Here is a 55,443-nt window from a genome sequence, read left to right on the forward strand (position 1 = left end):
CGGACGGATAGCGATGGGTGTCGGTGCGGGTCTGACCCACGGTGGTGTGCTGCTGGAACGTGTCGATCGTCTGACCGTCGCGCACCACCTGGATTTCCCATGCGACGACGGCCGGTGCGGGGCTCTGCGCATGGGCCGCGAGCGCGACGCTCGCGAGCAGGACGGCCAGGCCGTGTTTCAGCATGAAACTTCTCCGGAAACGCGGGGATAGCGGGGAATGGACGCACATCTTACGCCCGATCGATTTCGATGGTGGTGTGACAGGGCGCGTCGCGACAGGTTCGTCGCACGATCCGGTCCTGATCGAAAGATCGGTGCGCGTCACGTGTTTTCAAGCCAGAAAGCGGGCGAACTCCGCAACGGGCGCGCGTTCGGTGACGAGGCGGTTTTCGATCGCGTCCGGATCCGCATGGCCGAGCGACATCCCGCAGACGAACTGTTCGTTGGCCGGCACGCCGAGATGTTCGGCGACGATCCGGTGAAACGGCACGAACGCGGCCTGCGGGCAGGTGTCGAGGCCGCGGGCGCGTGCGGCCGTCATCACGCCCTGCAGGAACATACCGCAGTCGAGCCATGCACCGTGCGTCATCACGCGATCGAGCGTGAAGAACAGCGCGACCGGTGCATCGAAGAAGCGGAAGTTGCGTGCGTGCTGCGCGTGCATGCGCGCCTTTTCGTCGCGCCCTATGTTCAACAGCCCGTACAGGTCCCAGCCGACCTTGCGGCGCCGGTCGATATACGGCGACACCCATTCACGCGGGTAGTAGTCGTATTCGGCGACGTATTTCTCGTCGCGGGCCGGATCCTCGTAGGCCGTCGTGAGCGCGGCCGCGAGCGCGTCGCGGGTCGCGCCGGTCGCTACATAGACGCGCCACGGCTGGATGTTGGTGCCCGACGGCGCGCGGCTCGCGGCTTCGAGGATCGCCTCGAGCGTGTCGCGCGGCACGGGAGTCGGCAGGAACGCGCGAATCGCGCGGCGCGATTTGAGCGCGGCGTCGACGGCATCGACCGTATGAGTGGCGTCGGTGTCGACGCGCGGGGAAGCGGCGGGGACGGACATCGGCATACCTTCGGAACGAGGCGTGCGGCGCCGCGCGGGCGCCGTCGGCGAAGCCGGCGCGAAGGCCGGTGAACTTTCGATGATACGCCGCGCCGCACGACGCTGCAGCGCGCGCGCGGTGTTAGCAGCAGACTCGGTCGGCTGCTTGCTTGCACGCGGATGCGGGATCGCTACACTGAAATCGTAAGGGTCTGATGGTTGTGTGACGGCAGCGGTAGCGAGGTTGGTATGACGACGGCGATGGTGAAACAGGAACTGGCGGTGGCGTCCTTCAGCACGGTGTACGACCTTGAACAGGTCGAGACGGCGCTGAACGATCTGAACGAAAGCGCGAGCGACGCACTGCGCGCGACCTACGAGCGGATGCTCAAGACCGGCAATCTGCGCTTTTGCGTGAAGCCGAACCGGATGCCGTCGTTCGACGAGATGGAAGACGCGCTGCCCAATTTCGTCGAGCCGCTCGGCGACGTGCGCAAGCAGGTCGCGCTGTGTCTCGAGACGGAGGACCGGCTCGAACTCATGCCGATACTGCTGCTCGGCCCGCCCGGCATCGGCAAGACGCATTTCGCGAAGGCGCTGGCGCAACTGCTCGGCACCGCGTACCACTACGTGCCGATGAGTTCGCTCACGGCCGGCTGGATCCTGTCGGGCGCATCGTCGCAATGGAAGAACGCGAAGCCCGGCAAGGTTTTCGAGGCGCTCGTCAACGGCAGCTACGCGAACCCGGTGATCGCGGTCGACGAAATCGACAAGGCCGGCAGCGACGCGCAATACGATCCGCTCGGTGCGCTGTACGCGCTGCTCGAGCACGATACCGCACGTGCGTTCGTCGACGAATTCGCCGAAGTGCCGATCGATGCGGGTAACGTGATCTGGATCGCGACCGCGAACGACGCGCACGCGATTCCGGAACCGCTGCTGAACCGGATGAACGTGTACGAGATCGCGCCGCCCGACGCGGCCGGCGCGCGCCGGATTGCGCAGACGATCTACGACGAGATCCGCTCGTCGCACGCGTGGGGGCGGCGCTTCCCCGCTACGCTCGACGACGACGCGCTCGACGTGCTGGCCGCGACGCCGCCGCGCACCATGCGTCGCGCGCTGCTGCATGCGTTCGGCGCCGCGCGGCTCGACGGCCGCGACGTGATCGCGCCGTCCGACATCCGCGCGGACGAGGGCGCGGCGAAGCGTCGGCCGATCGGATTCTGAGCCGGCGGCGGGCGTATCGGGGGCGTGGGCGACGCGCGGGGCATCCAGGCGCGCACGCAGGTGCCGATGCACATGCATTCTGCAAGCGGGCTAACCGGGACGTACAATTCCTTTCTCTCCCCTCGACGCGCTAGCGACGCGAAACGCCATGGAGCAGACGGATTGTGTGGTGATCGGCGCGGGTGTCGTCGGTCTCGCGATTGCTCGGGAACTGGCCGCACGCGGGCGCGAGACGATCGTGCTCGAGGCGGCCGACGCGATCGGCACGGGCACGAGTTCGCGCAACAGCGAGGTCATCCATGCGGGGCTCTACTACCCGCGCGGTTCGCTGAAGGCGACGTCGTGCGTGCACGGGCGCGATCTGCTGTACCAATTCTGCGACACGCACCACGTGCCGCATCGGCGCGTGGGCAAGTTGCTCGTCGCGACGAGCGCGGCGCAGGTGAAGCAACTGAAGGCGATCGCCGCGCGCGCGGCGGAAAACGGCGTGTTCGACCTGCTGCCGCTCACGCGTACGGATGCGCAGGCGCTCGAGCCCGCGCTCGAATGCGTGGAGGCGCTGTTCTCGCCCGCCACCGGTATCGTCGACAGCCATCAGCTGATGCTCGCGCTGCTCGGCGACGCGGAGCGCCACGGCGCGATGTACGCGCTGAAATCCCCGGTCGAGTCGATCGACGTGCTGCGCGGCGGCCGTTTCGTCGTACGCACCGGCGGCGACGCGCCGACCGAAATCGAGGCGGCATGCGTGATCAACAGCGCGGGCCTCGGCGCGCAGGCGCTCGCACGCCGCACGCGCGGGCTCGATCCGCGCTGGGTGCCGCCGCTCTATCTCGCGCGCGGCAACTACTTCAGCCTGTCCGGGCGCGCGCCGTTTTCGCATCTCGTCTATCCGATGCCCGACCGTGCGGGGCTCGGTGTGCACCTGACGCTCGACCTGGCCGGGCAGGCGCGCTTCGGCCCGGACGTCGAATGGGTCGACGCGCCGCGCTACGAAGTCGATCCGGCGCGCGCGCAGGCGTTCTATGCGTCGATTCGCGCATACTGGCCGGAATTGCCCGACGACGCGCTGCAGCCGGCCTATGCGGGGATCCGGCCGAAGCTCGCGGGGCCTGGCGAGCCGCCGGCCGACTTCATCGTGCAGGGCGCCGCGCAGCATGGCGTGCGGGGGCTCGTCAACCTGTTCGGCATCGAGTCGCCGGGGCTGACCGCATCGCTCGCGCTCGCGCAACGGGTGGGCGACATGACGTCGCACGCATGACGCACGTGGCCCGCAGCCGTGCGGGCCGGGCGTGCGAAATCCCGTGCGAAATCCCTTATTTCCGGCATTTCGGCGCGCACACTCATACGCTTGAGCGGTATTCTGTTGAACGGCTGACGTCAGAGCAGCTTTCAAACCAATAACGTTGGAGCGAGTCCCCCATGAAAACAACCCGTCGGAGTTTCCTGATTACGAGTATTGGTGCCGTGTCCGCGCTGGCGTTGTCGCGCGAAGCGCTGGCCGACGCGCCGATGTTGTCGGAAACGGATCCGACCGCCGTGGCGCTCGGCTACAAATCCGATGCCACGAAGGTCGACAAGGCGAAGTATCCGAAGTACGCAGCGGGCCAGGATTGCGCGGCCTGCATGCTGTACCAGGGCAAGAAGGGCTCGGCTTCGGGCCCGTGCGGCGCTTTCCCCGGCAAGCAGGTGTCGGCGAAGGGCTGGTGCAGCGCATTCTCGAAGATGGGCTGACGTCCGGCGGCATCGTGCGATGCCGCAATGTGGCGAAAACCGCAAAACGCCTGCCGTCGAAAGACGGCGGGCGTTTTTATTGCTTGAAAACGGTTCCGTCGCTTTCTACACTCGCTGCAAACCAGCGCGCCGCGTCACCCCGCGTGCCCGGACCGCTCCAGACGACGAATTCACGAGGACGAGGCACGCATGGCGACGATTGCGAATTCATCGAAAACGATCCGGCCCGAGCGTGCGCTGAACCGGCGCGCGGTGGCGGCAGCCGTGATCGGCAATGCGCTCGAGTGGTACGACTTCACGGTGTTCGGCTTCATGACGGTCGTGATCGCCGAGCTGTTCTTCCCGACGTCCAGTGAATATTCATCGCTGCTGCTGACCACCGCGACGTTCGGCGTCGCGTTCTTCATGCGCCCGATCGGCGGCATCGTGTTCGGCCTGTACGCGGACCGCGCAGGCCGCAAGGCCGCCCTGTCGCTCGTGATCCTGCTGATGACGGCCGGCATCTTCCTGCTCGCCGTTGCGCCGCCCTATGCGGCGATCGGCATCGGCGGTCCGATCATGATCGTGCTCGGCCGCCTGCTGCAGGGTTTCTCCGCCGGCGGCGAATTCGGCAGCGCGACGGCGCTGCTGATCGAGGCCGCCCCGTTCTCGAAACGCGGTTTCTACGGCAGCTGGCAGATGGCGAGCCAGGCTGCCGCGCTGCTGATCGGCGCGCTCGTCGGCGCGGCCGTCACGCGCGGGCTGTCGCCCGACGCGCTGCGCAGCTGGGGCTGGCGCGTGCCGTTCGTCCTCGGGCTCGTGATCGGCCCGATCGGCTTCTACATCCGCCGTCATCTCGCCGATTCCGAAGCGTTCCTGCATGCGCAACAAAGCGCGCGCCGCGCGACGCTCGGCGAAGTGTTCACGCGCCATCCGCGCGAAGTGCTGTGCGGGCTCGGCTCGGTGATCGCGCTGACCGTGACGATCTACGTGCTGATCAGCTATCTGCCGACCTTCGCGGTGAAGCAGCTGAAGCTGCCGTACGCGCAATCGTTCTACGCGGTGATCGTCGGCAACCTGCTGCTGATGGTGCTGTCGCCGATCGCGGGTGCATGGTCGGATCGCATCGGCCGCAAGGGGCTGTCGCTGTGGTCGCTCGTGCTGACGCTCGCGCTGATGTATCCGCTCTTCGCATGGCTCGACGCGGCGCCGAGCATCGGCCGGCTGGTCGCGGTGCAGGCCGTGCTGTCGGTCACGCTCGCGGGCTATTACGGGCCGTTCGGCGCGATGATCGCCGAGCTGTTTCCGGCGAACGTGCGCTCGACCGGGCTGTCGATCGCATACAACGTCGCGGTGATGCTGTTCGGCGGCTTCGGCCAGTTCATCGTCACGTGGCTGATCAAGGCCACGGGCACGCCGCTCGCGCCGACCTATTACGTGATGGCGGGGCTCGCGCTGTCGATCGTCGCGGTCGCGTTCGTACCCGCGCGCAGTGCGGATCTCGACGCGCCGGCGTGACGGTCGATTGCCGTTCCGCGATCGTTACGAAAGCGGCAACGATGGGCGGGGCGGTCGGAAAAATGCGTGACGCGCATTCGCATGCATGTATGAAATGTTTAGTTGTCGAAGGAAACATGCGCGGGATGAACGAAACGGTCGTTGGCGCGCGCAGAGGCACCTTTCGCGTGTGCAAAACATCCGCAAAAACCCGTGTTGGCGCGGCGAGAAGAGTTTTTTCTCCAGCTTGTTGCAGCATCGCTAGCTCAAGTAATATCCGCGTACCCGGCCCCCCGCGGGACCGGTTCCGATCTGGAGACCTGGAGGAAACATGGAATACAACCGTCTGTTGCACACCCTGCGTGTTACCGCCATGGCAGGCGTGGCAGCGGCATCGCTCGGCGTCGCGGGCTCTGCATTCGCACAGATCCCGAACAAAACGCTCGTCTACTGCTCAGAAGGCAGCCCGGCGGGTTTTGATTCCGCGCAATTCACGACCGGCGTCGATTTCACGGCGTCGACGTTTACCGTCTATAACCGTCTCGTCGAATTCGAACGTGGCGGCACCAAGGTCGAGCCGGGCCTCGCCGAGAAGTGGGACGTGTCGCCGGACGGCAAGGTCTACACGTTCCATCTGCGTCACGGCGTGAAGTTCCACACGACCGATTACTTCAAGCCGACGCGCGAGTTCAACGCGGACGACGTCGTGTTCACGTTCGAGCGCATGCTCGACCCGAACCAGCCGTTCCGCAAGGCCTACCCGGTATCGTTCCCGTACTTCACCGACATGGGCCTCGACAAGCTGATCACGAAGGTCGAGAAGGTCGATCCGTACACCGTGAAATTCACGCTGGCCCAGCCGAACGCGCCGTTCATCCAGAACATGGCAATGGAGTTCGCGTCGATCCTGTCGGCCGAATACGCGGATCAACTGATGAAGGCAGGCAAGGCCGCCGACATCAACCAGAAGCCGATCGGCACGGGCCCGTTCATCTTCCGCAGCTATACGAAGGACGCGACGATCCGTTTCGACGGCAATCCTGATTACTGGAAGAAGGGCGCGGTGAAGATCTCGAAGCTGATCTTCTCGATCACGCCGGATCCGGGCGTGCGCGTGCAGAAGATCAAGCGCGACGAATGCCAGGTGATGAGCTATCCGCGTCCGGCCGACATCGCGACGCTGAAGGCCGACTCGGGCGTCGACATGCCGTCGCAGCCCGGCTTCAACCTCGGCTACCTCGCGTATAACGTCGAGCACAAGCCGGTCGACAAGCTCGAGGTGCGTGAGGCGCTCGACATGGCGATCAACAAGAAGGCGATCCTCGAGTCCGTGTACCAGGGTGCAGGCCAGGCCGCGACCGCGCCGATGCCGCCGACCCAATGGTCGTACGACAAGAACCTGAAGATGCCCGCATACGACACCGCGAAGGCGAAGGCGCTGCTCGCGAAGGCAGGCTATCCGAACGGTTTCGACATCACGTTGTGGGCGATGCCGGTGCAGCGCGCGTACAACCCGAACGCCCGCCTGATGGCCGAGATGATCCAGGCCGACTGGGCGAAGATCGGCGTGAAGGCGAAGATCGTCACGTACGAGTGGGGCGAGTACATCAAGCGTGCGCACTCGGGCGAGCAGGACACGATGCTGATCGGCTGGACGGGCGACAACGGCGACCCCGACAACTGGCTCGGCACGCTGCTCGGCTGCGAAGCGATCAAGGGCAACAACTTCTCGCACTGGTGCTACAAGCCGTTCGACGACCTGATCCAGAAGGGTCGCACGACGACGGGCCAGGACGCGCGCACGAAGATCTACACGCAGGCCCAGCAGATCTTCGCGCAGCAGCTGCCGTTCTCGCCGATCGCGAACTCGACGGTCTACCAGCCGGTACGCAAGAACGTGGTCGACATGCGCATCGAGCCGCTCGGCTATGCGCGCTTCGACGGTGTCGGCGTGAAGTAATACGGCCCGTGTAAGCTGTCTACGAAGACCGGCCAACTCATCCGGCGGCGGGAGGCCAAAAGCTTCCCGTCGCCGGTCGCACATTTCCCACAAGAAAATACGAGACGCATCATGTTCAGATTCGTGTTGCGCCGCGTGGGCATGGTGATCCCGACTTTCATCGGCATCACCATCCTGGCGTTTGCGCTGATTCACCTGATACCGGGCGACCCCATCGAAGTGATGATGGGCGAGCGCGGCGTCGATCCCGCGATGCATGCGGAGGCGATGAAACGCCTCGGGCTCGACCAGCCGCTGCCCATGCAGTATCTCCACTACATCGGCCGTGCGCTGCACGGCGACCTCGGCACGTCGATCATCACCAACACGAGCGTCGCGGGCGAATTCTTCGCACGCTTCCCGGCGACCGTCGAGCTGTCGCTGTGCGCGCTCGTGTTCGCACTCGCCGTCGGCCTGCCGGCCGGCGTGATCGCCGCGCTGCGACGCGGCTCGATCGTCGATCACGGCGTGATGGGCACCGCGCTCACCGGCTATTCGATGCCGATCTTCTGGTGGGGGCTGATCCTCATCATGGTGTTTTCGTCGTACCTCGGCTGGACGCCCGTGTCCGGGCGCATCGCGGTCGAATACGACTTCCCGCATCCGACGGGCTTCATGCTGATCGACGCGCTGCTCGCGCCGGACGAAGGCTCGTTCAGGTCGGCGGTCAGCCATCTGATCCTGCCCGCGATCGTGCTCGGCACGATTCCGCTCGCGGTCATCGCGCGGATGACGCGCTCGTCGATGCTCGAAGTGCTGCGCGAGGACTACATCCGCACCGCCCGCGCGAAAGGGCTGTCGCCCGCGCGCGTGGTCGTCGTGCATGCGCTGCGCAACGCGCTGATCCCGGTCGTCACCGTGATCGGCCTGCAGATCGGCACGCTGCTTGCCGGCGCGGTGCTGACCGAAACCCTCTTTTCGTGGCCCGGTGTCGGCAAGTGGCTGATCGATGCGATCGGCCGCCGCGACTATCCGGTCGTCCAGGGCGGCATCCTGCTGATCGCGACGCTCGTGATCGTCGTGAACCTGATCGTCGACCTGCTGTACGGCGTGCTGAATCCGCGCATCCGCCACACGAGGTAATTCCATGAGCAATCTGCAAAATACCCTGCCGACCGAGTCCGCGCCGGCCGGCGGCCGTGCGCTCGCGCTGCGCGAGTTCTGGGCCAACTTCTCGCGCAACCGTGGCGCCGTCGGCGCCGGTATCGTCGTGCTCGTGCTGATCCTGGTCGCGCTCCTCGCGCCGCTGATCGCGCCGCACAGCCCGGTCGAGCAATACCGCGACTACGTGAAGATCCCGCCCGCATGGCTCGACGGCGGCAACTGGAAGTTCATCCTCGGCACCGACGAAGCGGGCCGCGACATCCTTTCGCGGCTGATGTTCGGCGCGCGGATGTCGTTCTGGATCGGCTTCGTGTCGGTCGTGCTCGCGCTGATCCCCGGCATCGTGCTCGGGCTGGTCGCCGCGTTCTTCCAGAAGTGGGCCGACACGCCGGTGATGCGCATCATGGACGTGCTGCTCGCGCTGCCGTCGCTGCTGCTCGCGGTCGCGGTCGTCGCGATCATCGGCCCGGGCCTCACCAACACGATGTTCGCGATCGCGATCGTCGCGCTGCCCGCCTACGTGCGTCTTACGCGCGCGTCGGCGCTCGGCGAACTGCAGAAGGAGTACGTGACGGCATCGCGCGTGGCCGGTGCCGGCACGCTGCGCCTGATGTTCTCGCAGGTGTTGCCCAACTGCACGGCGCCGCTGATCGTGCAGGCGACGCTCGGCTTCTCGTCGGCGATCCTCGACGCGGCCGCGCTCGGCTTCCTCGGCCTCGGCGTGCAGCCGCCGACCGCCGAGTGGGGCGCGATGCTCGCTTCCGCGCGCGACTACATCGACAACGCGTGGTGGATCGTCACGATGCCCGGCCTGTCAATCCTGATTTCGGTGCTCGCGATCAACCTGCTCGGCGACGGGCTACGCGACGCGCTCGATCCCAAACTGAAGCGGATGGCCTGACCATGAGCCAAGATCTACTGACTATCCGCAATCTCGCGGTGAACTTCAACGGCCTGCCCGCGGTCGACCGGATCAATCTGTCGATCGCGCCGGGCGAGGTGGTGGGCGTCGTCGGCGAATCGGGCTCGGGCAAGAGCGTGACGATGATGGCGCTGATGGGCCTGATCGACGCGCCGGGCAAGGTGACGGCCGACGAGGTGTCGTTCAACGGCGTGGACCTGCTGAAGGCGTCGCCGAAGGCGCGGCGCAAGATCGTCGGCAAGGACATCGCGATGGTGTTCCAGGACGCGCTGACGAGCCTGAACCCGAGCTACACGGTCGGCTACCAGATCAAGGAGGTGCTGAAGCTGCACGAAGGCCTGCGCGGCGACGCGCTGCACCGGCGCGCGCTCGAACTGCTCGACCAGGTCGGGATTCCCGACGCGAAGAACCGCATTACGTCGTTCCCGCACCAGATGTCGGGCGGGATGAACCAGCGCGTGATGATCGCGATGGCGGTCGCGTGCAACCCGAAGCTGCTGATCGCCGACGAGCCGACCACCGCGCTCGACGTGACGATCCAGGCGCAGATCATGGATCTGCTCGTGAAGCTGCAGAAGGAGCGCGGGATGGCGCTCGTGCTGATCTCGCACGACCTGGCCGTGGTGTCGGAAGTCGCGCAGCGCGTCGCGGTGATGTACGCGGGCGAGATCATCGAGACCAATCGCGTGCCGGACATCTTCCGTGCGCCGCATCATCCGTATACCGAAGCGCTGCTCGCCGCGATTCCCGAGCACAACAAGGGGGCACGTCGCCTTGCCGCATTGCCCGGCATGGTGCCGGGCCGCGATGATCGCCCGTCCGGGTGCCTGTTCGCGCCGCGCTGCAAGTACGTCGTCGACGATTGCCGCAAGGCGCGTCCGGCGCTCGATGCGCTCGCGCCGGGCAACGACGCGATGCGTGCGCGCTGCATCAAGCCGCTCAATGTTTCCAACCTCGACCTGACGGGCGGTGCACGATGAATGCAGTCAATCAAGCGCGTGCCACGCCGCACGACGAGGAAGCCGTGCTGGTGGCCGACCAGCTCGCAAAGCACTACACGGTGAAGCGCGGGATGTTCGGGCAGGGCACGGTGAAGGCGCTGAACGGCGTGTCGTTTTCGCTGAAGCGCGGCAAGACGCTCGCCGTCGTCGGCGAGTCGGGCTGCGGGAAATCCACGCTCGCGCGCCAGCTCACGATGATCGAGACGCCCACCGCGGGCAGTCTCATGATCGATGGCAAGAACGTCGCCGGCGCGAACCGCGAGACGGTCGCCGATCTGCGCCGCCGCGTGCAGATGGTGTTCCAGAACCCGTTCGCGTCGCTGAACCCGCGCAAGACCGTCGAGCAGACGCTCGCGGAGCCGCTCGAGATCAACACGAGCCTGACGGCTGCGGAACGCGCGCAGCGCGTCGCGCAGATCATGCGCACGGTCGGCCTGCGGCCCGAGCACGCGAAGCGCTATCCTCACATGTTTTCGGGCGGCCAGCGCCAGCGTGTCGCGATCGCGCGCGCGATGATCCTCGATCCGCGGATCGTCGTCGCCGACGAGCCGGTGTCCGCGCTCGACGTGTCGATCCAGGCGCAGATCCTGAACCTGTTCATGGATCTGCAGGAGCAGTTCAAGACGAGCTACGTGTTCATCTCGCACAATCTGTCGGTGGTCGAGCACGTTGCGGACGACGTGATGGTGATGTACTTCGGCAGCGTCGCCGAGCTTGGCGACAAGGCGACGATCTATGCACGGCCGCGCCATCCGTACACGCGTGCGCTGATGTCGGCGACGCCGGCGATCTTCGAGGAAGACCGCCGCGTGCAGATCAAGCTGCAGGGCGAACTGCCGTCGCCGCTCAATCCGCCGTCGGGCTGCGCGTTTCACCAGCGCTGCCCGTACGCGGTCGAGCGTTGTCGCGCCGAGGAACCGCAACTGCGCGACGTCGACGGACGCCGCGTGGCCTGCCATCGCGCCGAGGAGGTGGGGGAGGCGAATGCCTGATGTTCTGGCGGCGCGCGCGTCTGGCGTGCGCCGTTCGGGGGCTGGCAGCGCGCGAGTGATGCGCGCGTGCCGCAACGCACGGCGCTGGAGCGTGCGCACGGTCACGGGCGCGGCGCTGGCCGGCGCGTGCGTGGCCGCCAGCGTGCTGGTTCCCGTCGACGCCGCGCATGCCGAAGGGCGTGCGCCGGCAAGTTCGCCGATCCGGCCGTCGCAGGTTCCGCCGCCCGGCATGAACCTGCCGGGCTTCCATGGGCCGTCCGTGTCGAACGGGACGGTCGCGCGCGGCACCGTACGCGTGCAGCCGGCGCGCATGCCGTTCTACGTCGCGACCAAGGGCAAGGTCACGCTGTACGTGCTCGGCACGCTGCACACCGGCGACCCGGTCGACTATCCGAGTCAGCAGCCGTTCCGGCCGCGCATCCTCGCGGCGCTCGCCGCGTCGCCGACGCTCGCGCTCGAACTGTCGCCGGACGATCTGCTCGAGTCGCAGGACGACGTATCGAAGTACGGCGTGTGCCGCTATCCGTGCCTGCAGCGCCTGCTGCCCGAGCCGCTCTGGCAGCGGCTCGCGGCGCGCCTGCGCGGCAATCCGGCCGCGCTCGCCGAGATCCGCCGGATGCGGCCGTGGCTCGCGGCGCTCGTTGTCGAGACCTACGACTCGTTGTCGGCCGGCCTGCAGACCGAGTTCGGCACCGAGGCGCAACTGCAGAACGTCTATCTGAAGAAGAAGGGCGGCCGCGTGATCGGACTCGAGACGCTGGCCGAGCAGATGCGCGCGTTCACCGGGCTGACGCTGGCCGAGCAGCGCGAAATGCTCGCGCAGGACATGGTGCAGACCCCGGCGCAGAATGCCGACGACATCAAGTCGCTGCACCGACTGTGGCAAATTGGCGACGCCGACGCGATCTCCGCGTGGGCGGTCGCGAAGAGCGAACGGCTGGCCCGTTCGAAGGTGCTGTCGGCGTCGATCGACAACAAGATCCTGTACGAGCGCAACCGGCGCTTCGTTGCACGGATGACGGCAATCGCCGCGCCAAACCGGCCGCTGTTCGTTGCGATCGGCGCGCTGCATTTGGGCGGCCCGCGCGGCGTGCTCGAATTGTTGCGCCAGCAGGGATACCAGGTCGACGCGAACTGATCGCGCCCGTCTGCCGGCGCCGATCCTCCCCTGTTTGATTGACCGTGCGCACGCGGTGCGAGGCGCCTGCGCGGCCGTGCGGGCCGATAAGGAAAACCCTTGAATCGTCAGAAAATAGCGTTTAAAACGATTGACATCCGGTTCTGCCAATATCTATTCTTCACCCCACAAGTTGAAAAAATGAAAAGAATAGAAAAAGTTCTACGGGGTAGCAGAAATAAAGCGCGGGGTTAGCGCGTTGCCGGCACGTGATGTACGTGCCGGCCGCGGAGTGTCTGCATGTACGGCGGGGCCACCATCGTCGGACAACAAGAATGCATGCAGGCTGACTTGCGAATAAGCGACGTTCCGTCGTCCAACCGGGGTGAAGTGAATCGGGCGGCGGCGGACGTTTTTTAATCCGGAATAGTGTTCCGGTCGCCGTCGAAAGACGGTTTCGGGGGGCTGAATCGACAGACGGCGAAGCCGCGGCGATCAAGCCAACAGAAAAGCGCCACGAGGGCGCTTTTTTCTTTGATGCGGCGATTTTGCGGCGACGCGTTGCGTCATGCGCCTTCGTCGGCCTGAAGTGCGCCGGGCGCCACCAGCTCGACGCCGGCCGCTTCGAGCGCCGCGCGGATCCGCTGCGCGAACGCGAGCGCATGCGGGCCGTCGCCGTGCAGGCAGACAGTCTGCGCGTTGAGCGGCACCCACTCGCCGCTCACCGCGCGCACCTGCCGGTTGCGCACCATGTCGAGCGTGCGCGCGAGCACCGCGTCTTCGTCGTCGATCAGCGCGCCGGGCTGGCTGCGCGGCACGAGCGAGCCGTCCGCGCGGTAGCCGCGATCGGCGAACACTTCCTCCACCGCGGCCAGGCCCGCTTGCCGTGCGGCTGCGACGAACACGCTGTTCGCGAGTCCGAACACGGCGAGCGACGGATCGAAGTCGTGGATCGCTGACACCACCGCGTCGGCGATCATCGGATCGCGCGCGGCCTGGTTGTACAGCGCGCCGTGCGGCTTCACGTGAGCGATGCGGCCGCCTTCGGCCTGCGCGATCGCCGACAGCGCCCCGAGCTGATACAGCACGCCCGCGTAAATATCGCCGGGCGGCAGCTGCATTTCCTTGCGGCCGAAATTCTCCGGATCGTGAAAGCTCGGGTGCGCGCCGATCGACACGCCTTTCTGCACGGCCCAGCGCACGCAGTCGCGCATCGCATTGGCGCCGCCGGCATGCCAGCCGCACGCGATGTTGGCCGACGTGACGAGGTCGAGCAGCGCCTCGTCCGATCCGCATCCTTCGCCGAGATCGGCATTCAGATCGATTTCCATGAAGTTCCTCGTCCACTGAGTGCGTGGCACGTCCTCCGTCCAGCTACCGCCATTGTCACGCCGCGCGCGATTGCGTGCGGCGGCGCGTTTCCTCGCGCATCTCGATCGCGACGTCGATCTGACGCAGATAGGCACGTTCTGCGGTCAGTGCGGCGCGCGCGACGTCGGGTGTCGTCCGCACGAAGCGGATCGGCAGGTTGAGCCGCGCCTGTGCGAGTTTCCATAGATCCGCGCGGATCACCGTGCCGATCTTCGGATAGCCGCCGGTGGTCTGCGCGTCGTGCATCAGCACGATCGGCTGGCCGTTCGGCGGCACCTGGATCGTGCCGGGCAGCACCGCGTGCGACAGCAACTCGGCCGGCCGCTCGCGCACGAGCTCGGTGCCGGCGAGGCGATAGCCCATCCGGTTGCTGTTCGCGGTGACGAGCCATTCCTCGTCCCAGAACGCCTGCTGCGAATCGGCGGCGAACGACGCGTAGTCGGGGCCCGGCAGCACGCGCACGGGCATCGCCCACGGCGCATGCGCGGGGCGGTGGCGGCGCGGCGGTTCGTCGACGCGCACGAACGCGCACCACGCGGGCGCCTTCACGCCGAATTCGGGCGCGTCGGCCGCGAGGCAGCCGGCGCCGGCCGGCGGCACGCCGACCGGGAGCCGGTCGCCGTCGCGCAGCGCGCGGCCGCCGAGCCCGCCGAAACGCGACGCGAGATCGGTGCTGCGCGAGCCGAGCATCGGCAGCACGTCGATGCCGCCTGCGATGCACAGATAGCCGCGCATGCCGCGCTTCGCGGCCGGCAGCACGAGCGTCTGCCCGGCTTCGACCGGCAGGCTCCACCACGAATACACGGGCTTGCCGTCGAGCGTCGCGCCGAATTCGGTGCCGGTGATCGCAATGCGCGTCGCGCGCGTGAAGCGGAACGTAGCCGGGCCGATCGTGATTTCGACGGCAGCCGCGTCGGCGCGGTTGCCGACGAGCCGGTTGCCGACTTCGAGTGCGAGACCGTCGAGCGCGCCGCCCTGCGCGACGCCGAGATGGCGCGTGCCGCGGCGGCCGAGGTCCTGCACGGTCGACAGCGGGCCGGCCCGCAGCACCTCGACGGTGCCCGGTGCGGTGTTCTGGCTCATGTCGCGTCGACTCCGGCAATGGTGAAGCGCACGCGATCGCCGGGCAGCAGCAGCGCGGGCTGCTGCCGCGCCGGATCGAACAGCACGTGCGACGTGCGGCCGATCAGTTGCCAGCCGCCGGGCGAGGTGGCCGGGTAGATGCCGGTTTGCGCGCCGCCGATGCCGACCGAGCCGGCCGGCACTTCGAGCCGCGGCGCCGCGCGGCGCGGCGTGTGCAGCGACGCATCGAGGCCGCCGAGATAGGCGAAGCCCGGCTGGAAGCCGACGAAGAACACGACGTATGCGCCGGCCGCGTGACGCGCGACGACCTCGTCGACCGGCAGCCCCGTGTGCGCGGCCACGGCCGGCAGGTCGGGGCCGGCGGCGCCGCCGTATTCGACCGGGATCTCGACCGTCTGGCCGTCCGCGTGCTCGACGTCGGCCGTCTCCCACGCGTCGCGCAGCGCCGGTGTGAGCGAGTCGGCCGTCGCGGCGAGCGCGTCGAACACGATCGTCAGGTTGTTCATGCCGGGCACGACGTCGATCACGCCGGGCCACGCGCGAGCGACCTCGGCGACGGCCCAGACGCGGCGCTGGCAATCGAGCGTGGCGGGCGGCGGCACCTCGCAGACGAGGGCGGCATCGCCGAGCGGATAAATGCGGGGTAGCGTCATCGGACTGGCACGGTTCGAACGGCAATGTTAGCGCACATTGTCAATAAAATATCGATAACTTACCAATAAGCGTTTTTGCCTAGCTCGCATGCCGATGCTTCTGGCGTACACTCGGCACACCCTGACATCCTGCTTGCGCCGCCTTTCCATGAAGCGTCCTCCGACCAAGATCGTGTCATCCGAACACCTCGTTTCCGATTCGAGCGCGGAGCTGTCGGAACTCGAATACGGACTCATCATGGCCGGCAACGCGTTCAACCGATGGATGGTGCGCTGCATGTCGGCCGCCGGTGCGAAGGACATGACGGCGGTCGAAGTGTCGCTGCTGCATCACGTCAGCCATCGCGAACGCAAGAAGAAGCTGGCCGACATCTGCTTCGTGCTCAATATCGAGGATACGCACGTCGCGACCTATGCGCTGAAAAAACTGATCGCGCGCGGCTATGTGAAGAGCGAGAAGAACGGCAAGGAGGTGTTCTTCTTCGCGACCGACGCGGGCCGCGATCTGTGCCTGAAGTATCGGGAGGTGCGCGAGCACTGCCTGATCGAGACGCTGAAGGACAGCGGCCTCACCAACCAGCAGATCGGCGACGCGGCGCAACTGCTGCGCCATGCGTCGGGGCTCTACGACACGGCCGCGCGTGCGGCGGCATCGCTGTAAACGATTGCGAACGGAACGGCGCGTGGCGCCCGGCTGACGCGCGTGCGGCAACGGCCGCGGCGCCGCGCGCCGCGTCATCCGGCGGCCGGGTAGAGCGCGCCGTCGGTCACGATCCAGCACATCGCAAGATCGTGCGCTTCGGCCGGCAGCGCATCGACGCGGCATGCTTCGTACGCAATGCCGACCGTTACCGGCCGCGTGGCGCCCGGCCACACGGCGAGCGTGCGGTCGTAGTAGCCGCCGCCATAGCCGAGCCGGTAGCGCTGCAGGTCGAATCCCACACACGGAATCAACAATAGATCGGGTACGACGACGATCCCCGACGCCGGTTCCGGAATCCGGTGATGGCCTTCGCGCATCGGCGTCGCCGCATCCCACGCGTGGAACGCGAGCGGCGTATGGCGCTCGCCGATCACCGGCAGCGCCGCGCGGCGGCCCGCGCTTGCCGCGGACCATGCGAGCACCGCATCGCGGGCGTCGAACTCGCCCGGCAGTGGCCAGTAGAAGCCGACGGTGCGCGGCGCGAGCCGCTCGAGCAACTGGCGCAGCCGCGCGTCGAGCGCGGCGTTCGCGGCGGGCTGCGACGCGGCGTCGCGACGCGCGCCGGACAGCGTTTTGCGCAGCGCAACCTTCGGGTTCGGCACAGGGTTGCATGCTATGCTTTCGCTCACTTCGTGCTCCATTCAAAACGATGTCCAACAGCCTTTTCCGAGTATATCGCGCGGTCGCGCTGACGCTTTCGGCCGCCGCGCTCGTGGCGGGCACGGCGGCGTGCGCCGCACCGAGCGACGACACGCTGGCCGGGGACGACCAGATCTTCGTGCAGCTTCGCGAAGCCGCGCGCCGCAACGATGCCGCGAAGGCCGCGCAGCTCGCGTCGATGATCCCGAACTATCCGGTCCCGTCCTACGTCGAGTATTTCCAGATCAAGCCGCAGCTGTTCGATTCGTCGGGCCGCGCGCGCATCGATGCGCCCGACGCGCCCGTGCAGTCGTTCCTGCAGCGCTACGACGGCCAGGCGATCGCCGACCGTCTGCGCAACGACTACCTGCTCGTGCTCGGCGCCCGCCACGACTGGCGCGGCTTCGACGACCAGTACAAGCGCTTCGTGCTCGACGACGACACGCAGGTCAAGTGCTACGCGCTCGAGTCGCGCGCGGCGCGCGGCGAGAACGTCGCCGATGCGGCGCGTGCGCTGCTCGTCGAGCCGAAATACTACGGCGACGCCTGTGTCGACCTGATTACCGCGCTTACCGTCAACCAGCAGTTCACGAGCGACGACGTGTGGCAGCAGGCGCGCCTCGCGTTCGAGCAGAACTACACGTCGCTCGGCGGCAAGATCGTCGACGCGCTCGGCCCGCGCCCGGTCGGCTTCGACCAGGCGACGAGCGCACCGCCGCTGTACCTCGCGCGCGGCGTCGGCCCGGACGCGGTCTCGCACCAGCTCGCACTGATCGCGCTCGGCCGCATGGCGCGCAACGATCCGGACGCGGCGGCGGGGATGCTGACGTCGGTTGCCGCGTCGCTGACGAAGCAGGAGCAGGCGATCGGATGGGGGGCGATCGGCTATCAGGGCGCGCTCAAGCGCTCGCCGCTCGCGTCGGTCTGGTATGCGAAATCCGCGAACGCGCCGCTGTCGAACCCGGGCTACGAATGGCGCACGCGTGCCGCGCTGCTCGCCGGCAACTGGCCGATGGTGCGCTGGTCGATCGAGCAGATGCCGCCGTCGCTGCGCGACGATCCGGCGTGGATCTACTGGCATGCGCGCGCGCTCAAGCAGAGCGGCGACACGCTGCAGGCGAACCAGGAATTCGAGCAGGTCGCCGGCCAGTTCAACTTCTACGGGCAGCTCGCCGGCGAAGAGCTGGGCCAGCGCACGACGATCCCGCCGCGCACCAAGGTGAGCGATGCCGAGGTCGACGCGATGAGCAGGATCCCGGGCTTCGCGCTCGCGCAGCGCTTCTATGCGCTGAACCTGCGTCTCGAAGGCAACCGCGAATGGAACTGGCCGCTGCGCGGGATGACCGATCGCCAGCTGCTCGCGGCCGCCGAATACGGCAAGCGCATCGACCTGCTCGACCGCACGGTCAACACCGCCGACCGAACGAAGGCCGAGCACGACTTCACGCTGCGCTACCCGTCGCCGTACCGCGACATCGTCGAGCGCTACGCGCGCTCGACGGGCCTCGACGTCGAATGGGCGTACGGGCTGATCCGTCAGGAGTCGCGCTTCATCACGACCGCGCGCTCGTCGGTCGGTGCGGGCGGCCTGATGCAGCTGATGCCGGCGACGGCCCAGATGGTCGCGAAGAAGCTCGGGCTTGGCCCGATCACGCGCGCGCAGATGCACGACATCGATACCAACATCCAGCTCGGCACCTGGTATCTGTCGGACATCTACAACAACTTCGACAGCTCGCCGGTGCTCGCCACCGCGGGCTACAACGCGGGCCCGGGCCGGCCGCGCCAGTGGCGCCAGGTGTTGACGCAGCCGGTCGAAGGCGCGATCTTCGCGGAGACGATCCCGTTCAACGAGACGCGCGACTACGTGAAGAACGTGCTGTCGAACACCGTGTATTACGCGGCGCTCTTCGAGGGCAAACCGCAGTCGTTGAAGAAACGTCTAGGCATGATCTCGCCCTGATCCGCAATCTTCACACTGCCGCGCGAGACGCGGCAGTGCTCTTTTGAGGTCCACGACATGGATGGCCAGACCGTCGCGCTGCTGGGCGGCACCGGCTTCATCGGCAGCCGGCTCGTCAATGCGCTGATCGACGCCGGCAAGCGGGTGCGCATCGGCACGCGGCGACGCGAGCACGCGCGCCACCTGCAGATGCTGCCGGTGGAAATCGTCGAGCTCGACGCACTCGATACGCGCACGCTGGCCCGTTTCGTGGCCGGCGCGCACGCGGCGATCAACCTGGTCGGCGTGCTGCACGGCGGCCGAGGCACGCCGTACGGGCCGGGCTTCGAGCGTGCGCACGTCGCGCTGCCGGCCGCGCTGGCCGCCGCATGCATCGAGGTCGGCGTGCGGCGCGTGCTGCACATGAGCGCGCTCGGCGCGGATTCGCACGGCGCGAGCATGTACCAGCGCTCGAAGGGCGACGGCGAGGCCGCGCTGCATGCGGTCGCGGCGACCGATTCGCTCGCGGTGACGATCTTCCGGCCGTCGGTCGTGTTCGGCCCCGGCGACGCGTTCCTCAACACGTTCGCGAAGCTGCAGCGCACGGTGCCCGTGCTGCCGCTCGCGATGCCCGATGCGCGCTTCCAGCCCGTATTCGTCGGCGACGTCGTGCGCGCGTTCGTCAACACGCTCGATCTCGCGGCCGCGCATGGCAAGACCTACGAACTCGGCGGCCCGACCGTCTACACGCTCGAGCAACTGGTGCGCTATTGCGGCACGCTGGTCGGCCGGCAGGCACGCATCGTGCGGCTGCCCGACGCGCTCGCGCGGCTGCAGGCGCGCGTGTTCGAATGCCTGCCCGGCGAGCCGGTGATCACGCGCGACAATCTCGCGTCGATGTCGGTGCCCAACGTGCTGTCCGGGCCGCTCGCGCCGGAACTCGGGCTGTCGCCCGCGAGTCTCGAAAGCATCGCACCCGCGTACCTCGGCAACGCCGCGCAGCGTTCGCGCTTCGACTGGTTCCGCTCGCGCCGCTAGGGCGCCGCACGCGGCCGCTTCGTTCTTCACTTTTGCGCTTTTCGGAACCCCGCCATGAAACTCGTCATTGGAGACAAGAACTACTCGTCATGGTCGATGCGGCCGTGGCTGCTGCTCGCGCACTTCGGCATCCCGTTCGACGAGATCGCGATCGAGCTGCGCCGCGACGACACCGCCGCGCGCATCCGCGAGTATTCGCCGTCCGGCAAGGTGCCGTGCCTGATCGACGACCACGGCGCCGCGATCTGGGATTCGCTCGCGATCGCCGAGACGCTCGCCGAGCGCTATCCGCACTTGCCGATGTGGCCGGCCGATCCGCTGCAGCGCGCGCATGCACGCTGCGTTTCGGCCGAGATGCATTCGGGCTTCGCCGCGGTGCGCACGCAGATGGGGATGAACGTGCGTGCGTCGATGCCCGGGCGCGGCGCGACGCCCGACGCGCTTGCCGACGTCGCGCGCATCGACGCGCTGTGGAGCGCGTGCATCGAGGCCTCGGGCGGGCCGTTCCTGTTCGGTGAATTCGGGATCGCCGACGCGATGTATGCGCCCGTCGTGATGCGCTTCAACACGTATGCGCCGGCGCTGTCGCCGGAGGCGGCAGGCTACGCGGCGCGCGTGACGGCGCTGCCGGCGGTGCAGCGGTGGATCGATGCCGCGCGCCGCGAAACCAACATGATTGCCGAATACGAACCCCAGCCATGAACATCTACGCAGTAGGCGGAGCGATCCGCGACGAATTGCTCGGCGAGCCGGTTCAGGACCGCGACTACGTGGTGGTGGGCGCCACGCCAGAGCAGATGGCCGTGCAGGGCTTCCGGCCGGTCGGCAAGGATTTCCCCGTGTTCCTGCATCCGGACACGCAGGAGGAATACGCGCTGGCGCGCACCGAGCGCAAGACGGCGGCCGGCTATCACGGCTTCCAGTTCTACTACGCGCCGGACGTAACGCTTGAAGAGGATCTGGCGCGGCGCGACCTGACGATCAATGCGATGGCGCGCGAGGTGAGCCCGGAGGGCGCGCTGGTCGGCCCCGTGATCGACCCGTTCGACGGGCAGGCCGACTTGCGCGCGCGCGTGTTCCGGCACGTGAGCGACGCGTTCGTCGAGGATCCGGTGCGAATCCTGCGGATCGCGCGCTTCGCCGCGCGCTTCGCGGATTTCACGATCGCGGACGAAACACTCGCGCTGATGCGGCGGATGGTCGATGCGGGCGAGGTCGATGCGCTGGTGCCCGAGCGCGTGTGGCAGGAGATCGCGCGCGGGCTGATGGAAGCGAGACCGTCGCGGATGTTCGCGGTGCTGCGCGAGTGCGGCGCGCTCGCGCGCATCGTGCCTGAAGTCGACGCGTTGTGGGGCGTGCCGCAGCGCGCCGACTACCACCCGGAAGTCGACACGGGCGTGCATGTGATGATGGTCGTCGACTATGCGGCGAAGCAGGGCTATTCGCTGCCGGTGCGCTTCGCGGCGCTCACGCACGATCTGGGCAAGGCGACGACCCCCGCAGACATACTGCCGCGCCACGTCGGCCACGAAGGCCGCAGCGTCGACCTGCTCAAGCCGTTGTGCGAGCGGCTGCGCGTGCCGAACGAATGCCGCGATCTCGCGCTGGTGGTCGCGCGCGAGCACGGCAACCTGCATCGCGTGATGGAGATGGGCGCGGCCGCGCTGGTGCGGTTCTTCGAGCGCAGCGACGCGCTGCGCAAGCCGGCGCGCTTCGCCGAGATGCTGCAGGCATGCGAATCGGATGCGCGCGGCCGGCTCGGGCTCGAGACCCAGCCGTATCCGCAGGCGGAGCGGCTGCGCGTGGCGCTGGTGGCTGCGCGCAGCGTCGACGCAGGCGCGATCGCGCGCAGGGTCGGCGGCGACGCGCTGCAGATCAGGACCGTGCATCGTGCACGCGTCGAGGCCCGTCAAACAGGCGCTCGCGATCGCCGAATGGGAATTGGGCGGGCCGGGGCGGCCGTAGCACCACGTTATTTCTTCGCGCAGGCTGCGGCGCGGCGGGCCGGTGTGGCGGCGGCCCGGGCGTTTACCGGCGTGCGTGCGCGGTTTCGCGGCAGGCAGTTGTTCCGCGGCTCGGGCCGGTTTGCCGGCGGGCGCCGCGGCCTGCGCGTCGCGCTCGCGTCCGGCGGCCGGTTCGCGCCGGCTCACGCGCGGCTCGCCGGGCGCCGCGCCGGCATCGTGCCCGGCCGGCCTGATACCCGGCGTCGCCGATACGAGTTCGGCGCAGCGGTCGTCGAAGAGCGGCAGCGTGCCGACCGCGATCAGCTCGGCGGGCCCGTCGCCGACGTTCGTGACGCGATGGCGCTTGCGCGCGTCGAAGTGCAGCGAATCGCCGGGCGCGAGCGGGTAATCCTGCTTGCCGATCGTGTAGCAGAGCCGGCCGGTCAGCACGTACACGAACTCGTCGCCGCCGTGCGAGACCCATTCCGACCGGTAGCCCTCCATCATCCGGACCTTCAACGCGTTAATCTGGCTGCCGTCGAAGGTGGTGGACAGCCGCTCGTACCATTGCGACATCGCGTCGACCGCGTATGGTTCGCGGCTGCCCTCGTGCGAGTCGGGCTGTGCCTGGCGCGGCTGGTCGATCAGCGCGCCGAGCGGCACGTTCAGCGCCTTCGCGACGTTGACGAGCGACGACAGGGAGATGCCCGTGAGATGGCGCTCGACCTGGGACAGGAATCCGACCGACAGATTGGCTTCGGTCGCGACTTCCAGCAGCGTCTTCTTCGCTTCCCGGCGCAGGCGCCGAATGCGCTGGCCGATACGCATGATGTCTGAATCCATGAATCTCTTTCGTGACAACGAGTCGGAAGGCGGGCGGAGGGGCGGTGCAGTCGCCGGGCCGTTGTTTTGACGCGAATCGCACGAAACATGGCCGTCCGGCCGACGATGCCGGCGCATTGTACCGTCGGCATCTACCGCGCGGCATGCCGCGCCGGCAATTTTAGCGCCACCAAAATTTTAGCTTGACCTCAATTTCGGCGTGCTCTAGATTCTGTCGCGCTGCATCAGGAATTTTAGTGAGACAAAAATTCCGGGCCTGGCCGCGCGACCGACGCGGCGGGCGGCCCGACGGTGCGCCGGATGCATGCCACGCTGCATGTCGTCCGCGTATCGCATTGCGCCGCGGGCGGCCGATAACAACGAATCACGCGAGCATCCGATGATCGATCGACTGAAATACAACTTCTCCGGCCTTCCCCCGTACGATGCCTCCGTCGCCGACGCGCAGGCGGGCCTGTCGCGCGTGCTCGATGCGCTGCGGCTCGACGCCGTGGTCGTCACGTCGCAGGACGAATACATCACCGAATACCTGCCGCGCCGCAACAATCCGCGCTATGCGCTGTCGGGTTTCGATGGCTCGGCCGGCTGCGGGCTGTTCCTGAGCGACGCGGCCGCGCGCGCGCTCGACGTGCCGCGCTTCGTGCTGTTCGTCGACGGCCGCTATCACCTGCAGGCCGAGCAGCAGTGCGATCCGGCACGCGTGCACATCGAGAAGCTCGGCATGAACGTGACGATCTGGCAGGCGCTGGCCGACTGGCTGGTCGCGGGTGCGGGCCGGCTCGAACGAATCGGCTACGACGCGCTGCGGATCAGCGCCGGGCAGCGCGACCGGCTGGTCGAGCAGACCCGGGCCGCGCGGCTGGAATGGGCGAGCCTCGTCGAGCGCGAGATCGACCGCGCGATCGCGCTGCCCGGCTGGGTGGTCGAGCGGCCGATCTTCGAGCTGCCGGAAGCCACGACCGGCGCGAGCGTCGCGCAGAACCTCGCCACGCTGAACGCGCGGCTCGCCGCGCACACCGGCTCGGCGCACGGCAAGACCGCGTTCTTCACCTGCGCATCGGACGACCTCGCGTATCTGCTGAACAGCCGCGGCTATCACATTCCGAATGCGTCGTCGCACCTGGGCTTCCTGTTCGCGATCGGCGAGCAGATTGCGCTGTTCCTGCCCGAAGGCTGCGACCGGTGCCCGGTCGAGCTGGCGTCGTATCCGGCGCTGCACGTGATCCGGCGCGACTTCGCCGAACTCGAGCGCTTCCTCGCGCCATGCGCGGTCGATCACGTGTGCTACGGCTTCGAATCGGTCAACTGCGCGCTCGTCGAGTCGGTGAGCCGCGTGTGGCCGCAGGCGCGCCACGCCGATTTCAATCCGGTCGAGGCGATGCGCGCCAGCAAGACGCCGGCGGTGCTCGACCGCTTCCGCGATGCGTTCGCGCGCAGTTCGGCGGCAATCGCCGAGACGATGCGCTGGGCGAAGGCCGGCGAGCCGGGACGAAACCCGACCGAATACGATCTCGCGCGCAGGATCAACGACGCGTACGGCGCACGCTCGGCGCTCGCGCTGACGTTCCCGTCGATCGCCGCGAACGGCGCGAACAGCGCGTTCGCGCACTACACGGCGGCGAGCGCCGACGTCGGGCTGACCGAAGGCGAACTGGTGCTGCTGGATAGCGGCGCGTACTACGACGCCGGCTTCGCGACGGACTGCACGCGCGTCGTGCTGCGCCGAACGCGGGCGGAGACGGTGGCGCAGCCGTGGCAGCGCGAGATCTACACCGTCGCGCTGAAGGCCTGCATCGAGGGGCTCGTCACGCGCTTCCCGAAAACGGCGACGGGCGACGACGTCGATGCGACCGTGCGGCAGGTATGCCGCGACCACGGCTACGATTTCGGTCATGGCACCGGGCACGGCGTCGGGATTCACGTGCACGAAGGCGGCGTGCGGTTCGCTCCGGGCGCGAAGTACGGGCTGGTGCCGAATGCGGTGATTTCGGTCGAACCGGGCATCTACGTGCCGGGCAAGGGCGGCGTGCGGATCGAGAACATCGTGATCGTGCACGCGGACGACGCGTCGGATACCGTCGCGTTCGAGAACATCGTGACGGTCGGCTACGACTGGGACCTGATCGATCTCGAACTGCTGGACGACGACGAGCGCGCTTATCTGCGCGACTACGAACGACTTTGCGTGGAACGCGGCACGCAGGTCACTGCATGTCCGCTGCTGTGAGGGGGGGAGTCAGGCGGGAGACGGCGCGCGGCGACTGGATCACCGCGCGGCCCGTTTGCGCATCGGCACGTCAGCGCATCAGCGCCGACACGCGCCCGTCGGGCCCGTAGACGCCGCTCGGCGCGGGCGCCGAGCGCAGCACCGCAAGCGCGCGCTCGTTGTAGTCCATCCGGATCCGGATCAGCATCCCGTTGTTCGCATTGGCCTGGCGCGCGCGTTCGGCGGCCTGCAGCAGCAACTGCCAGCGGCCGGCGAGGCGGGCATCGCGCTCGGCGGCCTGGTCCATCCCTTTCTTGCCGGCCGGAAAGCCGAGCGCGGACAACTGCGTGTCGCGCGTGCGTTCGAGCAGCGCGAGCCGGTCGAGCAGCGCGGTTTTCTTCTCGACGATGCCGGGCAGCATGTCGAGCGGCTCGGGAGTCGTCAGCGCCTTTTCCTCGTAGGCGAGCAGCGACGCGAACGCCTCGACCGTCGCGTGTTCGTCGTTGATCGTGGCCAGCAGCTCTTCTCTCATCGCGTCATGCTCGTCGCGCCGGCGCGCGTGTCGGCGCACCGGCAAACCGGGGGACCGGCCGGGGCGTGACAGGCCCCAATCCGGCTCAGTTGCCCTGCGGTCGCTGCTGTTGCAGCAGGTCGCGGGCGGTATTCAATACACCGTCGGCAATCTTGTTCACGTCGACCGTCAGCGTGCCGTTGTTCAGCGCGTCCTTGATCGACTGGACGAGTGCCGTGTCGATGTCGGCGTTGCCCGATGCCGACAGCGAGCGCAGCTGGCCGGACAGACCCGACAGGTTCACGGTCGTGTCGCCGCCGGTCGACCCTGCGTCGGCCGCCTGCGCGGACGTCGACGAAGCCGCGCCGGATTGCGCGCGGGTCGCGCCGTTGCCGGTCGGCGCAAGTGGGCTCGGGCTCGGGTTCGGAGTGGAGTCGATCTTCACGATGGGTTTCCTGTACGGTTTGACCCAGATAACGGCCGGGCCGGCCCGAACTTTAGCATCGCGAGCCCGAAATTCTTCGAATAAACAATTCTTTGCAATCTTGCGGGGTCATCCGTCCCTATAGCGGAATTTCCACGGTGCCGGCGTCCTTGACGATCGCCGTGACGATCTGGCCCGCCGCCATCCTGACCCGCACCGACTGGCCCGGCGCCGCATTCGCGAGCACGCTGCCTTCGGCCGAGATCGTGAAGCCGGGTCCGGCTGCCACCACCCGCACCGTCTGGCCGGCCGATACCGACGCCGCGCTCTTCAGCATGTCCTGGCGCAGCGGCAGCCCGGCCGAGATGCGGGCGAGCGCGGTTGCGCCGACCGCCTGCGCGGGATCGGTGATCACCGCGAGCGGCAGCACCGTCAGGTCGCCGTCGCGTGCGACGAGATCGGCCGCGGTGAGCGGCTCGCCGGGCGTGATCTGCCGCGCGGCCACGTAATAAGTGGCCTGCACCGTGACCTTCGCCTGCAGATAGACGGTCCACGGCCGCTCGCCCGCGCAGCGCACGCCCACCGTCGTGCGGCCCCACAGGCGCGCGCCGGTCGGCAGGAACGGTTCGAGCGTCGTGCACGCCGCGAGCCCGCGCGGAAACGCCGCCGCGACGGTCGCGGTGGTCTTGCCCGGCAGGCCGGCGATCTGCTGCTGCAGGAACGTGAGGGCCGTGCGCCGGATCGCTTCGGGGTCTTGCTGGCCCGGCAGCGGTGCGGGATGGGCCGCTGCCGCTGTAGCGGGCACCGCCGCGTTGGCGGCATTGGCGGAAGTCGCCGGCGCGCGCGGCGCCGTGGCGGCGCGTGCGGCGACCGCCGGCTGTCGCGCGAGCCGCGCCGCGTTCGATGCGGGCTCGGCCGTGCCGGCAACGACCGTCGCGACGCCGGCCGGATCGATGGCGCGCGGCGCGTTGCCATAACCGGCGTTCGCGCGGGCCGCCGCGTAGGTCGAGGCTGGCGGCGGGTTCGTTGCGACCGTCGCGCTACCCGGTTGCACCGCGTAGCCGGCCCCGGCCGCACCGGCCGTGCCGGGTGCCGGCCGGTAGGCATTTCCTGTCGTTTCGGGCGCGATGCCTGCCCCGGCGTCGGCATTCCCGACATTTCCGCCGAACTGCCCGCCGCTCGCCGCGTTCGCATGCGCGAGCGCGGTTTCGGCCGTCTCGCCGCGTCCGGGAATCACGATCGTCCCGTCGTCCGCGCGCGCGGCCGGCACGGCGAGCCAAAGCGCCGCGGCGAGCGCGAACGCACGCGGCACGCGTGTGCCGCGCCGGTTGTTCCCGCGAAGTGCGCTGCCTGTCATCGCCGTGTCCTCGATCCGTTGATCCGATTCGCATTCTAGGGAGCGGGGTCGCCGCGCAAACGATGAATAGAGGGGGCCTTTGCCGCGTTATTCGCCCGATTGCCGGTTGCGCGCGCGGCCTACCATCGCTGTCATGGAAAAAAGCCCCTTGGGTCGCCATCCGGCCCGACGGGCGTGCAGCGCTTCATACGGAGAGACGCACACATGCTGGACAAACTCGATGCCGAATTCGCGTTCGGCCGGCAGGCGCTCGACGTGCGCGCCTACCGGCAGGAACTGCTGTCGTCGAACATCGCGAACGCCGACACGCCCGGCTACCAGGCCCGCGACGTCAATTTCGCGTCGACGCTCGCGCGCTCGCTGAAGCAGGCCGACGGCGGCGTCGTACCGGACAACGCCGCGCAGCTGCCGATGGCGCAGCCGGCCGGCGTGACGAGCGGGATGACGATGGTGTCCACGGCGCCTGGTCACATGGCCGGCGCCGCGAAACTGATTCCGACCGGCGGCCCGGCCGACGACTACGGCCGCGCGCAGTACCGGATGCCGCTGCAGCCGTCGCTCGACGGCAACACGGTCGATCTCGACGTCGAGCGCGTGCAGTTCGCGGACAACGCGCTGCACTACGAAACCGGGATGACCGTGATGACCCAGCAGATCAAGGCGATGATCGCCGCGATCTCGACGAACTCGTAAGCGCGCGCCGCTCGCGCACCCGAACAAGGAGCCTCCATGCCCTCGTTGATGAACATCTTCGGCGTCGCCGGTTCGGCGCTGTCCGCGCAGTCGCAGCGCCTGAACGTCACCGCGTCGAACCTCGCGAACGCCGACAGCGCGACCGGCCCCGACGGCAAGCCGTACAAGGCCAAGCAGGTCGTGTTCGAAACCGACCCGCTCGGCGGCGTGCGCACCGCGTCCGGCCAGGGCGTGGGAGGCGTGCGCGTGTCGAAGGTGGTGGACGATCCGTCGCCGATGAAGTCGACCTACGACCCGGCGAACCCGGCCGCCGACGCGAACGGCTACGTGCAGATGCCGAACGTCGACCCGGTGCAGGAAATGGTGAACATGATTTCGGCGTCGCGCTCGTACCAGGCGAACGTCGAGACCCTGAACACCGCGAAGACGCTGATGCTCAAGACGCTGACGATCGGCTCCTGAGCCGCGCGCGACCTTACAGACCCGACAGTTCCGACAGAAGGCCACCCAGGATGACATCCTCCAGCACGACGATCGGCGGCAACGGCACCAACGTGTCGACGTTGCCGACCGACACGATGAACACCAACAACGTGTCGAGCACCGGCACGTCGGCGAGCGACCTGCAGTCGACGTTCCTGACGCTGCTCGTCACGCAGTTGCAGAACCAGGATCCGACGAGCCCCGTCGACAGTTCGCAGATGACGTCGCAGCTCGCGCAGATCAACACGGTGAGCGGCATCGCGCAGCTGAACACGTCGCTCACGTCGCTGTCGACGCAACTCGCGGCCGGCCAGCAGACGCAGGCCGCACTGCTGATCGGCACGAACGTGCTCGCGCCCGGCAACAGCGTCGCGGTGAAGGGCGGCGCGGCGTCGCCGTTCGGCGTGTCGCTCGCGAACGACGTGTCGAACCTGACCCTCACCGTGAAGAACAGCTCGGGCGTAGTCGTCAACACGATCAACGCGGGCGCGCAGTCGGCCGGCACGGTGCCGTTCAACTGGACACCGACCGACGCGGCGGGCAACACGCTGCCCGATGGCGCGTACACGGTCAGCGCGACGTACACCGACAGCACCGGCACGCAGCAGAGCGCGACGACGCTCGCGGCCGCGCAGGTGCAAAGCGTGATCAAGCAGGCGGACGGGACCGCCGGGCTCATGCTGTCGAACGGCACGACCGTGGGGCTTACCCAGGTCGCGTCGATCTACCCGAACACCACGTCGTCCGCGTCGTCGTCCGGCGGCGCCACAACCAACTAATCCAGATTTCTCGAAACGGAGACCGAAATGGGTTATCAACAGGGGCTGAGCGGCCTCGCCGGCGCATCGAACGCGCTCGACGTGATCGGCAACAACATCGCGAACGCGAACACGGTCGGCTTCAAGTCGAGCACCGCGCAGTTTGCCGACGTGTACGCGAACTCGATCGCGACGTCGCTCAACACGCAGATCGGGATCGGCACGTCGCTCGCGTCGGTGCAGCAGCAGTTCAGCCAGGGCGCGATCAATACGACGAGCTCGTCGCTCGACGTCGCGATCAACGGCAACGGCTTCTTCCAGATGTCGAACAACGGCGTGATGACGTACACGCGCGACGGCACGTTCCAGCGCGACAAGAACGGCTACATCGTCAATGCGCAGGGCATGAACCTGATGGGCTATGCCGCCGACAAGAACGGCGTGATCAACACGTCGCAGACGGTGGCGCTGCAGGCGCCGACGACCAACATCGCGCCGACCGCGACGACCCGGATCTCCGCCCAGTTCAACCTGAACTCGCAGGACACGACGCCGGCGAAATCGCCGATCGATCCGTCGGACAACACGACGTACAACTACTCGACGTCGATCCAGGTGTACGACTCGCTCGGCGGCTCGCAGGCCGTCAGCATGTACTTCGTGAAGTCGGACGCCGGCACGTGGGAAGCCTACGCGGGCGTGCAGGGCAGCACCCCGACGGATCTTGGCACGGTCACGTTCGACTCGTCGGGCGCGATCCAGGGCACGACGACGGGCACGCCGGCCACGCCGACCGCGTCGATCGGCCAGTTCCAGTTCACCGTGCCGAACACGGACGGCTCGGCGACGCCGCAGACCATGACGCTCGACCTGACCGGCACCACGCAGTACGGCGGCAAGGACGGCGTGAACAACCTCGCGCAGGACGGCTACGCGAGCGGCACGCTGACGACCTACTCGATCGGCACCGACGGCAAGCTGACCGGCAACTACTCGAACGGCCAGACGGCGGTGCTCGGCCAGATCGCGCTCGCGAACTTCAACAACCCGAACGGGCTGATCAACCTCGGCGGCAACCAGTATGCGGAAAGCGCCGAGTCGGGCGTGCCGCAGATCTCCGCGCCGGGCACCACGAACCACGGTTCGCTGCAGGGCAGCGCGCTCGAGAACTCGAACGTCGACCTGACGTCGGAGCTGGTCAACCTGATCACCGCGCAGCGCAACTACCAGGCGAACGCGCAGACGATCAAGACGCAGCAGACCGTCGACCAGACGCTCATCAACCTGTAACGCGCGGATAACCGGCAGCCATGGACCGACTGATCTACACGGCGATGACGGGCGCGTCGCAGTCGCTCGACCAGCAGGCGATCGTCGCGAACAACCTCGCGAACGCATCGACGACGGGTTTTCGCGCGCAGCTCGCGACCTACCGCGCGGTGCCGATGAATTTCGGCGACGGCGGCACGGTCGATCCGGCGACGACCCGCACCTACGTGCTGGCGTCGACGCCCGGCGCGGATTTCGCGCCGGGCCCGATCACGCGCACCGGCAATCCGCTCGACGTCGCGGTGCAGGGCCCCGGCTGGCTGTCGGTGCAGACGGCCGACGGCGGCGAGGCGTACACGCGCGCGGGCAACCTGCACGTCGATGAAAACGGCCAGCTCGTGAACGCGAGCAACCTGCCGGTGGTCGGCAACGGCGGCCCGATCTCGGTGCCGCCGAACGCCGAAGTGACGATCGGCAAGGACGGTACGGTGTCCGCGCTGATGCCGGGCGACCCGCCGACGGCGGTCGCGATCGTCGACCAGATGAAGCTCGTCAATCCCGATCCGGCCACGCTCGCGCGCGGCAACGACGGGTTGTTCCGCACCGCCGACGGCAATCCGGCCGACGCCGACCCGAACGTGGTCGTCACGCCGAATTCGCTCGAAGGCAGCAACGTGAACCCGGTGACCGCGATGGTCGCGATGATCGACAACGCGCGGGCGTTCCAGCTGCAGTCCAAGCTGATCCAGACGGCCGACCAGAACGAGCAGTCGGCGAACCAGCTGCTCAACTTCAGCTGAGCGGCACGGTCCGCGCTACCAGGAGAGGATTCAACATGAACCGTTCGCTCTACATTGCAGCCACCGGCATGAATGCGCAGCAGGCGCAGATGGACGTGATCTCGAACAACCTCGCGAACACCAGCACGAACGGCTTCAAGGCGTCGCGCGCGGTGTTCGAGGATCTGCTGTACCAGACGATCCGCCAGCCGGGCGCGAACTCGACGCAGCAGACCGAACTGCCGTCGGGCTTGCAGCTCGGCACCGGCGTGCAGCAGGTCGCGACCGAGCGCCTGTACACGCAGGGCAGCCTCACGCAGACCGGCAACTCGAAGGACGTCGCGATCAACGGCGCGGGCTTCTTCCAGGTGCTGATGCCGGACGGCACGAACGCCTACACGCGCGACGGCTCGTTCCAGACCAACGCGCAGGGCCAGCTCGTCACGTCGAGCGGCTACCAGGTCCTGCCGGCGATCACGGTGCCGCAGAACGCGACGTCGCTGACGATCGGCAAGGACGGCGTCGTGTCGATCACGCAGGCGGGTTCGACCAACGCGGTGCAGATTGGCTCGCTGCAGATCGCCACCTTCATCAACCCGGCCGGCCTCGAGGCGAAGGGCGAGAACCTGTTCGCCGAAACGACGTCGTCGGGTGCGCCGAACGTGTCGCAGCCGGGGCTGAACGGCGCGGGCTCGCTCAACCAGGGCTATGTCGAGGCGTCGAACGTGAACGTCGTGCAGGAGCTCGTCAACATGATCCAGACCCAGCGTGCATACGAGATCAACAGCAAGGCCGTGACGACGTCCGACCAGATGCTGCAGACCGTCACGCAGATGAAGAGTTAACCGGAAAGTCCCGTCGTTGCCATGAAGCAGGTTCGTCTCCTCCCGTCAGCTACCGTCCGCGCCGCGTGCGCGGTCGCGGTGGCCGCGCTCGCCGGCTGCGCGCAGATTCCGCACGATCCGATCATCCAGCAGCCGATGACCGCCCAGCCGCCGATGCCGATGTCGATGCAGGCGCCCGGCTCGATCTACAACCCGGGATACGCGGGCCGGCCGCTGTTCGAGGATCAGCGCCCGCGCAACATCGGCGACATCCTGACGATCGTGATCGCCGAGAACATCAACGCGACCAAGTCGTCGGGCGCGAACACCAACCGGCAGGGCAATACCGACTTCAACGTGCCGACCGCCGGCTTCCTCGGCGGGCTGTTCTCGAAGGCGAACCTGTCGGCGAGCGGCGACAACAAGTTCGCGGCGACGGGCGGCGCGAGCGCGGCGAACACGTTCAACGGCACGATCACGGTGACCGTCACCAACGTGCTGCCGAACGGCAACCTCGTCGTGAGCGGCGAGAAGCAGATGCTGATCAACCAGGGGAACGAATTCGTGCGTTTCTCGGGCGTCGTGAATCCGAACACGATCTCGGGCGCGAACTCCGTGTACTCGACGCAGGTCGCCGACGCGCGGATCGAATATTCGGCGAAGGGCTACATCAACGAAGCCGAGACGATGGGCTGGCTGCAGCGCTTTTTCCTCAACATCGCACCGTGGTGATGACGATGCAGCACACCGTATTTCGTCGCCTGTCCGCCAGCCTGCCGCGCCGCGCGCATGGCATCGTGCGGATCGCCGCCGCGTTCGCGCTCGCCGCGTGCGCGTTCGGCGCCGCGCCGGCGCACGCCGAGCGCCTGAAGGACCTCGTGCAGATCCAGGGCGTGCGCGACAACCCGCTGATCGGCTATGGCCTCGTCGTCGGTCTCGACGGCACGGGCGACCAGACGATGCAGACGCCGTTTACCACGCAGACGCTCGCGAACATGCTCGCGAACCTCGGCATCTCGATCAACAACGGTTCGGCGAACGGCGGTGCGTCGTCGCTGAACAACATGCAGTTGAAGAACGTCGCGGCCGTGATGGTGACGGCCACGCTGCCGCCGTTCGCGCGGCCGGGCGAGGCGCTCGACGTGACCGTGTCGTCGCTCGGCAACGCGAAGAGCCTGCGCGGCGGCACGCTGCTGCTCACGCCGCTGAAGGGCGCGGACGGGCAGGTGTATGCGCTCGCGCAGGGCAACATGGCGGTGGGCGGCGCGGGCGCGAGCGCGAACGGCAGCCGCGTGCAGGTGAATCAGCTCGCGGCCGGCCGGATCGTCGGCGGCGCGATCGTCGAGCGTTCGGTGCCGAATGCGATCGCGCAGATGCACGGCGCGTTGCAACTGCAGCTGAACGACATGGATTACGGCACCGCGGAGCGGATCGTGTCCGCGGTCAACGCGAACTTCGGCCCCGGAACCGCGACCGCGCTCGACGGCCGTACGATCCAGCTCGCGGCGCCGGTCGACTCCGCGCAGCAGGTCGCGTTCATGGCGCGCCTGCAGAATATCGACGTGAGCCCGGACCGGGCCGCCGCGAAGGTGATCCTGAACGCGCGCACCGGCTCGATCGTGATGAACCAGATGGTCACGCTGCAAAGCTGCGCGGTCGCGCACGGCAACCTGTCGGTGGTCGTCAACACGCAGCCGGTGGTGTCGCAGCCGGGGCCGTTCTCGAGCGGGCAGACCGTGGTCGCGCAGCAGTCGCAGATCCAGCTGAAGCAGGACAACGGTGCGCTGAAGATGGTGACGGCCGGCGCGAACCTCGCCGACGTCGTGAAGGCGCTGAACACGCTCGGCGCGACGCCGGCGGACCTGATGTCGATCCTGCAGGCGATGAAGGCGGCCGGTGCGCTGCGCGCGGACCTGGAGATCATCTAAATGGCAGCGAACCTTCCGAACGCGAACGACCTCACGCAGCGTTTCGCGCTCGACGTGCAGGGCTTCGACGCGCTGCGCGCGCAGGCGAAGCAGTCGCCGCAGGCCGGCGCGAAGGCGGTCGCCGGGCAGTTCGACGCGATGTTTACGCAGATGATGCTCAAGAGCATGCGTGATGCGACGCCCGACGGCGGGCTGCTCGATTCGCACACGTCGAAGATGTACACGTCGATGCTCGACCAGCAACTCGCGCAGCAGATGTCGAAGCGCGGGATCGGCGTCGCCGACGCGCTGATGAAGCAACTGCTGCGCAACGCGGGGCAGGGGGCGGGCAGCGACTCGGCGGCCGACGCCGGCGCGGCCGGGCTGGGCTCGTCGGGTAACGAAGGCAGCCTCGCCGCGATGAGCGCGATGGCCCGGGCCTACGCGAACGCGGCGAACAACGGCGCGCTCGCCGGCTCGCGCGGCTACTCGGCCGGCAGCGCGCTGACGCCGCCGCTGAAGGGCGCGAGCGGTGTGCAGAACGCCGACGCATTCGTCGACCGGCTCGCCGGGCCGGCGCAGGCGGCGAGCGCGACCACCGGAATCCCGGCGCGCTTCATCGTCGGCCAGGCCGCGCTCGAATCGGGCTGGGGCAAGCGCGAGATCCGCGCGAGCGACGGCTCGACCAGCTACAACGTGTTCGGCATCAAGGCGAACAAGGGCTGGACGGGCCGCACGGTGTCGGCGCTGACGACCGAATACGTGAACGGCACGCCGCGCCGCGTCGTCGCGAAGTTCCGCGCGTATGATTCGTACGAGCATGCGATGACCGACTACGCGAACCTGCTGAAGAACAATCCGCGCTACGCGGGCGTGCTGAGCGCGAGCCGCAGCGTCGAGGGCTTTGCTCACGGGCTGCAGAAGGCCGGTTATGCGACCGACCCGAATTATGCGAAGAAGCTGATCTCGATCATGCAGCAGATCGGCTGAGCGGGCGCGGCGTGCCGGAACCGGCCTGCCTCCCGCTCGTCGTTCTTCGGACCGCGCCCGGCTCCCCGCCGCGCGCGGTTTCAACGTTTGCGCGAAAAAAAGCGGCAATTCGATCTAAACTTTCGTTGAGCACTGCCGCTAAGTGTGTGAGACCAGCAACCGGGCCCATGTTCTGGCCCGACTTTACTGCGTACCGGTTGCCCCGGGCGCCCAAGACAAGAAAACCGGCTAGCCATGAATATCGAAACGTCGTCTGCTCCGAGTCAGGATGCAGGCCACTCCGGGCCCGATTACGCCCGCCGCAATCCGCTGGAGATCGGCGTGCAGCTGCGCAACCTCGTGAACCGCGGCGATTTCCTGACCGTCCAGTATCCGGGCGGCCAGCTTGTCACGCGCCTGCTCGAAGTCGATGTCGGCGCGCGCACGTTCACGTTCGACTGGGGCGCGCTGTCCGAGCAGAACGCCGGCATTCTCGCCGCGTCGCACTGCACGTTCTCGGCGGCGCCGGACGGCGTGCGTGTCGAATTCACCACGGGCACGCCGCGCGAGACGCGCTACGAGGGGCTGCCCGCGTTCGTCGCCGATTTCCCCGACGTGCTCGTGTGCATCCAGCGCCGCGAGTATTTTCGTGTCGATGCGCCGGTGATCGATCCGTTCCTGTGCCGCGGCAAGCTGCCGGACGGCGAGGGCTTCGTGTTCGAGGTGCACAACCTGTCGCTCGGCGGCGTCGGCCTGCGCACGGCCGACGAGCGCGTCGAGGCGCTCGAGGTCGGCACGCTGCTGCCGGAGGTCGAGCTCGAATTGACCGGTCACGGCAGGCTGTCGCTCGACCTTTGCCTCGTGTCGCAGCGTTCGACCCAGATGCCGAACGGCTCGCGGCGCTACCAGCTCGGCTTTCGCTTCATGTCGTTGCCGGGCAGCGCGGAGAACACGCTGCAGCGCCTGATCACGCAGCTCGAAATGAAGCGCCGCTCGCTCGCGCGGGCCTGACGCGCGCACTGCCGGCCCCCCGCGCGGGCCGCTTTCACGCCGGGCGCTTCCAGGGGCCGCCCGTCTTCCCGAACGCGACGCGCGCCTGCGCGTCGCGCGTGCATTTTTTCCTCAATTTTTCCGCTCGGCGGCCGTTATACCGGGAGTCACGCAACCCGGCGGCCGCAGCCCGGCCGGCCCATCAGGATCGCGCATGTCCAACTCTCTCTTGAACCTCGGCGTCAGCGGCCTGAATGCCGCACTCTGGGGCCTCACGACGACCGGCCAGAACATCAGCAATGCCGCGACGCCGGGCTATTCGGTCGAGCGCCCGGTGTATGCCGAGGCGAGCGGCCAGTACACGTCGAGCGGCTACCTGCCGCAGGGCGTGAACACCGTCACCGTGCAGCGGCAGTACAGCCAGTACCTGAACGACCAGCTGAACAGCGCACAGTCGCAAAGCGGCGCGCTGTCGACCTGGTACTCGCTCGTCGCGCAGCTGAACAACTACGTCGGCAGCCCGACGGCGGGGATCTCGACCGCGATCACCAACTACTTCACCGGGCTGCAGGGCGTCGCGAACAATGCGTCCGACCCGTCGGTGAGGCAGACCGCGATGAGCAACGCGCAGACGCTGGCCGACCAGATCACGGCGGCCGGCCAGCAGTACGACGCGCTGCGCCAGAGCGTGAATACGCAGCTCACCAGCACGGTGTCGCAGATCAACACGTACACCGCGCAGATCGCGCAGCTGAACCAGCAGATCACGGCCGCGAACAGCCAGGGGCAGCCGCCGAACCAGTTGATGGACCAGCGCGATCTCGCGCTGTCGAACCTGTCGAGCCTCGCCGGCGTGCAGGTGGTGCGCAACGACAGCGGCTACAGCGTGTTCCTCGCGGGCGGCCAGCCGCTCGTCGTCGCCGACAAGAGCTATCAGCTCGCGACCGTGACGTCGTCGTCCGATCCGAGCGAGCTGACCGTCGTGTCGCAGGGCATCGCCGGCGCGAATCCGCAGGGCCCGAACCAGACGCTGCCCGATTCGTCGTTGTCGGGCGGCACGCTCGGCGGCCTGCTCGCGTTCCGCAACCAGACGCTCGACCCGGCGCAGGCGCAGCTCGGCGCGATCGCCACCAGCTTCGCCGCGCAGGTCAACGGGCAGAACGCGCTCGGCGTCGACCTGTCGGGCATGCCGGGCGGCAAGCTGTTCACGATCCCGGACCCGGCCGTCTACGCGAACCAGGGCAATACGGGCAATGCGTCGCTGAGCGTGTCGTTCGCCAATGCGTCGCAACCGACCACGAGCGACTACACGCTGTCGTACGACGGCACGAACTACACGCTGACCGATCGCGCGAGCGGCACGGTGGTCGGCCAGTCGACGTCGATGCCGGCATCGATCGGCGGCCTGGACTTCTCGTTCGCGAACGGCACGCAGATGAATGCCGGCGACCAGTTCACCGTGCTGCCGACGCGCGGCGCGCTGGACGGCTTCGCCCTCGCGACGTCGAGCGGCTCGGCGATCGCGGCCGCGTCGCCGGTGGTGGCGTCGGCCGCCACGACGAACTCGGGCAGCGCCACCATCACGCAGGGCGGGGTGAGCGCCGGCTACCAGGTGCCGTCGACCACGCTGACCTACGACGCGGCGAGCAAGTCGCTGTCGGGCTTCCCGGCCGGCACCACGGTGACGATCGGGAGCACGCCGCCCCAGACGGTGGCGATTGCCGACGGGACGACGCAGGTGCCGTACGACCCGTCCGTGGGCGCGACGCTGACGATGTCGGGCACCGCGCAGGGCGCGATGAACGGCGTGACCGTGTCGCTGGCGGGCACGCCGGCGGACGGCGATTCGTTCAAGATCGGGCCTTACGCGGGCGGCACGAACGACGGTTCCAACGCGCTTGCGCTGTCGCAGATCGTCAGCACGAAATCGTTCGGCAACGGCTCGACCACGCTGACCGGCGCATACGCCGGCTACGTGAACGGCATCGGCAACTCGGCGAGCCAGCTGAAGTCGTCGAGTGCCGCGCAGACTTCGCTCGTCGGCCAGATCACGACCGCGCAGCAGTCGGTGTCGGGCGTGAACCAGAACGAGGAAGCGGCGAACCTGATGCAGTACCAGCAGCTCTACCAGGCCAACGCGAAGGTCATCCAGACGGCCGCGACGCTGTTCCAGACCGTGCTCGGCCTGTTCAACTGATTCCGGGGATCGAAGCGATGCGGATTTCCACTTCCCAGTTTTACCAGCTCAACGTCGCGCAGATGAGCGACCAGCAGGCGCAGCTCGCGCAGCTGTACCAGCAGATTTCGAGCGGCGTGAGCCTGTCCACGCCGGCCGACAACCCGCTCGGCGCCGCGCAGGCGGTGCAGCTGTCGATGAGCTCGGCGACGCTGTCGCAGTACGCCACGAACCAGAACGTCGCGCTGTCGTCGCTCCAGAAGGAAGACCAGACGCTGACGAGCGTGAACAACCTGCTGAACAGCATGCATACGGTCGTCATGCAGGCCGGCGACGGCTCGCTGTCCGACAGCGACCGATCGGCGCTTGCGACGCAGCTGCAAGGCTATCGCGACCAGCTGATGACGCTCGCGAATACCGCGGACGGCGCGGGCAACTATCTGTTCGCGGGCACGCAGTCGACGTCGGCGCCGTTCTCGAACGCGCCGGGCGGCGGCGCGGTGTACAGCGGCGACAGCGGCACGCGCGAGGTGCAGATCGCCGACACGCGCTCGATTTCGCAGAGCGACAGCGGTGCCAGCGTGTTCATGTCGGTGCCGATGCTCGGCAGCCAGCCGGTGCCGGCCGCCGGCACGGGCGCGACGGGCACGGGCAATACCGGCACCGGCACGATCGGCGCGGTGTCGATCACGAACCCGGCGGCGGCGACCAACGGTCACGCGTTCACGATCACGTTCGGCGGCACGGCGGATGCGCCGACCTATACGGTGACCGACAACACGATCGGGCCGTCGAGCGAGACCCAGCCGCAACCGTATTCGGAAGGCGGCGCGATCGCGCTCGGCAACGGCCTGACGGTGCCGGTGTCGGGTACGCCGGCAGCGGGCGACACGTTCACCGTCACGCCCGCGCCGCAGGCCGGCACCGACGTGTTCGCCACGCTCGACACGATGATCGCCGCGCTGAAGACGCCGGTCGGCAGCGATACGTCCGCGGCGGCCGCGCTCTCGAACACGATGACGACCGGCACGACGAAGCTGAACAACACGATGACGAACATTCTCACCGTGCAGGCGTCGGTCGGCGGCCGCGAGCAGGAAATCCAGGCGATGCAGGCGGTGAACCAGAACAATTCGCTGCAGGTCACCAACGACCTGTCGGATCTGACGAGCACCAACATGGTGTCGACGATCAGCCAGTTCCTGCAGATGCAGAACGCGCTGTCGGGCGCGCAAAAGGCCTACGCGCAACTGCAGAACCTGTCGCTGTTCCAGTACATCAATTCTTGATGCCCGCGGCGACCGGCTCGATGTGAGTGCACGCTTACGTTGCGCGGCGCATCGGCCGGCAGCCATCGGCAGCCGCTGGTCACCGGCGCAAGCCCGCGGCCCCGCCCGCCACGCATGCTCCGGCAGGTACGACCGTTGCGTCGACGGGTTCGCGCTTGCCAGCCCCATTTCCGCTCCGTAAACTCGCGCCAGATTCCAGACCGGCGCACCGTCCGCAGCCGGCGATCGACAGGAGCCCTTTTCCCCATGTCCGATTCCTACTTCCCGCGCTGGCGGGTGCAATCGACCGGCGCGGCATCGCGCGTGGTCGGCACTGACGAGCGCCTGGCGTGGCCGCAGATGGTCGCGATGGGCGTGCAGCACGTCGTCGCGATGTTCGGCTCGACCGTACTCGCGCCGTTGCTGATGGGCTTCGACCCGAACCTGTGCATCTTCATGTCGGGCATCGGCACGCTGCTGTTCTTCGTGCTGGTCGGCGGCCGCGTGCCGAGCTACCTCGGCTCGAGCTTCGCGTTCATCGGCCTGGTGATCGCGGTGACCGGCTACGGCGGCAGCGGCCCGAATCCGAACATCCCGGTCGCGCTCGGCGGGATCATCGCGTGCGGCGTCGTGTACGTCGCGCTCGGCGCGTTGGTGCAGGCGATCGGCACGCGCTGGATCGAGACGCTGATGCCGCCCGTCGTTACCGGCGCGGTGGTCGCGGTGATCGGGCTGAACCTCGCGCCGATCGCGGTCAAGGGCGTGTCGGCATCGACCTTCGAGTCGGTGATGGCGCTCGTCACGGTGCTGTGCGTGGGCGGCGTCGCGGTGTTCGCGCGCGGGATGATGCAGCGCCTGCTGATCCTCGTCGGGCTCGTGATCGCGTACGTGATCTATGCGGTCGCGACCAACGGGATGGGCCTCGGCAAGCCGATCGATTTCGCGATCGTCGCGCATGCCGCGTGGTTCGGCGTGCCGAGCTTCCGCACGCCGGTCTTCGATCCGCACGCGATGCTGATGCTTGCGCCGATCGCGGTGATCCTGGTCGCGGAGAACCTCGGCCACATCAAGGCGGTCAGCGCGATGACGGGGACCAACCTCGACCGCTACGTCGGCCGCGCGTTCATCGGCGACGGGCTCGCGACGATCGTGTCGGGCAGCGTCGGCGGCACGGGCGTGACGACCTACGCGGAGAACATCGGCGTGATGGCCGTCACGCGGATCTATTCGACACTGGTGTTCGCGATCGCCGCGCTGATCGCGATCGGGCTCGGCTTCTCGCCGAAGTTCGGCGCGGTGATCCAGACGATTCCGGGCCCGGTGCTCGGGGGCGTGTCGATCGTCGTGTTCGGGCTGATCGCGGTGACGGGGGCGCGGATCTGGGTCGTCAACAAGGTCGACTTCTCCGACAACCGCAACCTCATCGTCGCGGCCGTCACGCTCGTGCTCGGCGCGGGCGACTTCTCGCTGAAGATCGGCGGCTTCGGGCTCGGCGGGATCGGCACCGCGACGTTCGGCGCGATCATCCTGTACGCGATCCTGCGCAAGGAGCAGGAACCGGGCCCCGTGGTCTGAACGAAAGCGGGCGGTGCAACGCCGCCCGCGGTCGTACGCGGCGCTTATGCGCCGGTATTCGACTGCGCCTGCAGCCACGCGCAGAACTGCGCGACGAGCGGATCGTCGGCCGGCGCGCGCGGCGCGATCCACCAGTAGCTGCGCGTCGCGATGCGCGGCCCGTCGAGCGGCATCACCAGCCGCCCGCTCGCGAGCTCGTCGTCGATCAGCGGCAGCGGGCCGAGCGCGACGCCCAGCCCGTCGACGGCCGCCTGCAGCGCCAGATAGAAGTGGTCGAACGACTGCCGCTTGCGCCCCTTCATCGTCGCGCCAGCCGCCGCGAACCAGTCGCGCCAGCCTTCCGGGCGCGTATCCGAATGCAGCAGCACGTGCCGCGCGAGATCGTCCGCGCGGGTAATCGGCGCGCGCCTGAGCAGCGCGGGGCTGCAGACCGGGATCACGCTTTCGTCGAGAAAGTGACCGCTCGTGCAGTTCGGCCAGTGGCCGGGGCCGCGGCGGATCGCGACGTCGAAGCCGTCGAGCGCGTCGAGCGGCGCATTCGACGTGGACAGCTTCAGCTCGACGTTCGGCACGTCGCGCTGGAACCGCGACAGGCGCGGCAGCAGCCATTTCATCGCGAAGGTCGGCAGCGCATTGATGCGCAGCACGCGCGCCGCGCCCGTATTGCGCAGCTGCTCGGTGGCGAGCGCGATGCTGTCGAACGCGGCGCGCACGGTGTCGAGATAGCGGCGGCCCTCGTCGGTGAGCTTCACGCGCTTGCCGTAGCGATGGAACACCGGCTTGCCGAGCCATGCCTCGAACCCGGCGATTTGCCGGCTGATGGCACCATGAGTCACATGCAGCTCGTCGCCGGCAGCGCTGAAGCTCTCGTGTCGTGCCGCTGCTTCAAAGGCCCGAAGCGCGGAAAAGGGTGGGAGATCGCGTGCCATGCTTGTGATTCTAGATCACAAGGGTGCGCCGATAAAATCGTTTTGCCGGGATCCTGAACGGCGGTAACCTCGGGGCACCGTTTGATGAGGATCCCCATGCAATCCGTTTCTCCTCCGCCTGCCGCATCGCCTCGCCAGGTCGGCCTCGCCGAGCTGTTTTCCGGTTTCCTGTCGCTCGGCCTGATGTCGTTCGGCGGCGCGCTGCCGTTCGCGCGGCGCACGCTCGTCGAGCAGCGCAAGTGGCTTTCCGCCGACGAATTCACCGATCTGCTCGGCTTGTGCCAGTTCCTGCCGGGCGGCAACGTGATCAACCTGTCGGTCGCCGTCGGCATGCGCTTTCGCGGCGTCGCGGGCGCGTTCGCCGGCATTCTCGGGCTGATCGCGGGGCCGACGCTCGTCGTCGTCGCGCTCGGCGTGCTGTACGCGAAGACGCAGGGCGATCCGCGCGTGCAGCACCTGTTCGGCGGGCTCGCCGCCGCGGCCGCGGGCCTGCTCGTCGCGATGGCCGTGAAGGTCCTGAAGCCGCTGCGCCACGCGCGCGCGGCGGCCGGCATCGCGGCGCTGTCGTTCGTCGCGATCGCGGTGCTGCGCATTCCGCTGCTGGCCGCGATGCTGGTGCTGACGCCTGCAAGCATCTGGCTCGCGTCGCGACGCCGCGACACGCCGGCGCCGCAGCGCGCCGCCGCACGCGACGGAGGCCGCTCGTGAACGACACGCTGATCGCCATCGCGACGATTTTCAGCCAGCTGTCGCTGCTTGCGTTCGGCGGCGGCAACACGATCCTGCCGGAGATGCAGCGGCAGGTGGTCGACGTGCATCACTGGATGAGCGCGCACGAATTCACCGCGCTGTTCGCGCTCGCGCAGGCGGCGCCGGGGCCGAACATGATGATCGTGTCGCTGGTCGGCTGGCACGTGGCCGGCTGGGCCGGGCTGCTCGTCGCGTCGATCGCGAAGTTCGGGCCGTCGTCGCTCGTCACCGTGCTCGCGCTGCATGCGTGGGAGCGCTTTCGCGACCGGCCGTGGCGCCGCTACGTGCAGCAGGGGATGATGCCGGTGACGGCCGGGCTCGTCGCGGCCAGCGCGGTGCTGATTTCGGAAGCGTCGAACCGCACGGCGATCCAGTGGGGCATCACGGCTGCGTGTGCGATGCTCGCGTGGCGCACGCGCATCCATCCGCTGTGGCTGCTCGCGGCCGGCGCGCTGGTCGGGCTCACCGGCATCGGACAGTGAGCGCCGGGGCGGCCGGTGCCGGGCACGACGGCCACTACGGCGCCGCCGGCTGGTCGCTGTTCACGAGGCCGAGCAGCCGGCCGCGCTCGGCGCTGATGTCGTTCGTCGGCGTCGGCCAGTCCACGATGTAACCGGCTTCGAGCGCATCACGCATGATCGCGTCGTAGTCGGCCTTGCCCAGCCTGTCGCTGCCGCGCAATGCGTGCGCCACTTCGTGCTTGAGCTTCGGCGTGAACGACGGATAGGCCGCCACCAGCGCCGCATACTGGCGCGCATCGATCTCGCCCGATTCGCGGTTGAACGCCCAGACGGCTACCAGCACGATCGCGACGAACGGGATCACGGTGAAGCGCAGGAAAAACTTCGCGGGTGTCATGTCATTCGACGGCGGGTTGAGAGGGCGCGGCAGAGGCTGCTTGCGGCCGGCCGGTATACTCGGCCGGTCTTCCGGCTGCGCCGGCCGGATGCCGGCGCAGCCGGCACGCGTGCGGCCGATGCGCGCCCGACGCCAGGCATTATATTGGCGCGGCGCGCGGGACTGCGCAGTGGCCGCGCGGGACGGGCAACGCCCGGCGCCGGCCGGGATCGATGACGGAATCGGTGAATCACGCGCCGCCGGCCGCGCGCGGCCGGGCGGCGCGCCACACGGGAGGATCGATGGATCTCGACGGCGCGAGCCGCAACCTCACTGTCGCCGCGCTGCTGACGCTGTCCGGCGGCTATCTCGATGCGTACACGTACGTCGGCCACGGGCACGTGTTCGCGAACACGATGACCGGCAACGTCGCACTGCTCGGCATCAACCTGTCGGCCGGCGAATGGGCGGCCGCACTCCATCATGTGCCGCCGCTCGGCGGCTTCGTGGTCGCGGTGTTCGTCGCGCACCTGCTTGGTCTTGCCGCGCAGCGCGGCTGGATGCGGCACACGGCGTTCGCGAGCCTGCTCGTCGAGATCGCGTTTCTCGGCCTTGCCGCGAGCGGGCTCGTCGGCGCATCGAGCGCGTGGCTGATTCCGGGCATCTCGTTCGTCGCGACGTTGCAGACGCTGTCGTTCACCCATCTCGAAGAACTGTCGTACACGTCGGTGATGACGACCGGCAACCTCCGGCGCGCCGCGCAGAAACTGTTCGTCGGACTGATCCCGCGCTACGACGCGGGCGCGCTGCACGACTCGGCGCTGCTCGCGACGATCAGCTTCTGCTTCCTGGCCGGTGCGGTGCTCGGCGGCCTCGTAACGCGGCTCGTGCCGGAAGTCGCGTTGTGGGGCGCCGTGTTGCTGCTCGTCGGCGCGTTCGCGGAAATCGTGCGGCGGGCGCGGCGGCGCGCGGGCGATGACGGTGGCGGCAGTAGCAGCGGAGACGGCAGCGGCGCTAAAGGCGGTGACGGCAACGCCGGCGGCGGGACGCAGCAAGCAGCCTGACGACGTGCGGCCGGGCCGCCATGCGCGGCCGGCCGCCGGTGAGCCGCGCGATGGATTCGCCGGTGACGCGCTCCGCCGTCTTGCCGCTTCGTCCAGCCGCTTCGCCCCCGCGACGCGCCGTGCCCGATATCGTGCAATCAGCCGCGGCGCCGGTCATCTCCCGATCGCTCCATGCCCGGATACAACCCCGCCGTTTTCATCACCGGCTCCGGGCCGATCCTTACAGCGCAGACCCTCATTTCGCCGCCGCCGCGCGCCGCTTCATCCGCGCGAGACGCGTGTGCGGCGCGGGAACCGTTGTTCCAGGGCGACAATCGCGCATTACCGGACATTTCAATTTCTTTCAGCGCGGGCACTCGTCTTATGATTCAGCCCACATCGCGCGCGCCATGAGCGTCCGCGATCGCCACCCGGCTGCGCACGCGGCCGGCCATGAATGGAGACACCTACAAAAAGGAAAGCTCATGAAGCAGACCACTCGACTCGCAGCCATCGCAGGGGGCGCGGCCCTGGCCTTCGCCAGCCAGTACGCAGCCGCACAAAGCTCGGTCACGCTGTGGGGCGTCGCCGACGCCAGCATCCGTTACCTGACCAACGCAAACGCCAAGAACGACGGCCTGCTGTCGATGACCAACGGCGCGATCACCAACAGCCGCTTCGGCATCTACGGCACGGAAGACCTCGGCGGCGGCCTGAAGGCCCTGTTCAACCTCGAGAGCGGCGTGAATCTGCAGAACGGCGCATTCGCCGATAGCGGCCGCCTGTTCAACCGCGCGGCGTACGTCGGCCTGCAGAGCCCGTACGGCACGGTGACGCTCGGCCGCCAGAAGACGCCGCTGTTCGACCTGCTGTCGGACACCTACGATCCGCTGACGGTCGGCAACTACCTCGAAAACGCATGGCTGCCGGTCGCGCTGGGCGGCGGTCTGTATGCGGACAACCAGATCAAGTACACCGGCAAGTTCGCGGGCCTGACCGCGAAGGCGATGTACTCGACTGGCACGAACTACGAATCGACCGGCGCGGGCGGCTTCTCGGGCCAGATCCCGGGCTCGCTCGGCAAGGGCAATGCGTGGGGCGTGTCGGTGTCGTACGTGACGGGGCCGCTCAGCATCGCGGCCGGCGCGCAGCAGAACAGCGACAACTCCGCGCGCAAGCAGACGATCTACCACGCGAACGTCGTGTACGCGTTCAGCAAGGCGAAGGTCTATGCGGGCTACCTGCGCTCGAAGGACGACACCGGTTTCGTCGACAGCCTGCTCGCGCAGCAGTCGATTCCGGTCGCGAAGGGCACGGGCCGGATCGACGACGGTCCGTTCGCGGGCGTGAGCTGGCAGGTCAGCACGCCGCTGACGCTGACGGGCGCGTTCTACTACGACCACATGCGCAACGCGATGACCGCGAACGGCACGCTCGCGAGCGGCAACCGCTACGCGATCGTCGGCATCGCCGAATACGCGCTGAGCAAGCGCACGGAAGTCTACGGCACCGTCGACTTCAACAAGACGAACGGCGCGGCGAACGTCGAGCTGCCGGGTCGCAGCAACCAGACCGGCATCGCGATCGGCCTGCGCAATATCTTCTGACGAACGTCGGAATTCCTGCGCGGGCGTCGCCCCGGCGCACCTCGAAGAGGCTCCTGCGGGAGCCTCTTTTTTTCGTCACGCGAGCTTCATGCGCGTGGACGACCATTCAGCGATCGCTCCATCGGAAAAGGCCGGCCCGTAAGGCATCCGTCGGCATTCCGGAACATACTTTGACAGTGCGCGCGAAGTGTTTCCGCTACGCTGCGTACATGGTCCGCCGCGTGCCGCAACGCACGCACGGGCGTCGTTCCGGAGCGCGCGTCGCGTGCGGCCGGCCTGGTGCGTAACTTGTGTATCCGGTGATGACAAACACGGTCTGCCGGTTTTTTTCGTGGGACGATGCGCTCACGATTTTCTTGAAAGGGGATGACGATGGGTATCCTGAACACCGTGGGTGAAATCGCAGGCGCAGTGGCGGCCGTCGAAGGCGCGGAAAAGCTGGATCCGGATGCGGGCCTGCTGACCAAGGCGGCGGCAGCGGTTGCCGGCTTCAAGGGTGCCGAAGCACTCGAAGGCCTGGTCGAAAAGAAGGAAGAGCAGCCTGAACAGGCCGCGGACGATACGCAGGCGACGGACGGCAGCGATACGTCGCAGGCATGAGCATGGCGGCGGGATCCGCCGCGGGTGCGCCTCTCGCGCGCCCGGGCGGACCGGTGCTGCGCGGCCGGCAGGCCGGGCATGTGGTCGATCGGTGACGCATGGCACACCCGGCAGCTGGTTTGACCGGCGAGAGGCGACGTCTCTCGCCGTTTTTTATGGAACGCGCGCCGTGCCGCGCCACGTTCCGCACGAATTCCGGAATCTTGCTATCGTGCCCTCATCCGAACTGCGATGAGGGCTTGCGATGGATTTCGACTACGACCTGTTCGTCATCGGGGCCGGCTCCGGCGGCGTGAGGCTTGCCCGGATGTCGGCGTCATACGGCGCGCGCGTCGGCATAGCGGAAGAGGAGCAGATCGGGGGCACCTGCGTGCTGCGCGGCTGCATTCCGAAGAAGCTGCTCGTCTACGCATCGCATTATCCGCACGAGCTCGAGGACGCGAAGGGCTTCGGCTGGACCTTCGGCGCCGGCACGCTCGACTGGCCCGCGCTGATCGCCGCGAAGGATCGCGAGATCAACCGGCTCAGCGACATCTACATCAACCTGCTGCGGCAATCCGGGGTCGACATGCACGCGGGGCGCGCGACGCTCGTCGACGGGCATACGGTCGCCGTCGGCGATCGCACGATCCGCGCGCGCCATATCGCGATCGCGACCGGCTCGCGCCCGTCGCTGCCGCCGCGGCCCGGCATCGAGCACGTGATCACGTCGCGCGAGGCGCTGTCGCTGGCGAAGCTGCCCGCACGCATCGCGGTGGTCGGCGGCGGCTATATCGCGGTCGAGTTCGCGGGCATCTTCAACGGCTTCGGCAGCCATGTCGATCTCTTCTATCGCGGTGAAAAGATCCTGCGCGGCTTCGACGACGACGTGCGTCAATTTCTGACCGACGAGATGACGAAGCAGGGCGTCGCGATCCATGCGCGCGCGGTGGTCGAATCGATCGCACGCGCGGACGACGGCACACTTTCCGTGCACGTCGGCGATGCGCGGCACGGGCCGTACGACGCGGTGCTCTATGCGACCGGCCGGGTGCCGAACGTCGACGGGCTCGGGCTCGAACGCGCGGGCGTGCTGCTCGATGCGCGCGGCGCGATCGCGGTCGATGCGTATTCGGCGACGTCGGTCGCGTCGATCCATGCGATCGGCGACGTGACGTCGCGGCCGCAACTCACGCCGGTGGCGACGCGCGACGGCGCGCTGCTCGCGCGGACGCTGTTTGGCGGCTCGCGGGTCGCGGCCGATCACGACGATGTGCCGTCGGCCGTGTTCAGCCAGCCCGAGGTCGCGACGGTCGGTCTGACCGAGGCCGATGCGCGTCGCGTGCACGGCGAGCTCGACATCTACCGCACCTCGTTCAAGGCGCTGCGCCACACGCTGTCGGGCCGCGACGAGCGTACGCTGATGAAGCTCGTCGTCGCGCGCGACAGCCAGCGCGTGATCGGTGCGCACATGGTCGGCCGCGATGCGGGCGAGATCATCCAGGGCATCGCGATCGCGATTCGCGCAGGCGCGACGAAGGCGCAGTTCGACGACACGATCGGCATTCACCCGACCGCGGCCGAGGAGTTCGTGACGATGCGGCAGAAGGTGGCGGACTAGCGCGGCACGGCGCGCCGGCGCGTATGGCCGGCGCGTTTTCTTGCATATGATCGGTTTGCGCGTGGCGTATCACCGATGTGCGGATATTCGCAAAAATCGTCAATTCTTCTCAAGAAATCCCGTGTCGATAATCAGGCTTGGTATGATCGGCCAAAATCATATACGGGGCCGATCATGCGCGATCAACAGCGCAGTAATCACAATAATGGGGTAACCGACGCACGCGGGGCTGTCGCTTGCCGTGCCGCGCCTAAGCGTCTTGCCGCAACACGTCTGTTGCGCGCACTTTCCCTCCGAATACCGCTATCGCCATCCCGGCGATGAGCGCGCACATGCGCGCATTCGCGCCCAGCCGTTTCGATCGCTGCATCGACCGCCGGTTCGTCGGTGAGCCGGCACGCCCGTTTCGGGCATTTTTCACGCAAGGAGACCAGTAGTGAACATTCAGACACGACGCACCGTGCTCGTGGCGGCAGCGCTCGTCGCAGCGCTGTCCGGTTGCGCGACCGAGTCGTCGCGCACGCTCGACGTGCCGGCCGTGAGCAGTGCGCAGAAGCCATACGCGGGCAAGCCCGTCGCGATTGCGGTTGGCAAGTTCGACAATCGTTCGAGCTACATGCGCGGCATCTTCTCGGATGGCATCGACCGTCTCGGCGGGCAGGCGAAGACGATTCTCGTCACGCGTCTGCAGCAAAGCCGCCGCTTCAACGTGCTCGATCGCGAAAACCTCGACGAGATCAAGCAGGAAGCCGGCTTCATGAAGAAGGCGCAGGCCGTGAAGGGCGCGAACTACGTCGTGACAGGCGACGTGACCGAGTTCGGTCGCAAGGACGTCGGCGATCACCAACTGTTCGGCATTCTTGGTCGCGGCAAGACGCAGGTTGCGTACGCGAAGGTCAGCCTGAACATCGTCGATACGACGACGTCGGAGGTTGTCGCTTCGAGCCAGGGTGCGGGCGAGTTCAGCCTGTCGAATCGCGAGGTGATCGGATTCGGCGGCACTGCTGGCTACGACTCGACGCTCAACGGCAAGGTGCTGGACCTCGCGATCCAGGAGGCCGTGAACCATCTCGTCGACCAGGTCGATGCCGGTACGCTGAAGGCACCGCAGTAACCGTCGAGAGACATGCTACAGCGCGCGCCGGGCCGGCGCCGCGCTGGAACGATTTACCACGACATTAAAAGAGAATAGACCATGAAACGGGGTAACTGGCTGCCGGCGACGGCCGCCGCTTTGCTGCTCGCCGGCTGCGCGAGCTCCACGCCACCGCTTTACCAGTGGACCGGCTATCAGCCGCAGGTGTACGCATACTTCAAGGGGCAGAGCTCGCCGCAGGAACAGATCGACGCACTCGAAAAGGCGCTGCAGGAAATCCGTGCGAAGGGCCATACGCCGCCGCCGGGCTTCCATGCGCATCTGGGGATGCTGTACGCGAGCGTCGGAAACGAGCAGCAGGCCGAACAGGAACTGCAAGCCGAGAAGCAGCTGTTTCCGGAATCCGCAACTTACATGGATTTCCTGCTGAAGAAAAAGACCAGCGCACCGAAGACCGCGGATCAGAAGCCGGCTGCGCAGGCGATCGCTGGTCAGAAGGACCCCGCCCAGACCACCGCCAAACCGTGACGCGCCTGCCATGTTCAATACACTCTCATTCAAGCTGATGTCCGTGCTGTCGATCGTCGCGCTGCTGAGCGCGTGCGCGCAGCCGGTGAAACGACCCGACTACACGGCGTTCAAGAAGGCTCAGCCGCGCTCGATCCTGGTGCTGCCGCCGGTCAACGAGACGTCCGACGTCACTGCGACCTACGGGGTGTTGTCGCAGATGACGCTTCCGCTGGCCGAATCCGGCTACTACGTGGTGCCGGTTGCCGTGATGGACGAGACGTTCAAGCAGAACGGCCTGACCAACGCGGCCGAGATCCAGCAGACGTCGCCTGCCAAGCTGCGCGAGATTTTCGGTGCGGATGCCGCGTTGTACTCGAAGGTGTCGCAGTACGGCACCGTGTACCGAATCCTTGCAAGCGCAACGGTCGTGTCCGTATCGGCGAAGCTTGTCGATCTGCGTAGCGGCGACATGCTGTGGCAGGGCCAGGCGAGCGCGAGCAGCGACGAAGGCGGCAACAGCGGCGGTGGCCTGATCGGCATGCTCGTGACGGCAGCGGTCAAGCAGATCGCGAACACGCTGATGGATCAGAGCCACAATGTCGCCGCATTCACCAGTAGCCGGTTGCTGTCGGCTGGGCCGCCCAACGGGTTGCTGTACGGTCCGCATTCGCCGAAGTACGGAACGGACTGACGTATGTCGTGCGCGCCGTGCAGGGGGCCGTCATGGCCTGTCGCGCCGGTGTGACGCTGAAATCGTGAGATCTGGCCGAATGGTCGCGCATTCGCGCGGCCATTTCTTATTTTTGAATCAACTCGTCACGCTCAATGCACGCCGAACGCGTCGAGCAGCCGGTACCAGCTCATCGCGAGCACCAGCGCCGGCGTGCGCAGCGCCGCGCCGCCCGGAAAATCGCGATGCTGGATCCTGCCGAACAGGTCGAAGCGGCTTGCCTGCCCGTCGATCGCCTCTGCGATCAGCTTGCCCGCGAGTGCGGTCGTGTTGACGCCGTGCCCCGAGAATCCCTGCGCGAAATACATCGTCGGTGCGACGCGCCCGAAGTGCGGCGCGCGGTTCATCGTGATGTCGACGAAGCCGCCCCATGCGTAATCGACCTTCACGTCCGCGAGCTGCGGGAAGGTCTTCAGCATGTCCTGCCGCATCGCTTCGGCGAGATTGCGCGGCGGCAGCGTCGAATAGCTGACCTTGCCGCCCCACACGAGCCGCGTGTCGGGCGCAGGCCTGAAATAATCGAGCACGAAGCGGCTGTCGCAGACCGCCGCGCGCGCCGGCATCAGCGCGGCGGCGCGCGCTTCGCCGAGCGGCTCGGTCGCGATCACGTAGGTGCCGACCGGCATGATCTTCTTCGACAACGCGGGTGCGAGGGTGCCGACGTAGGTGTTGCACGCGAGCACGACGAAGCGTGCGCGCACGTGTCCTCGATCGGTCTCGACGACGTGGCCGCCCGCGACGTCGCGCACGCGTGTCACGCAGCTTTCCTCGTGGATGCGCACGCCGGCGTCGGCCGCCGCGCGGGCGAGGCCGAGCGTGTAGTTCAGCGGATGCAGGTGGCCGCTGTCGGGGTCGTACAGGCCGCCGCGATAGCGCGCCGACTGCACGTAGTCGCCGAGCGCGTCGGCTTCGACGAAATGGAACCGGTCGTAGCCGAAGCGCTTCGCGGCCTCGTCTCGCCAGCGCTTGAGCGAATCGGCGTCGCGCTCGGTGTTCGCGGCGGTCAGGTAGCCGGGCACGAGCGCGCAGTCGATGTCGTGCCGCGCGATGCGCGACTTCACCAGCGACAGCGTTTCGAGCCCCATGTCCCAGATCCGCTTCACGTCGCCTTCCGGCATGAAGTGACCGAAAGTGTCGATATCGCATGCGAAGCCGCCTATCAGCTGGCCGCCGTTGCGCCCGCTCGCGGCCCATCCGACCCGCGACGCTTCGAGCACGGTAACCGAATGGCCGCGCTCGGCGAGGTTGAGCGCGGCCGACAGGCCCGTGAGGCCCGCGCCGATCACGCACACGTCGGCATCGGTCGCGCCGGCGAGCGGTGCATGGCGGGTCGTATCGTTGACGGTCGCCGCGTAGTACGACGCGACGTGCGGCTGGTTGGCGAATGTCTGCATGGTGAGGGGAGCGGAGAAAGAGGGCTAGGGTCTGTCTACATATTGAACGCGCATGCGTTGCCAAGGGAACGGTCGCTCGCCGCGTTGCACTCCTTGCGAATACGTCAGTATTCGCGGCGTCGTGCGCCTCGCGAGCGGCCATTCTCGTGGCAACCCCGAATTAAAAAAATTCATGTCACGGGAATGCCCGAAATCGCATGTGCGTTCCATATGTAGACAGACCCTAGAACAGCTCGCGCACGCGGTGATACAGCATCCCTAGTTCAAGCGCGGGCTGTCGCCACGCGTCGCCGCCTGGAAAGCGCCGGTGGCGCAGCCGGGCGAACAGGTCGAATGCGTGGGTGTCGCCCGCGATCGCGGCGGCGACCGCGCGGCCGGCGATGCCGGTCAGCGCGACGCCGTGTCCGCTGAAGCCCTGGACGTAGAAGAAGTTGGCGTCGAGCGCGCCGAAGTCCGGCGCGCGATTGCGCGTGACGTCGACGAAGCCGCCCCATGCGTGGTCGACACGTACGTCGGCGAGTTGTGGAAACACGCCGACCATGCGCTGCCGGATCGTTTCGGCGAGCGTGTCGGGCGACGCGCCGGCGGAATTTGCGCGGCCGCCGAACAGCATCCGGTGATCGGCCGACAGCCGGAAGTAGTCGAGAAAGAAGTTGTTGTCGCACACCGCTTCGCGCTGTGCGATCAGCGCGTCGGCGCGTGCGCGGCCGAGCGGTTCGGTCGCGATGATGTACGACGCGATCGGCGCGATGCGCGCGGCGGTCGTGGCAGGCAGCACGCCGCCCGGACCCGCGTTGCAGCACGATACGACGAAGCGGCAGCGCACTTCGCCGGACGGCGTGCGCACGACGGGGCGCGTGCCGCGCACGATGTCGAGCGCGGGCGTGTGAGCGTAGAGCGCGATGCCTTCGCGGCGCGCGGCGTCGGCGAGGCCGAGGCAATACCTGAGCGGATGCAGGTGACCCGACAGCGGATCGTAGACACCCGCCAGATAGCGCGTCGACGCGATGCGCGCGCGGATCTCGGCGGTGTCGAGCCACGACAGCGACGGATGGCCCCAGCGCGACGTCGCCGCGTCCATCCAGGTGCGTAGATCGTCGATGCGGCGCGGCTTGGTCGCCACCGTCAGGTAGCCGCGCGTGAAGTCGCAGTCGATGCCGTAGCGCGCGATGCGCTCGGCGATCAGCGCGACGCCGTCGAGCGACAGCGCCCACGCGGCGCGCGCGCCGTTCGCGCCGAGCTGCCGTTCGATCACCTCGTCCTTCGCGAATCCCGTGATCGCCTGGCCGCCGTTGCGGCCCGATGCGCCCCAGCCGGGACGGTGCGCGTCGATCACGGCGACGGACAGCCCGCGCGAGCGGCACTCGAGCGCCGTCGACAGGCCCGCGAAGCCCGCGCCGATCACGCACACGTCGACGTCGATCGTATCGTCGAGCACCGGAGCGCCGGCTGCCGGCTCGTCGACCGGCGGGCGCGTGGCCGTTGCTTCGTAGTACGAGTCGCGCACGAGCGCATCGGCGCGGCGGGTGAAAGACTGCGTCATCAAAACGACTCCCTCGAAGACGGCCGGCGCCGGTGCGCGATGCACCGCCAACCGGCCGGATGAAACGGCGCGGGACGCCGTGCGTGCGGCACTGCGTCCCGCGCGGCCAGCATCAGAACGAATAGATGAACTGCGTCGCGAGCAGGTCGTTGGACTTGCTGTACGAACCGTCGTTGCGCAGGAACACCTTGTTGTTCGCCCAATCGTGCCGGTATTCGACCTTCACCGTGATCTGCTGGGTCGGATAGAACAGCAGGTCGAGCGCGACGTCCTGACGGATCGCGCCCTTGCAGTCGAAGCCCAGGCCGCCGTTCGCTTTCGACGTCGCGAGACAGTCCGCGTCGACGCCGAAGCCGTTGTACGGATCCATCCCGTTGCCGTTCAGTGCGATGCCGCCACCGCCGCCGCCGTTCTTGCTGTTGACCAGCGCATCGTAGCGCAGCGTCACGCCCATGCGGCCGACCACCGGTGCGTTGAACTTGCGATGCGCGAGCAGCGACAGGCCGTACCACTGCGCAAGCCCGCCGTTGTATGCCGCATGCTGCTGCTGGCCGTAGTCGAGCTCTGCGTTGTACTGAATGTCGGCGAGCGTATAGGTGGCGTCGGCTTCCGCGAAAAAGAACGTGCCGTATGCGTTCGGCGCCGCGCCGCCCGGGCCGTAGTGCACGTTGCCCTGGTCGTCGATCGCGCTCGACAGCGTCTGCCGGCCGATGTTGAACGACGCGCCGAGGTCGAGCGCGCTGGACCACGTGTAGTCGGCGCGCGCGGTGAAGGTCGGCACCTTGTTGCTGGTCGTGATCGGATCGCCGAGCGCGTTTGTGCCCGTCTGCGTGACCGAGCCGTACGTGCGGTACTGCTCGTTGCCGACGAAGAACTTCCACGCCCAGTTGCCCTTCGTGTAGTTCGCGCCCGCACCGACGTAGCTGCCCGGATCCGAGAAGTCGTACAGCAGGTTGTGCGTGAGCGTGAGCATCTGGTTCGACTGCTGCACCTCGTAGCCGCCGAAGCTCGGAATCAGGCCGGCGACGAGCGTCGTCTCGGCGGTGATCGGCACGTTGACGACCGCGGTGTTCAGCAGGTTGTCGGTGATCGAGCCGCGCGAGTTCTGCAGCAGCGTGATGCCGTTGCCGCGGTTCGGCATCAGCGTGATCTCGGCCGACGGCGCCATCGGGCCGACGCCGAAGGTCTTCTTGATGTCGAGGTAGAGGTCGCCGAACGTGCTGTTGAAATAGTTGTACGCGTTCTCGTGGTTCGCGAACAGGAACGACGACGTGCCGGCCGCGCGGTTGTAGATGTAGGTCGGGTCGATATAGCCCGTCACCGACAGGCCCGCGAGCGGCCCGGTGTTGGCCGCGTCCGTCAGCGAGTCGACCTTCAGCTGCTGGTTCGCGATTTGCTGCTTCATGTCGCTGACTTCGTCGTTGGTCAGCGTGGCCTGCGCCTTGCCATAGTCCGGCGAGGACGGATCGGCGGCCGTGACGGCCGGCTTCGCCGCGGCACTCGTGACGGCCTGCGCGAGCGCGGCGCCGCCCGGCTTCGCGGCGAGCTGCGCCTGCATCGCCTTCATCTGCTTCTGCAGCGCCGCAACCTGTGCCTGCAGCGCCTTGATCTCGGCGGATGTCGAGCCGGCCAGCGCGATGCCCGGCAACGCGCCGGCCACCAGCAGGCAGATCAGTTTCTTCTTCATTGCGGATTCTCCTTGTCGTGTGCCTGTCAATGTGCGGTTTCGGTGGCGCGCCGCATCGTGCGGCGCGCCGGTCTTGTTGTCGATGGATAGGAAAGAGGAGGG

General features: G+C 67.7%; 50 protein-coding genes and 3 pseudogenes. 38 read left to right on the forward strand and 15 right to left on the reverse strand.

Going from position 1 to position 55,443, the window contains the following annotated elements; translation table 11 throughout:
• Positions 1-184: pseudogene (locus J7024_RS23810) on the reverse strand (hypothetical protein); the annotation flags it as partial.
• Between the two features lie 147 nt (positions 185-331).
• Positions 332-1,060 carry a nitroreductase gene (locus J7024_RS23815; RefSeq protein WP_124828136.1) on the reverse strand — a complete coding sequence of 243 codons (729 nt, stop codon included), beginning with the start codon at positions 1,058-1,060 and terminating at the stop codon, positions 332-334.
• Between the two features lie 228 nt (positions 1,061-1,288).
• Between J7024_RS23815 and J7024_RS23820 the strand changes: the two genes are divergently transcribed.
• From J7024_RS23820 to J7024_RS23865, 10 genes are all read left to right on the forward strand, one after another.
• The gene (locus J7024_RS23820) at positions 1,289-2,269 is read left to right on the forward strand and encodes an AAA family ATPase (protein ID WP_124828135.1); all 981 of its coding nucleotides are present in this window, start codon (positions 1,289-1,291) and stop codon (positions 2,267-2,269) included.
• Between the two features lie 148 nt (positions 2,270-2,417).
• Positions 2,418-3,527 carry an NAD(P)/FAD-dependent oxidoreductase gene (locus J7024_RS23825; protein WP_124828134.1) on the forward strand — a complete coding sequence of 370 codons (1,110 nt, stop codon included), beginning with the start codon at positions 2,418-2,420 and terminating at the stop codon, positions 3,525-3,527.
• A 161-nt stretch (positions 3,528-3,688) separates the two neighbouring features.
• Complete coding sequence (locus J7024_RS23830) at positions 3,689-4,000, forward strand: high-potential iron-sulfur protein (protein WP_124828133.1); 312 nt, start codon at positions 3,689-3,691, stop codon at positions 3,998-4,000.
• Between the two features lie 189 nt (positions 4,001-4,189).
• A complete protein-coding gene (locus J7024_RS23835) occupies positions 4,190-5,497 on the forward strand; it encodes an MFS transporter (RefSeq protein ID WP_124828132.1) in 1,308 nt (435 codons plus the stop codon).
• 310 nt (positions 5,498-5,807) lie between these two features.
• On the forward strand, positions 5,808-7,436 hold the full coding sequence (locus tag J7024_RS23840; protein WP_124828131.1) for an ABC transporter substrate-binding protein: 1,629 nt from the start codon (positions 5,808-5,810) through the stop codon (positions 7,434-7,436).
• A gap of 111 nt (positions 7,437-7,547) precedes the next feature.
• A complete protein-coding gene (locus J7024_RS23845) occupies positions 7,548-8,558 on the forward strand; it encodes an ABC transporter permease subunit (protein WP_124828130.1) in 1,011 nt (336 codons plus the stop codon).
• Between the two features lie 4 nt (positions 8,559-8,562).
• Positions 8,563-9,480, forward strand: coding sequence for an ABC transporter permease subunit (locus J7024_RS23850; protein ID WP_096508485.1), 918 nt, complete (start codon positions 8,563-8,565; stop codon positions 9,478-9,480).
• Positions 9,481-9,482: 2 nt separating this feature from the next.
• Positions 9,483-10,481 carry an ABC transporter ATP-binding protein gene (locus tag J7024_RS23855; RefSeq protein ID WP_124828129.1) on the forward strand — a complete coding sequence of 333 codons (999 nt, stop codon included), beginning with the start codon at positions 9,483-9,485 and terminating at the stop codon, positions 10,479-10,481.
• Positions 10,478-11,494 (forward strand): peptide ABC transporter ATP-binding protein, encoded by a 1,017-nt coding sequence (locus tag J7024_RS23860; protein ID WP_124828128.1) that lies wholly within the window; start codon positions 10,478-10,480, stop codon positions 11,492-11,494. The genes J7024_RS23855 and J7024_RS23860 overlap by 4 nt, the downstream gene beginning before the upstream one ends.
• Positions 11,487-12,632: a TraB/GumN family protein gene (locus J7024_RS23865; RefSeq protein WP_124828127.1), complete on the forward strand. Its 1,146-nt coding sequence runs from the start codon at positions 11,487-11,489 to the stop codon at positions 12,630-12,632. Before J7024_RS23860 ends, J7024_RS23865 begins: the two co-directional genes overlap by 8 nt.
• 545 nt (positions 12,633-13,177) lie before the next feature.
• On the opposite strand, the gene pxpA is transcribed toward J7024_RS23865, so the two are convergent.
• Genes pxpA through pxpB form a run of 3 tightly spaced genes read right to left on the reverse strand, consistent with a single transcriptional unit; the run spans position 13,178 to position 15,718 of the window.
• Positions 13,178-13,942, reverse strand: a complete 765-nt coding sequence (gene pxpA, locus J7024_RS23870) for a 5-oxoprolinase subunit PxpA (protein ID WP_175770374.1) — start codon at positions 13,940-13,942, stop codon at positions 13,178-13,180.
• A 55-nt stretch (positions 13,943-13,997) separates the two neighbouring features.
• The gene (locus J7024_RS23875; protein ID WP_124828125.1) at positions 13,998-15,065 is read right to left on the reverse strand and encodes a biotin-dependent carboxyltransferase family protein; all 1,068 of its coding nucleotides are present in this window, start codon (positions 15,063-15,065) and stop codon (positions 13,998-14,000) included.
• Complete coding sequence (gene pxpB / locus J7024_RS23880) at positions 15,062-15,718, reverse strand: 5-oxoprolinase subunit PxpB (protein ID WP_234745541.1); 657 nt, start codon at positions 15,716-15,718, stop codon at positions 15,062-15,064. Before pxpB ends, J7024_RS23875 begins: the two co-directional genes overlap by 4 nt.
• Positions 15,719-15,866: 148 nt before the next feature.
• Between pxpB and J7024_RS23885 the strand changes: the two genes are divergently transcribed.
• Positions 15,867-16,379, forward strand: a complete 513-nt coding sequence (locus J7024_RS23885; protein WP_096508492.1) for a winged helix DNA-binding protein — start codon at positions 15,867-15,869, stop codon at positions 16,377-16,379.
• A 74-nt stretch (positions 16,380-16,453) separates the two neighbouring features.
• Here J7024_RS23885 and J7024_RS23890 read toward each other — a convergent pair whose 3' ends face one another.
• The gene (locus tag J7024_RS23890) at positions 16,454-17,062 is read right to left on the reverse strand and encodes a 5-formyltetrahydrofolate cyclo-ligase (protein WP_124828123.1); all 609 of its coding nucleotides are present in this window, start codon (positions 17,060-17,062) and stop codon (positions 16,454-16,456) included.
• Between the two features lie 8 nt (positions 17,063-17,070).
• Here J7024_RS23890 and J7024_RS23895 point away from each other — a divergent pair, with 8 nt between their 5' ends.
• From J7024_RS23895 to J7024_RS23910, 4 genes and pseudogenes are all read left to right on the forward strand, one after another.
• Entirely contained in the window at positions 17,071-19,023 is a 1,953-nt protein-coding gene (locus tag J7024_RS23895; RefSeq protein WP_124828122.1) for a lytic transglycosylase domain-containing protein, read from the forward strand.
• Between the two features lie 57 nt (positions 19,024-19,080).
• Positions 19,081-20,040, forward strand: coding sequence for a complex I NDUFA9 subunit family protein (locus J7024_RS23900; RefSeq protein ID WP_124828121.1), 960 nt, complete (start codon positions 19,081-19,083; stop codon positions 20,038-20,040).
• Between the two features lie 54 nt (positions 20,041-20,094).
• Positions 20,095-20,742 (forward strand): glutathione S-transferase family protein, encoded by a 648-nt coding sequence (locus J7024_RS23905; RefSeq protein ID WP_175751041.1) that lies wholly within the window; start codon positions 20,095-20,097, stop codon positions 20,740-20,742.
• Positions 20,739-22,005 (forward strand): annotated as a pseudogene (locus J7024_RS23910) (multifunctional CCA addition/repair protein). Before J7024_RS23905 ends, J7024_RS23910 begins: the two are co-directional and overlap by 4 nt.
• Before the next feature lie 7 nt (positions 22,006-22,012).
• Here J7024_RS23910 and J7024_RS23915 read toward each other — a convergent pair.
• Positions 22,013-22,826 (reverse strand): annotated as a pseudogene (locus tag J7024_RS23915) (helix-turn-helix domain-containing protein).
• Between the two features lie 379 nt (positions 22,827-23,205).
• On the opposite strand from J7024_RS23915, the gene J7024_RS23920 reads away from it, so the two are divergent.
• A complete protein-coding gene (locus J7024_RS23920) occupies positions 23,206-25,053 on the forward strand; it encodes a M24 family metallopeptidase (RefSeq protein WP_175770372.1) in 1,848 nt (615 codons plus the stop codon).
• A 70-nt stretch (positions 25,054-25,123) separates the two neighbouring features.
• Here the strand turns inward: J7024_RS23920 and J7024_RS23925 are convergent, their stop codons facing one another.
• The 3 genes from J7024_RS23925 to flgA all read right to left on the reverse strand — a co-directional run bounded on the left by J7024_RS23925 (position 25,124) and on the right by flgA (position 27,324).
• Positions 25,124-25,564, reverse strand: a complete 441-nt coding sequence (locus J7024_RS23925; protein WP_124828117.1) for a flagella synthesis protein FlgN — start codon at positions 25,562-25,564, stop codon at positions 25,124-25,126.
• An 85-nt stretch (positions 25,565-25,649) separates the two neighbouring features.
• The gene (gene flgM, locus J7024_RS23930) at positions 25,650-25,988 is read right to left on the reverse strand and encodes a flagellar biosynthesis anti-sigma factor FlgM (RefSeq protein WP_175796192.1); all 339 of its coding nucleotides are present in this window, start codon (positions 25,986-25,988) and stop codon (positions 25,650-25,652) included.
• Positions 25,989-26,106: 118 nt separating this feature from the next.
• Positions 26,107-27,324 (reverse strand): flagellar basal body P-ring formation chaperone FlgA, encoded by a 1,218-nt coding sequence (gene flgA / locus J7024_RS23935; protein WP_124828115.1) that lies wholly within the window; start codon positions 27,322-27,324, stop codon positions 26,107-26,109.
• 204 nt (positions 27,325-27,528) lie between these two features.
• Between flgA and flgB the strand changes: the two genes are divergently transcribed.
• The 13 genes from flgB (at position 27,529) to J7024_RS24000 (ending at position 41,015) form a co-directional block, all read left to right on the forward strand.
• Positions 27,529-28,017: a flagellar basal body rod protein FlgB gene (flgB, locus tag J7024_RS23940; RefSeq protein WP_124828114.1), complete on the forward strand. Its 489-nt coding sequence runs from the start codon at positions 27,529-27,531 to the stop codon at positions 28,015-28,017.
• Positions 28,018-28,053: 36 nt separating this feature from the next.
• On the forward strand, positions 28,054-28,479 hold the full coding sequence (flgC, locus tag J7024_RS23945) for a flagellar basal body rod protein FlgC (RefSeq protein WP_096508502.1): 426 nt from the start codon (positions 28,054-28,056) through the stop codon (positions 28,477-28,479).
• Positions 28,480-28,529: 50 nt separating this feature from the next.
• Positions 28,530-29,279: a flagellar hook assembly protein FlgD gene (locus J7024_RS23950; RefSeq protein WP_124828113.1), complete on the forward strand. Its 750-nt coding sequence runs from the start codon at positions 28,530-28,532 to the stop codon at positions 29,277-29,279.
• Positions 29,280-29,306: 27 nt separating this feature from the next.
• Positions 29,307-30,548: a flagellar hook protein FlgE gene (gene flgE / locus J7024_RS23955; protein ID WP_124828112.1), complete on the forward strand. Its 1,242-nt coding sequence runs from the start codon at positions 29,307-29,309 to the stop codon at positions 30,546-30,548.
• A 20-nt stretch (positions 30,549-30,568) separates the two neighbouring features.
• Positions 30,569-31,327, forward strand: a complete 759-nt coding sequence (gene flgF / locus J7024_RS23960) for a flagellar basal-body rod protein FlgF (protein ID WP_124828111.1) — start codon at positions 30,569-30,571, stop codon at positions 31,325-31,327.
• A gap of 35 nt (positions 31,328-31,362) precedes the next feature.
• A complete protein-coding gene (gene flgG / locus J7024_RS23965) occupies positions 31,363-32,151 on the forward strand; it encodes a flagellar basal-body rod protein FlgG (protein ID WP_124828110.1) in 789 nt (262 codons plus the stop codon).
• A gap of 21 nt (positions 32,152-32,172) precedes the next feature.
• The gene (gene flgH, locus J7024_RS23970) at positions 32,173-32,862 is read left to right on the forward strand and encodes a flagellar basal body L-ring protein FlgH (protein WP_096508507.1); all 690 of its coding nucleotides are present in this window, start codon (positions 32,173-32,175) and stop codon (positions 32,860-32,862) included.
• A gap of 5 nt (positions 32,863-32,867) precedes the next feature.
• Positions 32,868-34,058 (forward strand): flagellar basal body P-ring protein FlgI, encoded by a 1,191-nt coding sequence (locus J7024_RS23975; protein WP_124828109.1) that lies wholly within the window; start codon positions 32,868-32,870, stop codon positions 34,056-34,058.
• The gene (gene flgJ, locus J7024_RS23980; RefSeq protein ID WP_124828108.1) at positions 34,059-35,027 is read left to right on the forward strand and encodes a flagellar assembly peptidoglycan hydrolase FlgJ; all 969 of its coding nucleotides are present in this window, start codon (positions 34,059-34,061) and stop codon (positions 35,025-35,027) included. It begins immediately after the preceding gene.
• Positions 35,028-35,261: 234 nt separating this feature from the next.
• Positions 35,262-36,017, forward strand: coding sequence for a flagellar brake protein (locus tag J7024_RS23985; protein ID WP_175751038.1), 756 nt, complete (start codon positions 35,262-35,264; stop codon positions 36,015-36,017).
• A 193-nt stretch (positions 36,018-36,210) separates the two neighbouring features.
• Positions 36,211-38,193, forward strand: a complete 1,983-nt coding sequence (gene flgK / locus J7024_RS23990) for a flagellar hook-associated protein FlgK (protein WP_124828106.1) — start codon at positions 36,211-36,213, stop codon at positions 38,191-38,193.
• A 17-nt stretch (positions 38,194-38,210) separates the two neighbouring features.
• Positions 38,211-39,461: a flagellar hook-associated protein FlgL gene (gene flgL, locus J7024_RS23995; protein ID WP_175751037.1), complete on the forward strand. Its 1,251-nt coding sequence runs from the start codon at positions 38,211-38,213 to the stop codon at positions 39,459-39,461.
• Positions 39,462-39,707: 246 nt separating this feature from the next.
• Positions 39,708-41,015: a solute carrier family 23 protein gene (locus J7024_RS24000; RefSeq protein WP_124828104.1), complete on the forward strand. Its 1,308-nt coding sequence runs from the start codon at positions 39,708-39,710 to the stop codon at positions 41,013-41,015.
• Between the two features lie 44 nt (positions 41,016-41,059).
• Here the strand turns inward: J7024_RS24000 and J7024_RS24005 are convergent, their stop codons facing one another.
• Complete coding sequence (locus J7024_RS24005; RefSeq protein WP_175751036.1) at positions 41,060-41,944, reverse strand: transcriptional regulator GcvA; 885 nt, start codon at positions 41,942-41,944, stop codon at positions 41,060-41,062.
• Between the two features lie 96 nt (positions 41,945-42,040).
• Between J7024_RS24005 and J7024_RS24010 the strand changes: the two genes are divergently transcribed.
• Positions 42,041-42,652, forward strand: coding sequence for a chromate transporter (locus J7024_RS24010; protein ID WP_124828102.1), 612 nt, complete (start codon positions 42,041-42,043; stop codon positions 42,650-42,652).
• The gene (locus J7024_RS24015; protein WP_124828101.1) at positions 42,649-43,176 is read left to right on the forward strand and encodes a chromate transporter; all 528 of its coding nucleotides are present in this window, start codon (positions 42,649-42,651) and stop codon (positions 43,174-43,176) included. Before J7024_RS24010 ends, J7024_RS24015 begins: the two co-directional genes overlap by 4 nt.
• 34 nt (positions 43,177-43,210) lie before the next feature.
• On the opposite strand, the gene J7024_RS24020 is transcribed toward J7024_RS24015, so the two are convergent.
• Positions 43,211-43,552, reverse strand: coding sequence for a hypothetical protein (locus J7024_RS24020; RefSeq protein ID WP_124828100.1), 342 nt, complete (start codon positions 43,550-43,552; stop codon positions 43,211-43,213).
• A 281-nt stretch (positions 43,553-43,833) separates the two neighbouring features.
• Between J7024_RS24020 and J7024_RS24025 the strand changes: the two genes are divergently transcribed.
• The 7 genes from J7024_RS24025 to J7024_RS24055 all read left to right on the forward strand — a co-directional run bounded on the left by J7024_RS24025 (position 43,834) and on the right by J7024_RS24055 (position 50,678).
• Positions 43,834-44,595, forward strand: a complete 762-nt coding sequence (locus J7024_RS24025; protein WP_124828099.1) for a YoaK family protein — start codon at positions 43,834-43,836, stop codon at positions 44,593-44,595.
• 464 nt (positions 44,596-45,059) lie between these two features.
• A complete protein-coding gene (locus J7024_RS24030; protein ID WP_124828098.1) occupies positions 45,060-46,181 on the forward strand; it encodes a porin in 1,122 nt (373 codons plus the stop codon).
• 372 nt (positions 46,182-46,553) lie between these two features.
• A complete protein-coding gene (locus tag J7024_RS24035; RefSeq protein ID WP_124828097.1) occupies positions 46,554-46,781 on the forward strand; it encodes a hypothetical protein in 228 nt (75 codons plus the stop codon).
• Positions 46,782-47,025: 244 nt separating this feature from the next.
• Positions 47,026-48,381 carry a glutathione-disulfide reductase gene (gene gor / locus J7024_RS24040; RefSeq protein ID WP_175761491.1) on the forward strand — a complete coding sequence of 452 codons (1,356 nt, stop codon included), beginning with the start codon at positions 47,026-47,028 and terminating at the stop codon, positions 48,379-48,381.
• 442 nt (positions 48,382-48,823) lie between these two features.
• Positions 48,824-49,495 carry a CsgG/HfaB family protein gene (locus tag J7024_RS24045; RefSeq protein WP_185731205.1) on the forward strand — a complete coding sequence of 224 codons (672 nt, stop codon included), beginning with the start codon at positions 48,824-48,826 and terminating at the stop codon, positions 49,493-49,495.
• Positions 49,496-49,576: 81 nt separating this feature from the next.
• Positions 49,577-50,005 carry a DUF4810 domain-containing protein gene (locus J7024_RS24050; RefSeq protein WP_124828094.1) on the forward strand — a complete coding sequence of 143 codons (429 nt, stop codon included), beginning with the start codon at positions 49,577-49,579 and terminating at the stop codon, positions 50,003-50,005.
• Positions 50,006-50,015: 10 nt separating this feature from the next.
• Positions 50,016-50,678 carry a DUF799 domain-containing protein gene (locus J7024_RS24055; protein ID WP_124828093.1) on the forward strand — a complete coding sequence of 221 codons (663 nt, stop codon included), beginning with the start codon at positions 50,016-50,018 and terminating at the stop codon, positions 50,676-50,678.
• 131 nt (positions 50,679-50,809) lie between these two features.
• On the opposite strand, the gene J7024_RS24060 is transcribed toward J7024_RS24055, so the two are convergent.
• The 3 genes from J7024_RS24060 to J7024_RS24070 all read right to left on the reverse strand — a co-directional run bounded on the left by J7024_RS24060 (position 50,810) and on the right by J7024_RS24070 (position 55,341).
• Positions 50,810-52,111 (reverse strand): NAD(P)/FAD-dependent oxidoreductase, encoded by a 1,302-nt coding sequence (locus J7024_RS24060; protein WP_175761490.1) that lies wholly within the window; start codon positions 52,109-52,111, stop codon positions 50,810-50,812.
• 223 nt (positions 52,112-52,334) lie between these two features.
• Positions 52,335-53,654, reverse strand: a complete 1,320-nt coding sequence (locus J7024_RS24065) for an NAD(P)/FAD-dependent oxidoreductase (RefSeq protein WP_234745542.1) — start codon at positions 53,652-53,654, stop codon at positions 52,335-52,337.
• A 112-nt stretch (positions 53,655-53,766) separates the two neighbouring features.
• Positions 53,767-55,341, reverse strand: a complete 1,575-nt coding sequence (locus J7024_RS24070) for a DUF3138 family protein (RefSeq protein WP_234745543.1) — start codon at positions 55,339-55,341, stop codon at positions 53,767-53,769.
• Positions 55,342-55,443 lie beyond the last annotated feature (102 nt).

The sequence above is a fragment of the Burkholderia sp. WTPI3 genome (assembly GCF_021483755.1).
In the GTDB taxonomy this organism is placed as follows: domain Bacteria; phylum Pseudomonadota; class Gammaproteobacteria; order Burkholderiales; family Burkholderiaceae; genus Burkholderia.

Excerpts from the sequence above, each read along its gene's own strand:
- J7024_RS24060 (WP_175761490.1), bottom strand. The coding sequence starts at position 52,111 with ATGCAGACATTCGCCAACCAGCCGCACGTCGCGTCGTACTACGCGGCG.
- pxpB (WP_234745541.1), bottom strand. The coding sequence starts at position 15,718 with ATGACGCTACCCCGCATTTATCCGCTCGGCGATGCCGCCCTCGTCTGC.
- flgH (WP_096508507.1), top strand. The coding sequence starts at position 32,173 with ATGAAGCAGGTTCGTCTCCTCCCGTCAGCTACCGTCCGCGCCGCGTGC.
- J7024_RS23835 (WP_124828132.1), top strand. The coding sequence starts at position 4,190 with ATGGCGACGATTGCGAATTCATCGAAAACGATCCGGCCCGAGCGTGCG.
- flgF (WP_124828111.1), top strand. The coding sequence starts at position 30,569 with ATGGACCGACTGATCTACACGGCGATGACGGGCGCGTCGCAGTCGCTC.
- J7024_RS24050 (WP_124828094.1), top strand. The coding sequence starts at position 49,577 with ATGAAACGGGGTAACTGGCTGCCGGCGACGGCCGCCGCTTTGCTGCTC.
- J7024_RS23855 (WP_124828129.1), top strand. The coding sequence starts at position 9,483 with ATGAGCCAAGATCTACTGACTATCCGCAATCTCGCGGTGAACTTCAAC.
- J7024_RS23825 (WP_124828134.1), top strand. The coding sequence starts at position 2,418 with ATGGAGCAGACGGATTGTGTGGTGATCGGCGCGGGTGTCGTCGGTCTC.
- J7024_RS23885 (WP_096508492.1), top strand. The coding sequence starts at position 15,867 with ATGAAGCGTCCTCCGACCAAGATCGTGTCATCCGAACACCTCGTTTCC.
- J7024_RS23845 (WP_124828130.1), top strand. The coding sequence starts at position 7,548 with ATGTTCAGATTCGTGTTGCGCCGCGTGGGCATGGTGATCCCGACTTTC.
- flgE (WP_124828112.1), top strand. The coding sequence starts at position 29,307 with ATGGGTTATCAACAGGGGCTGAGCGGCCTCGCCGGCGCATCGAACGCG.
- J7024_RS23890 (WP_124828123.1), bottom strand. The coding sequence starts at position 17,062 with ATGGAGCACGAAGTGAGCGAAAGCATAGCATGCAACCCTGTGCCGAAC.
- flgB (WP_124828114.1), top strand. The coding sequence starts at position 27,529 with ATGCTGGACAAACTCGATGCCGAATTCGCGTTCGGCCGGCAGGCGCTC.
- J7024_RS23865 (WP_124828127.1), top strand. The coding sequence starts at position 11,487 with ATGCCTGATGTTCTGGCGGCGCGCGCGTCTGGCGTGCGCCGTTCGGGG.
- J7024_RS23920 (WP_175770372.1), top strand. The coding sequence starts at position 23,206 with ATGATCGATCGACTGAAATACAACTTCTCCGGCCTTCCCCCGTACGAT.
- J7024_RS24055 (WP_124828093.1), top strand. The coding sequence starts at position 50,016 with ATGTTCAATACACTCTCATTCAAGCTGATGTCCGTGCTGTCGATCGTC.
- J7024_RS24070 (WP_234745543.1), bottom strand. The coding sequence starts at position 55,341 with ATGAAGAAGAAACTGATCTGCCTGCTGGTGGCCGGCGCGTTGCCGGGC.
- J7024_RS23985 (WP_175751038.1), top strand. The coding sequence starts at position 35,262 with ATGAATATCGAAACGTCGTCTGCTCCGAGTCAGGATGCAGGCCACTCC.
- J7024_RS24030 (WP_124828098.1), top strand. The coding sequence starts at position 45,060 with ATGAAGCAGACCACTCGACTCGCAGCCATCGCAGGGGGCGCGGCCCTG.
- J7024_RS23950 (WP_124828113.1), top strand. The coding sequence starts at position 28,530 with ATGACATCCTCCAGCACGACGATCGGCGGCAACGGCACCAACGTGTCG.
- J7024_RS23900 (WP_124828121.1), top strand. The coding sequence starts at position 19,081 with ATGGATGGCCAGACCGTCGCGCTGCTGGGCGGCACCGGCTTCATCGGC.
- flgC (WP_096508502.1), top strand. The coding sequence starts at position 28,054 with ATGCCCTCGTTGATGAACATCTTCGGCGTCGCCGGTTCGGCGCTGTCC.
- J7024_RS24005 (WP_175751036.1), bottom strand. The coding sequence starts at position 41,944 with ATGGCACGCGATCTCCCACCCTTTTCCGCGCTTCGGGCCTTTGAAGCA.
- J7024_RS23875 (WP_124828125.1), bottom strand. The coding sequence starts at position 15,065 with ATGAGCCAGAACACCGCACCGGGCACCGTCGAGGTGCTGCGGGCCGGC.
- J7024_RS23820 (WP_124828135.1), top strand. The coding sequence starts at position 1,289 with ATGACGACGGCGATGGTGAAACAGGAACTGGCGGTGGCGTCCTTCAGC.
- pxpA (WP_175770374.1), bottom strand. The coding sequence starts at position 13,942 with ATGGAAATCGATCTGAATGCCGATCTCGGCGAAGGATGCGGATCGGAC.
- J7024_RS23975 (WP_124828109.1), top strand. The coding sequence starts at position 32,868 with ATGCAGCACACCGTATTTCGTCGCCTGTCCGCCAGCCTGCCGCGCCGC.
- J7024_RS24020 (WP_124828100.1), bottom strand. The coding sequence starts at position 43,552 with ATGACACCCGCGAAGTTTTTCCTGCGCTTCACCGTGATCCCGTTCGTC.
- J7024_RS23850 (WP_096508485.1), top strand. The coding sequence starts at position 8,563 with ATGAGCAATCTGCAAAATACCCTGCCGACCGAGTCCGCGCCGGCCGGC.
- flgA (WP_124828115.1), bottom strand. The coding sequence starts at position 27,324 with ATGACAGGCAGCGCACTTCGCGGGAACAACCGGCGCGGCACACGCGTG.
- J7024_RS24010 (WP_124828102.1), top strand. The coding sequence starts at position 42,041 with ATGCAATCCGTTTCTCCTCCGCCTGCCGCATCGCCTCGCCAGGTCGGC.
- J7024_RS24000 (WP_124828104.1), top strand. The coding sequence starts at position 39,708 with ATGTCCGATTCCTACTTCCCGCGCTGGCGGGTGCAATCGACCGGCGCG.
- flgK (WP_124828106.1), top strand. The coding sequence starts at position 36,211 with ATGTCCAACTCTCTCTTGAACCTCGGCGTCAGCGGCCTGAATGCCGCA.
- flgL (WP_175751037.1), top strand. The coding sequence starts at position 38,211 with ATGCGGATTTCCACTTCCCAGTTTTACCAGCTCAACGTCGCGCAGATG.
- J7024_RS24035 (WP_124828097.1), top strand. The coding sequence starts at position 46,554 with ATGGGTATCCTGAACACCGTGGGTGAAATCGCAGGCGCAGTGGCGGCC.
- flgG (WP_124828110.1), top strand. The coding sequence starts at position 31,363 with ATGAACCGTTCGCTCTACATTGCAGCCACCGGCATGAATGCGCAGCAG.
- J7024_RS23840 (WP_124828131.1), top strand. The coding sequence starts at position 5,808 with ATGGAATACAACCGTCTGTTGCACACCCTGCGTGTTACCGCCATGGCA.
- J7024_RS23905 (WP_175751041.1), top strand. The coding sequence starts at position 20,095 with ATGAAACTCGTCATTGGAGACAAGAACTACTCGTCATGGTCGATGCGG.
- J7024_RS23815 (WP_124828136.1), bottom strand. The coding sequence starts at position 1,060 with ATGTCCGTCCCCGCCGCTTCCCCGCGCGTCGACACCGACGCCACTCAT.
- flgJ (WP_124828108.1), top strand. The coding sequence starts at position 34,059 with ATGGCAGCGAACCTTCCGAACGCGAACGACCTCACGCAGCGTTTCGCG.
- J7024_RS23895 (WP_124828122.1), top strand. The coding sequence starts at position 17,071 with ATGTCCAACAGCCTTTTCCGAGTATATCGCGCGGTCGCGCTGACGCTT.
- J7024_RS23860 (WP_124828128.1), top strand. The coding sequence starts at position 10,478 with ATGAATGCAGTCAATCAAGCGCGTGCCACGCCGCACGACGAGGAAGCC.
- J7024_RS24065 (WP_234745542.1), bottom strand. The coding sequence starts at position 53,654 with ATGACGCAGTCTTTCACCCGCCGCGCCGATGCGCTCGTGCGCGACTCG.
- gor (WP_175761491.1), top strand. The coding sequence starts at position 47,026 with ATGGATTTCGACTACGACCTGTTCGTCATCGGGGCCGGCTCCGGCGGC.
- J7024_RS23830 (WP_124828133.1), top strand. The coding sequence starts at position 3,689 with ATGAAAACAACCCGTCGGAGTTTCCTGATTACGAGTATTGGTGCCGTG.
- J7024_RS24025 (WP_124828099.1), top strand. The coding sequence starts at position 43,834 with ATGGATCTCGACGGCGCGAGCCGCAACCTCACTGTCGCCGCGCTGCTG.
- J7024_RS23925 (WP_124828117.1), bottom strand. The coding sequence starts at position 25,564 with ATGAGAGAAGAGCTGCTGGCCACGATCAACGACGAACACGCGACGGTC.